Annotated in this window: 47 protein-coding genes and 1 tRNA gene; 27 read left to right on the forward strand and 21 right to left on the reverse strand. The window is 42.2% G+C overall.

The annotated features are described in order from the left end of the window. From NTZ93_00005 to NTZ93_00020, 4 genes are all read right to left on the reverse strand, one after another. The coding region (locus tag NTZ93_00005; GenBank protein ID MCX6816249.1) for a hypothetical protein at positions 1-1,518 on the reverse strand (1,518 nt) is incomplete at its 3' end. 8 nt (positions 1,519-1,526) lie between these two features. After that, positions 1,527-1,814, reverse strand: coding sequence for a hypothetical protein (locus NTZ93_00010; protein ID MCX6816250.1), 288 nt, complete (start codon positions 1,812-1,814; stop codon positions 1,527-1,529). Between the two features lie 209 nt (positions 1,815-2,023). Then, positions 2,024-2,344 carry a site-specific integrase gene (locus tag NTZ93_00015; GenBank protein ID MCX6816251.1) on the reverse strand — a complete coding sequence of 107 codons (321 nt, stop codon included), beginning with the start codon at positions 2,342-2,344 and terminating at the stop codon, positions 2,024-2,026. Between the two features lie 217 nt (positions 2,345-2,561). After that, entirely contained in the window at positions 2,562-2,750 is a 189-nt protein-coding gene (locus NTZ93_00020; GenBank protein ID MCX6816252.1) for a hypothetical protein, read from the reverse strand. Positions 2,751-3,134: 384 nt separating this feature from the next. Between NTZ93_00020 and NTZ93_00025 the strand changes: the two genes are divergently transcribed. Next, positions 3,135-3,869, forward strand: a complete 735-nt coding sequence (locus NTZ93_00025; protein MCX6816253.1) for a hypothetical protein — start codon at positions 3,135-3,137, stop codon at positions 3,867-3,869. 4 nt (positions 3,870-3,873) lie between these two features. On the opposite strand, the gene NTZ93_00030 is transcribed toward NTZ93_00025, so the two are convergent. Next, positions 3,874-4,863: an Ig-like domain-containing protein gene (locus NTZ93_00030; GenBank protein MCX6816254.1), complete on the reverse strand. Its 990-nt coding sequence runs from the start codon at positions 4,861-4,863 to the stop codon at positions 3,874-3,876. 46 nt (positions 4,864-4,909) lie between these two features. Here NTZ93_00030 and NTZ93_00035 point away from each other — a divergent pair, with 46 nt between their 5' ends. Both NTZ93_00035 and NTZ93_00040 read left to right on the forward strand, forming a co-directional pair. Next, positions 4,910-5,206, forward strand: a complete 297-nt coding sequence (locus tag NTZ93_00035) for a hypothetical protein (protein ID MCX6816255.1) — start codon at positions 4,910-4,912, stop codon at positions 5,204-5,206. Next, positions 5,164-5,796, forward strand: coding sequence for a nucleotidyl transferase AbiEii/AbiGii toxin family protein (locus tag NTZ93_00040; GenBank protein ID MCX6816256.1), 633 nt, complete (start codon positions 5,164-5,166; stop codon positions 5,794-5,796). The genes NTZ93_00035 and NTZ93_00040 overlap by 43 nt, the downstream gene beginning before the upstream one ends. Here the strand turns inward: NTZ93_00040 and NTZ93_00045 are convergent. The 6 genes from NTZ93_00045 to NTZ93_00070 form a co-directional block, all read right to left on the reverse strand. Continuing rightward, positions 5,774-6,271, reverse strand: a complete 498-nt coding sequence (locus tag NTZ93_00045; GenBank protein ID MCX6816257.1) for a hypothetical protein — start codon at positions 6,269-6,271, stop codon at positions 5,774-5,776. The two genes, NTZ93_00040 and NTZ93_00045, sit on opposite strands and share 23 nt — an antisense overlap. Before the next feature lie 33 nt (positions 6,272-6,304). Then, entirely contained in the window at positions 6,305-7,273 is a 969-nt protein-coding gene (locus tag NTZ93_00050) for a hypothetical protein (GenBank protein MCX6816258.1), read from the reverse strand. 241 nt (positions 7,274-7,514) lie between these two features. Further along, positions 7,515-8,648: a hypothetical protein gene (locus NTZ93_00055; GenBank protein MCX6816259.1), complete on the reverse strand. Its 1,134-nt coding sequence runs from the start codon at positions 8,646-8,648 to the stop codon at positions 7,515-7,517. Next, entirely contained in the window at positions 8,645-9,592 is a 948-nt protein-coding gene (locus NTZ93_00060; GenBank protein MCX6816260.1) for a hypothetical protein, read from the reverse strand. The genes NTZ93_00055 and NTZ93_00060 overlap by 4 nt, the downstream gene beginning before the upstream one ends. Positions 9,593-9,595: 3 nt before the next feature. Continuing rightward, the gene (locus NTZ93_00065) at positions 9,596-10,261 is read right to left on the reverse strand and encodes a hypothetical protein (GenBank protein ID MCX6816261.1); all 666 of its coding nucleotides are present in this window, start codon (positions 10,259-10,261) and stop codon (positions 9,596-9,598) included. Positions 10,262-10,334: 73 nt separating this feature from the next. After that, positions 10,335-11,036: a hypothetical protein gene (locus tag NTZ93_00070; protein ID MCX6816262.1), complete on the reverse strand. Its 702-nt coding sequence runs from the start codon at positions 11,034-11,036 to the stop codon at positions 10,335-10,337. 69 nt (positions 11,037-11,105) lie between these two features. On the opposite strand from NTZ93_00070, the gene NTZ93_00075 reads away from it, so the two are divergent. The 8 genes from NTZ93_00075 to NTZ93_00110 are packed head-to-tail and all read left to right on the forward strand — an operon-like array spanning position 11,106 to position 19,210. Next, the gene (locus NTZ93_00075) at positions 11,106-11,528 is read left to right on the forward strand and encodes a hypothetical protein (GenBank protein ID MCX6816263.1); all 423 of its coding nucleotides are present in this window, start codon (positions 11,106-11,108) and stop codon (positions 11,526-11,528) included. A gap of 56 nt (positions 11,529-11,584) precedes the next feature. Then, positions 11,585-12,028 carry a hypothetical protein gene (locus tag NTZ93_00080; protein ID MCX6816264.1) on the forward strand — a complete coding sequence of 148 codons (444 nt, stop codon included), beginning with the start codon at positions 11,585-11,587 and terminating at the stop codon, positions 12,026-12,028. Positions 12,029-12,032: 4 nt separating this feature from the next. Next, positions 12,033-14,495, forward strand: a complete 2,463-nt coding sequence (locus tag NTZ93_00085; GenBank protein MCX6816265.1) for a class I tRNA ligase family protein — start codon at positions 12,033-12,035, stop codon at positions 14,493-14,495. Positions 14,496-14,501: 6 nt separating this feature from the next. Continuing rightward, a complete protein-coding gene (locus NTZ93_00090) occupies positions 14,502-15,113 on the forward strand; it encodes a helix-hairpin-helix domain-containing protein (protein ID MCX6816266.1) in 612 nt (203 codons plus the stop codon). Positions 15,114-15,131: 18 nt separating this feature from the next. Beyond that, positions 15,132-16,232, forward strand: a complete 1,101-nt coding sequence (locus NTZ93_00095; protein ID MCX6816267.1) for a ComEC/Rec2 family competence protein — start codon at positions 15,132-15,134, stop codon at positions 16,230-16,232. Next, entirely contained in the window at positions 16,232-16,969 is a 738-nt protein-coding gene (locus NTZ93_00100; protein ID MCX6816268.1) for an MBL fold metallo-hydrolase, read from the forward strand. The genes NTZ93_00095 and NTZ93_00100 overlap by 1 nt, the downstream gene beginning before the upstream one ends. After that, entirely contained in the window at positions 16,959-17,720 is a 762-nt protein-coding gene (cas2, locus tag NTZ93_00105) for a CRISPR-associated endonuclease Cas2 (GenBank protein ID MCX6816269.1), read from the forward strand. The genes NTZ93_00100 and cas2 overlap by 11 nt, the downstream gene beginning before the upstream one ends. Continuing rightward, a complete protein-coding gene (locus NTZ93_00110; protein MCX6816270.1) occupies positions 17,717-19,210 on the forward strand; it encodes a tetratricopeptide repeat protein in 1,494 nt (497 codons plus the stop codon). Before cas2 ends, NTZ93_00110 begins: the two co-directional genes overlap by 4 nt. A gap of 31 nt (positions 19,211-19,241) precedes the next feature. Here the strand turns inward: NTZ93_00110 and NTZ93_00115 are convergent, their stop codons facing one another. From NTZ93_00115 to NTZ93_00125, 3 genes are read right to left on the reverse strand one after another with little or no spacing between them, the layout of a single operon-like run. Further along, a complete protein-coding gene (locus NTZ93_00115) occupies positions 19,242-19,913 on the reverse strand; it encodes a transposase (GenBank protein ID MCX6816271.1) in 672 nt (223 codons plus the stop codon). Between the two features lie 11 nt (positions 19,914-19,924). Continuing rightward, entirely contained in the window at positions 19,925-20,758 is an 834-nt protein-coding gene (locus NTZ93_00120; GenBank protein MCX6816272.1) for a hypothetical protein, read from the reverse strand. After that, a complete protein-coding gene (locus NTZ93_00125; GenBank protein MCX6816273.1) occupies positions 20,751-21,491 on the reverse strand; it encodes a glycosyltransferase family 2 protein in 741 nt (246 codons plus the stop codon). Before NTZ93_00125 ends, NTZ93_00120 begins: the two co-directional genes overlap by 8 nt. Positions 21,492-21,604: 113 nt before the next feature. Between NTZ93_00125 and NTZ93_00130 the strand changes: the two genes are divergently transcribed. Continuing rightward, positions 21,605-22,618: a glycosyltransferase family 2 protein gene (locus tag NTZ93_00130; protein ID MCX6816274.1), complete on the forward strand. Its 1,014-nt coding sequence runs from the start codon at positions 21,605-21,607 to the stop codon at positions 22,616-22,618. On the opposite strand, the gene NTZ93_00135 is transcribed toward NTZ93_00130, so the two are convergent. Both NTZ93_00135 and NTZ93_00140 read right to left on the reverse strand, forming a co-directional pair. Next, positions 22,569-22,973: a hypothetical protein gene (locus NTZ93_00135; protein ID MCX6816275.1), complete on the reverse strand. Its 405-nt coding sequence runs from the start codon at positions 22,971-22,973 to the stop codon at positions 22,569-22,571. The two genes, NTZ93_00130 and NTZ93_00135, sit on opposite strands and share 50 nt — an antisense overlap. Beyond that, positions 22,966-25,050 (reverse strand): hypothetical protein, encoded by a 2,085-nt coding sequence (locus NTZ93_00140; protein MCX6816276.1) that lies wholly within the window; start codon positions 25,048-25,050, stop codon positions 22,966-22,968. Before NTZ93_00140 ends, NTZ93_00135 begins: the two co-directional genes overlap by 8 nt. A 31-nt stretch (positions 25,051-25,081) precedes the next feature. Between NTZ93_00140 and NTZ93_00145 the strand changes: the two genes are divergently transcribed. The 8 genes from NTZ93_00145 to NTZ93_00180 are packed head-to-tail and all read left to right on the forward strand — an operon-like array spanning position 25,082 to position 33,516. Then, positions 25,082-25,813 carry a glycosyltransferase gene (locus NTZ93_00145; GenBank protein ID MCX6816277.1) on the forward strand — a complete coding sequence of 244 codons (732 nt, stop codon included), beginning with the start codon at positions 25,082-25,084 and terminating at the stop codon, positions 25,811-25,813. A 1-nt stretch (position 25,814) separates the two neighbouring features. Continuing rightward, positions 25,815-26,723 carry a glycosyltransferase family 2 protein gene (locus tag NTZ93_00150; GenBank protein ID MCX6816278.1) on the forward strand — a complete coding sequence of 303 codons (909 nt, stop codon included), beginning with the start codon at positions 25,815-25,817 and terminating at the stop codon, positions 26,721-26,723. Next, positions 26,723-27,382 (forward strand): class I SAM-dependent methyltransferase, encoded by a 660-nt coding sequence (locus NTZ93_00155; GenBank protein ID MCX6816279.1) that lies wholly within the window; start codon positions 26,723-26,725, stop codon positions 27,380-27,382. The genes NTZ93_00150 and NTZ93_00155 overlap by 1 nt, the downstream gene beginning before the upstream one ends. Further along, the gene (locus NTZ93_00160) at positions 27,379-28,152 is read left to right on the forward strand and encodes a glycosyltransferase family 2 protein (GenBank protein MCX6816280.1); all 774 of its coding nucleotides are present in this window, start codon (positions 27,379-27,381) and stop codon (positions 28,150-28,152) included. The genes NTZ93_00155 and NTZ93_00160 overlap by 4 nt, the downstream gene beginning before the upstream one ends. A 3-nt stretch (positions 28,153-28,155) precedes the next feature. Then, positions 28,156-29,334: a glycosyltransferase family 4 protein gene (locus NTZ93_00165; GenBank protein MCX6816281.1), complete on the forward strand. Its 1,179-nt coding sequence runs from the start codon at positions 28,156-28,158 to the stop codon at positions 29,332-29,334. After that, positions 29,331-30,605, forward strand: coding sequence for a flippase (locus NTZ93_00170; GenBank protein MCX6816282.1), 1,275 nt, complete (start codon positions 29,331-29,333; stop codon positions 30,603-30,605). The genes NTZ93_00165 and NTZ93_00170 overlap by 4 nt, the downstream gene beginning before the upstream one ends. Beyond that, positions 30,602-31,954: a radical SAM protein gene (locus tag NTZ93_00175; protein ID MCX6816283.1), complete on the forward strand. Its 1,353-nt coding sequence runs from the start codon at positions 30,602-30,604 to the stop codon at positions 31,952-31,954. Before NTZ93_00170 ends, NTZ93_00175 begins: the two co-directional genes overlap by 4 nt. Then, on the forward strand, positions 31,954-33,516 hold the full coding sequence (locus NTZ93_00180; protein ID MCX6816284.1) for a radical SAM protein: 1,563 nt from the start codon (positions 31,954-31,956) through the stop codon (positions 33,514-33,516). The genes NTZ93_00175 and NTZ93_00180 overlap by 1 nt, the downstream gene beginning before the upstream one ends. Here the strand turns inward: NTZ93_00180 and NTZ93_00185 are convergent. The 3 genes from NTZ93_00185 to NTZ93_00195 are packed head-to-tail and all read right to left on the reverse strand — an operon-like array spanning position 33,471 to position 36,429. Then, positions 33,471-34,358 (reverse strand): glycosyltransferase family 2 protein, encoded by an 888-nt coding sequence (locus tag NTZ93_00185; GenBank protein ID MCX6816285.1) that lies wholly within the window; start codon positions 34,356-34,358, stop codon positions 33,471-33,473. The genes NTZ93_00180 and NTZ93_00185 overlap by 46 nt on opposite strands. After that, entirely contained in the window at positions 34,355-35,032 is a 678-nt protein-coding gene (locus tag NTZ93_00190; GenBank protein MCX6816286.1) for a class I SAM-dependent methyltransferase, read from the reverse strand. The genes NTZ93_00185 and NTZ93_00190 overlap by 4 nt, the downstream gene beginning before the upstream one ends. After that, a complete protein-coding gene (locus NTZ93_00195) occupies positions 35,029-36,429 on the reverse strand; it encodes a radical SAM protein (protein MCX6816287.1) in 1,401 nt (466 codons plus the stop codon). Before NTZ93_00195 ends, NTZ93_00190 begins: the two co-directional genes overlap by 4 nt. 40 nt (positions 36,430-36,469) lie before the next feature. On the opposite strand from NTZ93_00195, the gene argS reads away from it, so the two are divergent. Further along, positions 36,470-38,134, forward strand: coding sequence for an arginine--tRNA ligase (gene argS, locus NTZ93_00200; protein ID MCX6816288.1), 1,665 nt, complete (start codon positions 36,470-36,472; stop codon positions 38,132-38,134). Here the strand turns inward: argS and NTZ93_00205 are convergent. Together NTZ93_00205 and NTZ93_00210 are read right to left on the reverse strand one after the other, a co-directional pair. After that, positions 38,112-39,134, reverse strand: a complete 1,023-nt coding sequence (locus NTZ93_00205; protein MCX6816289.1) for a hypothetical protein — start codon at positions 39,132-39,134, stop codon at positions 38,112-38,114. The two genes, argS and NTZ93_00205, sit on opposite strands and share 23 nt — an antisense overlap. A gap of 52 nt (positions 39,135-39,186) precedes the next feature. Then, positions 39,187-40,362, reverse strand: coding sequence for an O-antigen ligase family protein (locus NTZ93_00210; protein MCX6816290.1), 1,176 nt, complete (start codon positions 40,360-40,362; stop codon positions 39,187-39,189). Positions 40,363-40,464: 102 nt separating this feature from the next. Between NTZ93_00210 and NTZ93_00215 the strand changes: the two genes are divergently transcribed. The 6 genes from NTZ93_00215 to NTZ93_00240 all read left to right on the forward strand — a co-directional run bounded on the left by NTZ93_00215 (position 40,465) and on the right by NTZ93_00240 (position 43,863). Continuing rightward, positions 40,465-40,941 (forward strand): hypothetical protein, encoded by a 477-nt coding sequence (locus tag NTZ93_00215; protein ID MCX6816291.1) that lies wholly within the window; start codon positions 40,465-40,467, stop codon positions 40,939-40,941. 3 nt (positions 40,942-40,944) lie between these two features. Continuing rightward, entirely contained in the window at positions 40,945-42,081 is a 1,137-nt protein-coding gene (locus NTZ93_00220; protein MCX6816292.1) for a hypothetical protein, read from the forward strand. Positions 42,082-42,085: 4 nt separating this feature from the next. Continuing rightward, positions 42,086-42,979, forward strand: a complete 894-nt coding sequence (locus tag NTZ93_00225) for a pitrilysin family protein (protein MCX6816293.1) — start codon at positions 42,086-42,088, stop codon at positions 42,977-42,979. Then, the gene (locus NTZ93_00230; GenBank protein ID MCX6816294.1) at positions 42,972-43,298 is read left to right on the forward strand and encodes a hypothetical protein; all 327 of its coding nucleotides are present in this window, start codon (positions 42,972-42,974) and stop codon (positions 43,296-43,298) included. Before NTZ93_00225 ends, NTZ93_00230 begins: the two co-directional genes overlap by 8 nt. A 5-nt stretch (positions 43,299-43,303) precedes the next feature. Beyond that, entirely contained in the window at positions 43,304-43,777 is a 474-nt protein-coding gene (ndk, locus tag NTZ93_00235; protein ID MCX6816295.1) for a nucleoside-diphosphate kinase, read from the forward strand. Positions 43,778-43,788: 11 nt separating this feature from the next. Beyond that, positions 43,789-43,863: transfer RNA gene (locus NTZ93_00240), tRNA-Arg, on the forward strand. Positions 43,864-43,908 lie beyond the last annotated feature (45 nt).

A 43,908-nucleotide genomic window follows, 5' to 3' on the forward strand; every position in this document is an offset into this window, starting at 1 on the left:
AGTAGTAATGGTGTTACCGGTAGAGATGGTACCAAAACCGGCAGCAATGGAGCCGGAGCCTAAGACCCCGACCGTGGTTAAAGACGAGGTGACCACATTAGTCCCTAAAGTAGTGGCATTTAAGACAGAAGCACCATTAATACCGTAGGAGGAGCCAGCAACCAAGTCCAGTTTCTGGAGGGGGTCGGTGGTGCCTATCCCCACATTGCTACTGCTTTCGTAGATAGAGGAGTTGCCCAAAGCAGTGGAGCTACTCCAGATAGGTAGATAGTATTGAGTTCCGGAGCCGGAAATGCCGCCCGGAGCTGCCTGCCAGGTACCAACGCCGTTGGTATCGGAAGTTAAGATAAAGTTGGCGGTCGGTGAGGTGGTCAGCTTAAAGCCAGTCATAACAGCAGTGCCGTTAACGGTCAAAGTGTTATTAGTTAAACCTAAAAGATCAGTGTCAGTGGAGAGGCCAATATTGCCGCCATTAACCTCTAAGTTCCCGGCCATCATGGTGTTGCCGCTGGTGTCGACCGTGAATTTTTCCACGGCCGTGGAGCCGGCGGACAGATTTAACAGATCACCGGTGGCGGTGTTATTGCCCAGGTAACCGGAGATTAAGTGGCCGGAAGTTTGGCCGGCATTGGTAATATCCAAAGCGTTTTGGATTGTGGAGGAGAGATTAATGTCCAGGTTGCCGGTGCCGTCGGGAGCGATTTGGATATCGCCGCCGGTGCCGGTGGCGGTGTTAAGGGTTAAAATTTGGCCTTTGATGGAAAAAGTGCCGGAACTGGAGTAGACCATGGGGTTGGCTTGGGCTAAAACCAGGTCACCTTCCTGGGTTAAAACCGGAATTTGGTCAGCCGAAGCCGAGGCGGATGGCGGAAAACCCTGCAAGGTTTCGGCGTTTAAGGCGTAAGCGACGGTAGCGATTCTCTGCCTGGGGGTGGCTTCCGGGTCGCGCTGGACAGTGACACCTAGCCATAAATTAGGGTTTTCGGTAAATAAAGAAGAAGGAATGGCGGTTTCTGTGCCTAAGGTAACGGAGAAAATGCCGTCCTGGTCAGGGTCAACATAACGCTGTTCTTCCCATAATTTAGCCGAGCCGGAGGCAGGTGCATCGGCGTTGTAAATAATGAAGCGCATGTCGGTCGGGACACCAATGGGGTTATCGGAGGAATCGGTTAATCTGGCCTGAAAAGACAGATAGCGGTTCGGGGTGGTGGGCGAGGGCGCCTGGGGATAGGCTTGGCCGACACCGGCTTCTTTAAAAATTTGGCGGTAACCAAAAATACCTAAAGCAGTAGAGAATAAAATTAAAACTGCCAACAATAGATATTTTGTAAAATTGCCTGCGGGAATTCTGACTGCCTCTGACCTATTTGTATATACTAATTTAGTTTCTTTCTTGAGGGGAGACTGGTTGAGAAAATTGGCAAATTTTCGTAAAGAAGACAGCTTACGTTTAATCGTTGCTGCCGGTAATTTTTGGCCTTTTAGGTAATTTTCGTAGGCTTGATAGTTAATATTCATGATAATTTTTACTGGGTTAAGCTAGCAATTTGGTTGTATGACTGCCAAGATAAAGAAATAGAGGGTTTGGGTTGATTTGACAACACGAGAGTTTGGTTTGCGGGTACGAAAATAGGGGAAAATGGGGCAAAATTGGGCAGAATTACGTTAAGGTCGGACCTTTTGCCTGTCGATTTCATTCCCGGAGTGTGAACTTCTTTCACTCCGGGAATGTTTTGCGGGTTTCCTGTTAGGGAGCGACCCTTTTTTACGTAATTTATTCGGGTAAAGAATTTAAGATTTTTTATTGTTTTCATGCGTGTAAAGTTTATGATATTTTTTAATTTGACGGTCGTTTATTTTGATTGTTATCTGTTAATTGATGATTTTTCTCTGCCCAGGATAGGTATTGATTGAGGTCAGAGAGGTAGTTTTTGATGGTGGAGTTTGATAAATTTTCGTGTTTTAAAAAATCAGCATAATGATGAACAATTTGTTCTAAGGTGATGGTGGTTGGCAGGCCTGCCTACGCAGGCAGGGGGGTGAGTGATTTAGTCGGGTCGGCGGTGAGGCGGTTGGTGTTCACTAAAAATTCGCCAAAGCGGCGCAGGGAAGAAAGGTGACGCTGGGCAGTGGTGGGGTGAACATTCTGCGTTAAATGTTTTTGGTAGGTTTTAACTATGGTCGGGGTAAGGTGTTCGGCCTGGATGTTTTCTTCCTGGAGGGTGCGGGAAACCCAGTTTAAAAACAAGTTAATGTCGGAAACGTAATTTTTGGTGGAAGCGCTGCCAATTTTTTTGTCAGCGGTTAAGTATTTTTTGAAATAATTGAGCAGGGCTTGGGACATGGTTAATTTATTGGCGTATTGGTAATTTGTCTGTTTGTATAGTTCTGCTTTGCCGGCCCGCCTAGATCTGCCTTGCCCTGCCTCGCCGGCAGGCAGGCGGCAGGCAGGCGTGAGACTGGTCCCTCTAGACGCGAGGCTGGGAAGTAAGTTGACGGTTGGTTATGGTGGTTGGGCATGGTTGTGGTTATAGTTGTTGGGTATGGTTGTGGTTGGCTGGTTAGAGGGTAGGAATAACAAACATCCAAACCGCAATCGCCGCAAATAAACTTAAGACCGTGGCGACTTCGGCAATGGATTTAAAAATAGGCTTGCGGAAAATTTTTGACAAAGAAATCCACCCCGGGGTGAAAGAAGTCACCACCCCGGGGTGACATTCTGGGTAAGCGAGAGAGAGGCTAGCAGGCATAGATTTCTCCTTTTTTGTTTCTTGAGTGATTAGACTTAATTACACAAGATTATATTTATTAAACATATCTATAATAATAAGAAAAAGCTGAGAGTGGCAAGTACTAAAAAAATTACTAATTTAACAGAGAAAAATGAGGAAAGATTAACGATTAACGATTAACGATGATTTCACACGGTTTTCATAGTAGTTTTTTATCTATATCATAATATTGCTTTGATATCTATTGACTATCATTTATTCTATTTATCAGAAATCGGAAATCAGAAATCGGAAATCAGCAGAATGTCATTGACAAACTAACTACTGTAGTGTTACTCTATGATTAATTAACAATTAACACTACATTCTCAACTGCATCAAAATAGATTAAGTGTGGATAAGATGAAATTACTTAAGAGAAAACTGTTGTTTTGTTTGAAATTTGAGAAAGATTCGGAGTATAAGCCGTACAATTTTTTTTATTACCGTTTATCCGAGTATGCTCAGGGTTCGGTCAGGGATGCGGCGGTACGCCTGGAGAAAGCCGGTTTTTTAGACAAAATAATCAGGAATAACCAATCATTTTTTAGGTTAACCTCAATGGGAAGAGAGCGATTTAAGAGAGAAGGCGGGTCTTGGGATAAGATTTGGAGAGTGGTGGTTTGCCTGCCTGCGCAGGCAGGCGACCACAATCGCTTAGGCGGGCAGTTAACGGCTTTAGGCTATAAGAGATTATCCCGGGGAGTGTTTATCAGCCCTTTTGGGGTGACTGAAGCGACAAAACAACTGTTTTTGCAGCAAAATTGGCAGAATTCAGGCCTGGTTATGGAAACAAAACGGTTGGTTGTGGGTGATAACCGGCAGTTGGTTAGGCGGTTATGGAACCTAGATGAGTTAGGCCAGAAATACAGTGATTTTGTCAATTTTGCTTCCCGACTGCTAAAATTAGGGCGTCAAAATTTTGCTTTGTTGCGACAAGCCAAAGGTGGCTTCAAAACTTGCCTCGATAGTTATTTTAGCCTGTTTTTGGCTGATCCGGGACTGCCAAAGGCCTTATGGCTTGATGATTGGCAGCAGGAAGAAGCCAAAGGATTGTTTGGGCGCTTATCGGTTTTGGCAAAAACCGCAGGGATTTAGGGAATTAAGATTGATTTTGTTTGATATTGTTAGATTGAGTCTTTAAACGGCGTTTTAAGACAATGATTCTCAAGTGAAGAGCAAGAATGTACATAATTAATAAAACTATAATTATCCATATCAAGGGAGAACAAGCGAGCAAAATGGGAAAAGCGGTTAAGGCTTGGGGAAATTGGAGGATTGGCTGAGGGAGGCCCGGGAGGGTGATAGTTGGTAGGGGGGAAGGTAAAGCAATAATGATTCTGGCCGGGGCAGTGATTTTAAGAGTAAATGAAGGGAGGGTAGTGGTGTTGCCGGCAACATCAGTGGCGTTGGCAAAAACAGTGTAGCTTCCCGGGGCCAAAGGTGTTTTTGGCTGGACAGAGAAAGTTTTATCAGTGCCAACAGAGGCAGCGAGAGGAATGGAGTTGGTCGGGGTGATCAAGTTAAGGCTGATTTGAGCGCCGGACTCAGATTGGCCGGAAATGATTGGTTGGGATTGGGTAGTGGTAAAGGTTAAACCAGGAGGAATGGTGGTCAGATCATAAGAGGATAAGCTGGTTGTCTGGCCGGCGATCCGGTCAATCAGGATTAAAGGCGCTGTGGTATCAATGGTAAAGCTCCAAGTGGCAGAGTTGCGGTTAACACCATTATTGCCAATGGCAGTAATAGTCCAGGTGTGTTGGCCTTCGCTAAGAGCCTGGAGAGCATTTACCATAATGGTGTTGGTGGATTGGGGAATATTGTTGGTGTTAATGCCTCCGTCAATTAAAAGCTGATAATGGTCAACATAAACTTGTCCCCAGGAAGGATTAAAGATAAAAGTCGGGGCGGTGGTGCTGATAGTAGAGTTATTGGTCGGAGAAATTAAGACAGGCGTGTCCGGTTCGGGGTGGGTGAATTCCGGCACCGTGGCGGTGACGGTGGCATTGTTATCGAAAGATATTACTGGTGTAGAGTTGAATATAACTGTTATAAAAATTATAACCGCTATAATGAGAAGTTTTTTGGGCATTAAAACTAGTATAGCTTATTTGAGCTAAATTTGGTAAAATACAGATATGGTTAATCAGTTGCCGAAGCGGTTGGCCAAGTACTTTTGGGATGTAAATCTAAATCAGTTAAATCCACTTGAGGATGCCGATTTTTTGATTAAAAGAATTTTGGAAAGAGGTGAAACTCAGGACATTTTTTGGTTAAAACGACAGTTTGGATTGGAGAAAATTGCAGTGTCGTTGAAAAAATACCGCGATTTTTCTCGGAAAACAGGCCTTTTTTGGACATTATTATTAAATTTGAATCAAAGCGAGGTGCCATGTTTGCAAACACCTTATCGCCGGATACGTTACGGGGTATAAAATTAATTGGCCAGGGAAAATGGCTGGATTTTGCTTATTTGGCCGGTGGCACGGCTTTAGCTTTACGTTTGGGTCATCGCCAGTCGGTTGATCTGGATTTTTTTACACCCAAGAAATTTGACGAGCAGGTAATTTTGATGCAGTTGAAACAAACCGGTAGGTTTGAATCAAAAACGGTTGCCTGGAGAACGGTGATAGGTGATTTTTTTAAGGTTTCTTTCAGTTTGTTTTATTACGAATATTCGGTTTTAGATAAAACCGACGATTTTTTTGGCATAAAAATTGCCAGTTTGAAAGATATTGCGGCGATGAAAATTCATGCGATTGAAGACAGAGGCTCAAAGCGCGATTTTGTGGATTTATTTTTTCTGACGAAAACTTTTTCTTTAAGAGAAATGCTGAATTTTTATGGACAAAAATATCATTGTTTAGAGAAACATAAGCTTTTTATTCTTAAAGGCATGAATTATTTCGAAGATGCTGAATCGGAAAAAATGCGGCCGATGTTTAAAGAGGTGGATTGGGACAAACTCAAGCAATATTTTCAGAATCAGGTTAAGCAGTTAGCTAAAGAGTGGGGGATTCTTTGAGGATTAATTCTAAGATTTGAGGAGGGATTGTTTGTCGATATAATTCAAAACGGTCTTTGGCGTTAATGAGTTTAGCGGTTAGGGCGGCATGATTCATAAACAACTGAATCATGGCTGAACCGTATGGGTAGAGGTCATGAGGAGCTTGTTCACTAATAGCGATTAACCAATTATTTTCTTGAGTGATATCTGGTAAGCTGAAACCTTTGGTTTCTAGGCTTGCGGATAAGAATTTTAAGCCAACCGCGGCTGGAGTAAGACATTGAGGGGCGCCGTTAGTGATCACTGCGATTTGGGTGTCTCCAAAGGTAATTTCTTGAGGAGAAATGGTGATGTTTTCCTGTGCGGCAATTTCTGCCCAATTAAGCCTACCGTCAGCAAGCCGTTGATTTCTGGCTTCGGTTAAAAGCTCAACAAGATCGTAACGGCCGTTAGAATTTCTTAGACTACCAGGAAGATTTTCAATATTAAACATATTATGGGATAATATCCTTAACTGGCTATGATGTCAAGCCGTGGCGATCGGAGTCGTTTCCGGGGGTTGCTTCTTTCTGGTTTTAAGAACAATCAGGAGAATGATGGCAATCAGGATAACGGCCGCGGCGGCCAATTCTTTAACCGGCACAATCCAGAAGTAAATCAAACCATTGATGGGAAGTTGGGAGGAGCCGGCAGTGGCGTTCAGGCGGGCGGCATAGCGGCCCAAGTGCCATTTGCCGGGAAAAGAAAAATTGTACAGGCGGGAGGCAAAAGGAAAGATGTTTTTAGCTTCTAATTCTTCGGAGAAAACAACCTGATTGAGAAGATTACTAACGGTTAAACGGCCTTTGGGTTGGAGATGGATGTCGCCCAAATTTTCAATTTCTGCCAAAATAGCGGTCGGGCCGTAAGATTTAAAGGTTTTGTCAACAGTGAAAGTTTTTAGATTAGCGGCTTCAGTGACATCGCCGACAACATTAAGATAGATTAAACTGCCGACTTTTTGGATAATAGTACTGCCGGAATTCTGAACACCGATTAAGCCTTCAGTATTGGGACTGTAGGTAATCATGGCATAGTGGCCGCCGGGCAAAGCATTTTTCGGCAGAGAAATTACCAGATCAATGGTACTGGTTTGCTGGGGTTGTAAGAGAATTTTTTTCGGTGAGGCGGTAATCCACGAAGCTAAACTCCAACGGTTGGAAACAGTTTCGACGATGGCTATGGGTGTGCCTTGGTTGTCATTAACAATAAAATCATTAGCGGAAACATCAAAGGCCATTTCAGTCGTGGATTCGTTGCGGATTTTAATCGTTTCCTGGAGAGTGGCGCCGGGCAGGGCGGATAGTTCCAGGCGGGGAGGAATAGCGGTAATGGTAATGGCGTTAGGGGCAGGGGTCACGATTGGAGCCGGAGTAGGGGTCGGGGCGGGAGATTCTTGGCCATAAACCAGAGAAGCAGATAATAAGAGGAAGAAGATGGGCAGGAATTTTTTCATAGGTTAAAAAGTGGCGGTGGCCGTGTAAGTAATATTGTTTTCATAATCACCGGCGGCTTGAGTGGCGCCGATACTTAAGCGGTAACAAGTGTAAAGATCGCCGGCATCAACTACAGTGGAGCCGGTATTAAAGATTTCCGTGGCCGCGCCGGAGTGGGCCAGATTGGCAAAGTCCCGGGCGCAGTAAGTGCCGACACTGCAGTTGCCACTGATAACGTTATAGGCAAAAGCTTCGGTGACATTAGCGCCGCCGATCGGTGACAGAGGCGGTCATAGTGAAAGGGGTATCGCCGGTGGCATCAGGAATAAGCGGAGCGGTTGCGCCATCTTTACCTAAGTGGTCGTTTTCCGTGGCAGTGACGACGCCGCCGCCGGCGGCATTAGTGGACAGAGTCAGTTTTTGGGCCAGGTTTTTAAAAATATTTAAAGCCATAGTGCCAAAAGGAACCGTGGTGGCGGTGCTGGCGACATCAGCGGGTAGACCGCAGGCGGTAGTGCCGACGCCGACACTGCTAATAGTAAAGGTGATGGTTGGTTCAACGGTGGCGGTGACCCGGACAGATTCAACCACAGCGATTTTAATGTTGGTAGAGTCAACGACTCGAAAGAGATTAGCGGGAGAATCAAGGTGTTCGACGATAACTGTATAGCCATCAGATAAGCCTTCAGTGGCGTTGGCTTTAGCCGGGTTAATCAGGTCGTTGGCGCCGGCATTACCAATGACAAAAGTAAAAGTGCCGGAGTTACTATTAACGCCTTTATATTGGGTTTCAAAACAATGATAGCCGGCAGCGCAGCCGGTACCGCCGGAAGCGGTGGCGGTAGCCGCGGTCCAAGAGTCAACGCCGCCGCCGGTCGGAGCGGTTAGTTGAGCGGCGCCAATTGCGTTAAAATCAAAACCGTCATGGTTGGGGATACCGTCGTTAACGCCGTTAGCGCCGGAAGGAATTAAAATCCGAAAGCCGCCGCCGTTAATTTTGGTAGCCGGGGTAAAGGTAACGGTGTGTTTGGCCGAGCGGGTGGCGATGACCAAATCATCGGCAGCGGCATCATTAGCTTCCAGGCCGCTGGTAATTGTGAATTCATCAGTGTCAATAATATCGTCAACCGTGTAGGAGGTGGCGCTAGTGCCGATGCCGATCATGACCGTGTCGCCAGTGAAAAGATTAGCGGTAGACTTGGAAGGCATGCCGGAAGTGGCCACTTGAATTGAAGTAACGCCGGTAGCGTGGAGGACTGCCAGTTTATTGTAATAAGACAGGCGGGAAGTGGTGAGGGTGTCGGCGACAGAGGTAAGGTTAGCTGATTTTAATTGTTGGGGAAAGGTAAATGCTAAAATTCCGGCAATGGTTAAGCCGGCTAAAATCTTTTTCATTTAGATTCATTATGATGTTTTAATTTATTCTTTGTCAATAGTAAGATTGCGCTGAGAATAAACACAGCCAGTAAAATTTTATAAGGGAGAACATAAAAGGTTAATGTTTGGGAAATAGTGTTAGTGGTGTCTTTGGGGGTGATTGAGGCCTTAGCAGTAAAACGGCCGAAAATTAAAGAAGGGACGTTAGTTTCCGGTTGCAGTTGGCGGCTGGAATTGGCTAAAACATTGTCTTCGCGCAAAGGAATGGTGGCCGAGACGCCGCCGAAAATGTTTTTAATCTCGATTTGGCCGACGGCTTTTAAGCGGGTGGAGGAAGTATTTTGTAAAAGCAGTTGGAAGCTGATCGGTTCAAAGGAATCATAGATTAGTTTGGCGGAAAACTGGGCAATTTTAGCCAGCGGGCTTAATTGGCCGGTCCGGCTGACGGTTAAAAGAATGTTGGAACCGATCGAGGCGAGAGTGGTAGTGCCAGAGCCGGAAATCAGACCCTGGGCGGTGGATTCAAATAAAAAGGCGACGGGGTAATCGGCTTCAATGGCGCTGGCAGGGAGAGAGATTTTTAAAACCAGCTCCTGAGTTTGGCCGGACTTAAGCGGGAAAGTAGCCGGCAGTTCAGGTAAGTTGGCGTTTTGGAGACTGAAAAAATCAGGAATAGGATCTGATTTTTTTAAGGTAATGCGGCCGAGTTCGTCGGCCGGTTCGAAGGGGACAATCGAAGCTTTAATAATGACATCGTCACCGAGGTTTTGCAGTTTATAAACTTGGGTGATGGCTTTGCCCGGTTGGATAACCGCTTCCAAAATCGGCGGCCAAATAGAAAGGGAAAGTGTTTGGGCGGTCGCCGTTTTCGGCCGAATTATAACGTTTATAAAAATTATAAATATTATAAAAGTTATAGATGTTATTTTATTAATACGGCCGTTGATTTTATTTATTGCCATATTTTAGTAAGTGGGAATAGCGGTAAAAATAATGGAATTGGTATAGTCGCCGGCGGCTTGGCTGGCGCCGATACTGGCTTGGTAAGTGACGGTGGCGACCCGGCTTTTACCAACATTGGGGGAGGACATGACGATTTCGGGAATTTCTCCGCTTGAGGCATCGCTAAATTGTTTGAAAAACTGTTTGAAAAGCGGCGCCGGCCCGGTAAATTCAGCCGGCACGTCATTGCCGGACATATGATAGCCAAAACCGTATTTGGTGGGATCATCCCAATCATCGGCGGTAGTTTCACTGCAACTACTATTGCAGAGAGTGTCGGGAATATTGGTCGGAGTGCTTTTTAGCTGGAGCGGGTGATTTTCGTAAGCATTAACACAATAGCCACCGGCGCCGCCGAAAGAAACAGTTAAAGTATTGGTTGGCGGAGGACTGGGAAAAACATTGGGGATAAGTGTTCCGAAATTTATTGACAACTTAGAAATAGTGAAGTTGAAAGGAATAATGGTTTTAATATAAGGAAAGCCAGCCTTAACGTAAAAGCCGGTGGAAGCATATTCGCCCGGGGCGTTTTGGCCGACCGTGTCCAAGATATTATAGTTGGTGGAGGATTTTGAGCCGGAGGTCATGTTTAAATTGGGAAACTTAAGTTTGTAAGAAGAAGATTCCATGCGGTCAACCGCCCCCGCTTTCGCCGGGGCTATAAAAATTATAAAAATTATAAAAATTATAACCCTTAGAGTTTTATTCATTGAGTTTTTCCACTATTTCTTTCAGTTCTTGGCCGGATTTAAACAATTCTTTCAGATCCTGATAGAGGGTGTTAAGTTTTTCCTTCTGATGATAGGGGAGGCGGGAAAGGTTGCTGTTGATTTGGGAAAGCAGGTCGATAGTTTGATGCATTTTGTTATGGAAGTTTAAAGAAAGCCAGAGTAAGGTGGCTTCTTCCTGGGCAGAGACATTCTTTTTTAGGTGTTCGGATTGATTTGACAAGACGTTAATCTGTTTCTGGGCGGTTAGCAGTTTTAAGTATTGATTGCCAATAAAGCGGGCAACCGGGGCCATTAATAAGAGGGAAATAAGATTGGCTAGCTGGGTAGTGTCTAAAACTGTGGAATTTAGCAGAAATAATAGTGTGAGTGCTAAAGATAAGATAAAACCGAGACTGGGGAAGATTAATAGGCTTAGAGTAAAAAGGAGGAAGTCGAGCAGGAAGAATAAAGGGGAAACCAGGCTGCCGGTCTCCAAAATGAGCAAAAGGACGATTAAAGTGATGATGATCGAGTTTATTATATTTTGATACTTTATGACTAACTTGTTGAGGACAACAAAGAGGAGAAATAAGCCGGCGATTAATTGCAGAGATAGAGGAGAAAGGGAAGGATTATTGTGCCAAAAAAAACTTAAGACAGCGCTAGCGGTTAACAAGACTGTAGGCAGGAACATATTATTAATATTAATTTACAGGTTTTCATTGACAAAAGCAAGGTGATTTATGTTAAACTGAATTTATCTATGAAAGCAGATAAAACATGGTGGGGATTAGCTTTGGTAGGTATTTTAGTGGCCGGTTACGTGGTGACCGATACCTTGACTTTTGCTTTTAAAACATTGACTAGACCGGCTGCGCCGATAGCCGAAGTGGTGGAAAAATCGGAGCCGGCGGCAGTTTTAGGGGAAGAAACAGTGAATTTGTCCAGCTATCAGGCGGTGCATTTAACCAATGGCCAGATTTATTTTGGCCAGTTGTCGGACGAAGGTAACCAGTTTGCTAACCTAAAAAAGGTTTATTATTACCAGAAATCGGGGGAAGAGTGGCAGTTGACGGCCTTAAGCGACGAGTTGAAGATTAACCGGGACCACATCTTATATTTTGAGCCGTTAAAAGCGGATTCGGACACAGTCAAGGCGATTGAGAGCTACGAACAAGGGCAGTAAAAAGCCTGGCAAAAAGAAGAAATTTTTGTTAAACTTCCAGCAGGGAGCATTTTTTTATGAAAGCGAATATTATTTTTTGCGAACAACAAAGAGGCATTGGCGGAGAAAAAATGGGTCAAGGAGGAAGTGAAACAGAAAAAATCGTTTATAATAAAACCTGGGATTTACCCTATAATTCAGCAATAGAGATTCCGGAATTAGCTGTTTGGGGAATTCGGGCTTTACTTTTACGGCCCCGTTCTCAGGCGATTGGTTTAATTGTTGCTAAGCCGGGGATATTTTCTGAATTAATGCAAGGATATAAATTATTGTCTCAAGGTATTGCTAAGCCCGGGGTAAAGGCTAGAAATCAGTTGATTCCGATAAAAGAGCCTAAGAAAAACTGGAAATTAACAAAGGGAAATGAGATGCCCCACGTTTTTTTTGATGGAAATAGGTCTCAGGGGGTGATAATTACCGGCCCGAATCATAAATTAACAATTACTTTTGACGAAAACTGAAGATATGAATTTTGATCATCAGAAAATCGAGGAAAAGTGGCGGAAAAAGTGGCGGGAGACAGGGATTTATAGGACTAATTTATCCATTCGACAAGCTCAGGACAAAAAAAAGTGGTACAACCTAATGATGTTTCCGTACCCGTCGGCCGAAGGCTTGCATGTCGGTAACATGTATGCGTTTACCGGGGCGGATTGTTACGGCCGGTTTAAGGCGATGCAGGGATACGAGGTATTTGAGCCGATTGGGTTGGACGGGTTCGGAATCCACTCGGAAAATTACGCGATTAAAATCGGCAAACACCCAGCCGATCAGGCCAAAATCAGTGAAAAACATTTTTATGAGCAGTTAAGCCGGATTGGCAACCGTTTTAACTGGGATAACCGTTTGGAAACTTACGATCCGGAATATTACCGCTGGACTCAGTGGCTGTTTGTACAAATGTTCAAGCACGGCTTGGCATACCGGAAAAAAGCTCAGGTTAACTGGTGTCCGTCCTGTAAAACCGTCTTAGCCGATGAGCAGGTGATTGATGGTAAGTGTGAAAGGTGCAGTACGGCAGTCGGGAAGCGGGAGAACGAACAGTGGTTTTTTAAGATTACAGAGTACGCGCAGAGATTATTGGATAATATTGAAAAAATTGATTGGCCGGAAAAGATTAAAATCAGCCAGAGAAATTGGATTGGTCGTAGCGAGGGCGTAGAGATTATTTGGAAAATGACAAGGTTCGACCTTGTCATCAGCACTTTTACTACCAGGCCGGACACGATTTACGGGGCAACATTTTTAGTTTTAGCGCCGGAGCTGGCGTTGGTGAATAAATTGAAATTAAATAAAGCAGCAAAGGAGTATGTGGCGAAAGCGTTATTAAAAACCGAACAGCAACGGAAGTTGGAAGAAAAGAAAAAAACCGGTGTCGATACTGGTTATCAAGTGGTCCATCCTTTGACGGGAAAGCCGATTCCTGTCTGGATTGCCGATTTTGTGCTGAAAGACTACGGTACGGGTGCGGTAATGGGGGTGCCGGCGCATGATGAAAGAGACAACGATTTTGCTAAAGAACATCAATTACCGGTGATAGATATTTTGAAAGATAAAGAGGAGATAATTAGGAAATTAGAGAAAAAAGGTTTGGTAAAAAGAACGGTAAATTTTCATTTAAGGGATTGGTGTATTTCCAGGCAAAGATATTGGGGGCCGCCGATTCCGATGATTTATTGTGAAGAGTGTGCTAAAAGAAACACTCCGGAGAGTAAAAATATTCCACTCCGGAGTGGAATGGCTGGCTGGTATCCGGAAAAAGAGGAGAATTTGCCGGTTAAACTGCCGTATGTCCAAGATTTTAAGCCGACCGGAGACGGGAGAGCGCCTTTGGCTAAGGCCCCACGGGGGTGGTTAGAAACAGTTTGTCCTGGTTGCGGAGGGAAAGCAAAGAGAGAAATAGATGTGTCTGATACGTTTTTAGATAGTGCCTGGTATTTTTTGAGGTATCCTTCGGTTTCCAATAAGGAGACTCCTCGTAGGAAGCCTACGAGGAGTCTCCTTGCAGGTACTGACGAGCTTCGTTTGCCTTTTGATCCGGAAATTACGAAAAACTGGTTGCCGGTAGATGCGTATATTGGTGGAGCCGAGCATGCGGTCCTACATTTGCTTTATTCGAGATTTGTCTGGATGGCGCTCTCGGATTGGGGCTATATCCCTAAAGCCCTAGGCCCTGAGCCCTTCCCATTCCTGTACGGCCACGGTTTGATTATCAGAAACGGCGCCAAGATGAGCAAAAGCCGGGGCAATATTGTCAACCCGGACGAATATATTGATAAGTTCGGGGCGGATGCTTTAAGAATGTATTTGATGTTTATCGGGCCGTATGATCAGGGCGGGGATTTTAAAGATACGGGGATAGTGGGGATGAAGCGGTTTTTGAATCGGGTGTGGAATCTGTGTTCCACTCCCGGTGTGAAAGATGTCCACACACCGGGAGTGTTATTGCTGCGACACAAAACCGTTAAAAAACTGACCGAGGCAATGGAGAATTTTCGGTTTAATGTGGGAATTGCCAATATTATGGAGTATGTTAATGGGCTGGAGAAATATTTCACTCCCGGAGTGAAAGAAGTCTCCACTCCGGGAGTGGATTCGATTAAAACTTTAATTTTGTTGCTGGCGCCGTTCGCGCCGTATATTAGTGAAGAACTATGGGGGAAAATCGGCGGAAAATTCAGCGTCCATCAGCAACTTTATCCTAAATACGAGGAAAAATTGACGAAAAATGAGACAGTTACGGTGGTGGTGCAGGTAAATGGCAAGTTGCGGGGAAGACTAGAATTGGGAGCAGAAGAGGGGAAAAATAAAGAAAAAGTATTAACTTTAGCCAAAGCCGATGAGCATATAAAACAGTATCTTAAAGATAAAAAAATTGTTAAAGAAATTTTTGTTCCCGGGAAACTGGTGAATTTGGTGGTAAAATAATTTTTAATGCCCGAGTGGGTAAAATTTTTAAGCAAAATTTTTAAAGAACGGCCATACGTGATAACTCTGGGATTGCTGGGACTATTTTTAGTGGCCGTAGGAGTGTTTTCGGTAGTAGTGGTAGGGAACAGAAATAAAGATGAAGGGGTGGTAATTAAGAAAGCCTTCGACTCCGCTCAGGACTCTGGCGAGGCCGAGATTTTTGTGGATGTGGCTGGAGCAGTGGAGAAGCCTGGAGTGTATCAACTATCAAGTAACTCAAGGGTTAATGATGTTTTGGTAGTGGCTGGGGGGTTAGGAGCAAAAGCAGACAGGGAATGGGTAAGCCAAAATTTAAATTTGGCGCAAAAATTGACGGATGGACAAAAGATTTATATACCCAGTCAGGAGGAGGTTGTTAAGGACGGACCTTCGTCAGAAATTTACAAAGGTCCGTCCTTTGTAAATATCAACATGGCAACGGGGGCAGAGTTGGATACGCTTTACGGGGTCGGACCGGCAACAGCGCAGAAAATTATCGATAACCGACCGTATGCATCGACGGAAGAGCTACTGACTAAAAAAGTTGTTAAAAGCAATGTATATGAAAGTATCAAAAATCAGATTACTGTTTTTTAGTCCGACGACTCATAGTTTATGAGAGGTGTACTGGTATGTTTGATCTGGTTTGCCATATTTTTAGTGAGATTTTCCAATAGTTTTCAGGGAGAAGCCAAACTTAGACATTTAGCGGGAGAGAAGATTGTTTTAACCGGGTATATATCCTCAGAACCAATACTACAGGGTATTAATCAAAAGTTCAGCCTGAGTCGGATTGATATAGTCACTGCCAATCAGCCAAATTACGAATACGGTCAAAAAGTAGTGATTTCTGGCATTCTCCAGAGACGGGTGATAAACAAGTGGTATAGCCAATTTAGCTTGATCTATCCGTCAATAAAAATCATTGAGTCCGATAATATTAAATCTATAAGATACCAGATTATTCGCTGGCGCAAGGGGATAGAAACAGTTTTTAACCGTAATTTGCCGGAACCGGAGGCGAGCCTGTTGGCGGGAATTATCTTGGGCGTGAAAAGGGGTTTACCTCAAGAGTTTTACGAAGCCTTAAAGAAGACGAGCACTATGCATATCGTGGTGGCGTCAGGCTATAACGTGACCGTGATAATGGGAGTTGTCGTGGCCTATTTAGCCGGATTAGCTAAGCGGAAGTGGGCGATTCTAATCGGCGTTGCGGCAGTGGGGATATATACCGTAATGGCGGGACTCCAGCCGGCAATTGTCCGGGCGGCAATTATGGGCGGTTTGGCCTATTTTGGTCAGATGTTAGGTCGGCCATCCGCCAGCTGGCGAATGTTGGTGGTTGCCGCGATGGTAATGTTAATCTTTGACCCTTTGATAATTTTTGATTTGGGATTTCAAATGTCCTTCAGCGCGACCACGGGTTTAATTGTGCTTGGTTCAAAATTGGACAAGATTTTTGGTCGGATTTGGCTGATTGGGAAAGACTTAAGCGAAACCACGGCGGCCCAGATTTTTGTCAGTCCGATTATTTTGTCGGCTTTTGGGTACTTGAGCCCTTTTAGTATATTAGTTAATATTTCGATACTGTGGTTAGTGCCAATAATTATGGTCTTGGGGGCAATCTTAGCCATTACCAGGCTGAGTTTGGTGGCCTGGTTGGCATATGTACCGTTAACAATAATGGTGAGAATTATTGAGTTTTTTAACCGCTAATGAAAAAAATAAACTGGATTTTGAGTTTAGCCATCGGCGCCGTGATTTTTCTGATTGGGCAGTGGCCGGACAACCAACTGCATTTAATTTTTTGCAATGTTGGCCAAGGCGATACGATTTTGATGGAATATCAGGATAAACAGGTGTTGGTGGATACCGGACCGGACAATTCGGTGTTGACGTGCTTAGGAAGAAATATGCCGTTTTGGGACAGGCATTTGGAAGCAGTAATGATTACCCATAACCAAAAAGACCACACCGGCGGTTTAGCAGAAATTAAAAAGCGTTATCAAGTAAGCGAAATAACAGGTTTACAGGTGGGGGATGAATTGACGGTGGGTGAGATTAAGCTGAGGTTGTTGGCTGGCATTCAAGGGAGCGATAAAAACACAGAGGGGTTGGTGTTTTTAGGCAGTTTTGGGGAATTTGACTGGCTGCTGACAGCGGATATTACCGAAAAAGAAGAGACAGGTTTATTAGATAAATTAAAAGAGGTTACGGTGTTAAAAGTGGCCCATCATGGGAGCAAATATTCTTCGAGCCAGGAGTTTTTGGAAACAATTAAACCGCAGCTGGCGGTGATTTCCGTGGGGAAAAACAGCTATGGCCATCCGACACCGGAAGTTTTACAGCGCCTGGGAGACATTGGGGCTGAAATCAGGCGGACAGATAAAAACGGCCAGATAGTGATTGTCAGCGACGGTCGTAGTTGGTATATTAATTCAGATGAAAATTAGACTGCGAGACAGAATTCTATGGGGCCTGTTTATCGGCGGCGAGGGCGCCAAAGCTTATTTGACTGGCAAGTTGTTTTTGTGGACACCGCCTAAATACAGCCGGAAGAAATACCGATTGTTGGTGGCCAGGTTGGTGCGAGAAGGCAGTGTCCAACAGGCAATTATTGAAGGAAAAGTGAACTTTCGGTTAACGGAAATCGGCAAGAAGCAGTTATTGAAAAGCTACCCGGTCTTAAATCCGCCTGTCGGCGAGGCAGGTCCACAACGAATCTGGGATGGGTTTTGGCGGATAGTGATTTTTGATATTCCGGAAGATAAGCGGCTATTAAGAGATAAACTGCGGCGTTACTTACTTAAATTAGGGTTTGGCGAGCTGCAAAACAGCACGTATGTTTCGGCTTATGATTACCAAAAAGAGTTTTTGAGTTGGTTAAAGACCAATGGTTTAGAGAAAAACGTTTTATTACTGGAATCAAAACAGAAATATTTAGGCGAGCCGAAACTGCTGGCAGAAAAAGTTTGGGGTTTAGGGAAATTAAATTCTGGTTACAAAGAGATTGTTGATCGGTTGACAACACGGTTCGGGATTAAAGATGAATCCCGGCGTGAGGAGTTTTTGAAAAAGATCTACCGGGATTGGTTGGAAGTGTTTTTAAGAGATCCGGGTTTGCCGATTGAGCTTTTGGGCGAAGATTGGCAGGGAGAAAAAGCCAAAAAATATGTTTTAAGGTCGGGAGTAGTTAAAGAATGATAAAAGCCTATCGCGTACAGATAATCTGGCTGGCTGTTTTGGTGTTTTTGCTTTACGGCTTTAGTTTAAATAACGCTTTTGTGGCGGATGATGTTTACGGCATTGTCAATAATCCGGAGATATTTAAGTTTTCTTGGGTGATCCAAAGCCCGACGGTAGTTTTGAATAAACTCGTATATTGGTTGATTGCCAACAGCTTTGGGATTATTCCTTGGCCGTTCAGATTAGTGAATATTGGGGTGCATTTACTCACCACAATAGGAGTGTTGGTATTGGTAAGCAAGTTGATTAATAAAACCGTGGGGATGGTAGCGGCGATTTTAGTGGCCGTGCATCCGCTGATGATTGAGTCAGTCACCTGGATTTCCGGCAACGGCTACAGTTGGTACACAGCTTTATTGGTGTGGAGTTTGATTGGTTATATTAAAGCCAAAGACAGTTGGTGGAAATATGGGGGATCGGTTTTACTTTTTTTTTGTGCGCTTCAGTTTTCCGAAAAAGCGGCGATTTTACCCTGCATTTTGTTAGTTTATCGGCTGGTAATTGATAAAAAACGGGGCCGGTGGTGGGACCTAATTCCTTATGCTGCTTTGAGCGGGTTATGGCTGGTTTTAAATCTAATCAATATCGGGGCGAGATTAAACTATTTACAGACAGAATACAACAGCAATGTGGAAACCAAATCAGTCATTAAATTCAGTCCGTTAGTGCAGACGCCGGTGGCTTTAACTAGTTATTTAGGTTTAGTCGCTTGGCCGGATAAATTAACTTTGTATCATTCGGAAATGAGTTTTACCAAGACAAAATTTGGGATTATGGCCGGAATAACGATAATTTATTTTCTGGCAACTGCTTGGTTGTTGTGGCGGCGGAGCCTGATCGGTTTTTTCTTAAGCTGGCTGGTGATTGGTTTAAGCCCGACTTTAGTCCCATTTGGTGTCGCCTGGATTGTGGCTGAGAGGTATGTTTATTTTGGAGCGATCGGCATTCTGATATTGATTGCTTGGGGATTGGTCAAGTTTAGCCAAAAACCAAAACAGGAAGAGGTTGGCTGGGCGGTTATTACTATTTTAGTCTTAGCTTTATCAATCAGGACTTTGGTGCGCAATCACGATTGGACAGATCAGGACCATTTATGGCTGGCAGCGGAGCGGACTTCACCAACGAGCCCGCAAAACCAGAATAATTTAGGGGACCTTTACGGCCGGAGAGGTGATTTACAGCAGGCAGAGTGGCATTTTAAGCGGGCGATTGAGCTGAATCCTAACTATGCTGATGCGATGCATAATTTGGCGAATGTTTATGTTCGGGAAGGCCGGTATGAAGAAGCGATTAAGTGGTACGAAGAGGCGTTGAAAAACAAGCCGTCATTATGGTCATTATGGCAGTCAAAGGCGCAGTTAAAGGCGCTGAGGGAATTTTTTTGTAAACAGCCCGCTTATGAAAAAAACAGCATATGTCAGGTGGGTGAGCAAAATAGCGGGAATTAGTTTACAAAGGTCCGTCCTTTGTTAACTACCTTCAAGAGTCTAGGGCGAGGTTTTCCAAAAATGTTTCAGATGGCTTGGCATAGTCTTCAACAAAATTTTGATATGAATTAACGTCATTCAGATTGATCTTGTGAGCTGTTTTAAAATAGGCGAGAATTTCTTGAGGGTGAATCCAAACCGTATGATTTAGGCCAAGATAATCAGAGTAACTGGAGGGTTGAGTGGGATTTCTAGACAGGGAATTAAGATGAATATAGCGGGAGAGGTGAAGGAGTTGGTTTTCGTTATCCACCATAACTGCTTTATAACGGCCTTGGAATAAAGGGCCAATGCGTTGGTGGCGTTTATTAAAGTACATTGTGTAACGGGTGCCCAGAGATTTCATAAAAGATTCAATACCTCTTTCTGATTTTTGCTTGACCAATAAATGAAAATGGTTAGGCATTAAGCAGTAAGCCAAGAGTTTAATTTCCTGATAATAGTTATTACATGGAGGAGTGAGAATCTTATAAACCTTGTTATGAATAGTAATATTTCTTAAACAAGAATTTTTATCTTTTGGAGAAAGATATTGTTTTAAATAACCCAGAAAGACGCCGTAATCTTGTTGATTTTTAAAGATGATTTGTTTATTAACGCCTCGGTTATAAAGGTGATAATAGGCATTTTCGAGATAAGTTTTAATAATGTTTTTAGCAGGCATGTTATTATTATTTACGAAGGACGGACCTTTGTAAATAGGCCTTTGATGAAGTAAAGGGCGTAAGTGAGATGGGTTAAGAAGACGGCCGGGGCTAAAAGCGGGGAATGATAATAAATAGCGGCAATAATTAAAGTCAGGCAATAAAGCGGGAAAATAAATGGTAATAACAGCGGCAGGAAATAAGCCGGGCGGAGAGAAGTACGGGGGAAAATTTTAACAAAGCGGCCGCGCTGGAAGCCGTAGCGGGAGATTTGGATTAAATGGGGAATAAAGATCGGCCGGCGGTGATGGTAAACCAAAATCTGCGGATGGTAAAGGATTTTTTGGTTAAGTTGGTAAACCAGGTCGTGACAGAGCTTAGTGTCTTCGCCGGGCCAATATTTGGTATTAAAGCCGTTAATTTGGTTAAAGCTGGACTTTTTAATTAAAAAGTTAAAAGTGGGATAATCGTCAACAAAACGGCTAGGTTTTTGGCAGTTTCGATAAGTGTAAGGACCGGCCCCGAGCGTGGTTGACCAGACCAAGCCGGAAATTTTTTGGCAATAAGAATTATTTGGCGGGGTTAAACCCGGGCCGCAAACAGCGCTGATATTTGCCGGTTTTAAGGATTGAGAAGCATTTTTCAGCCAATGTTTGTCCGGATAAGCATCACTGTCAATAAAGGCCAGGATGTTCCCTTTAGCCAGCTTAGCGGCAAAGTCTCTTTTTTGGGCCGGGCCTCCGGGATGAATTTTATCAGTGATAATTAAGATTTCTAAAGGTTTGGTTGATTGGGATCGTAGGGCCGGCAGTAGTTCAGAACACAGATCAGACTTAAGTTTACAGGGAATAATGACGCTAATCATAGTATTTGAGGATTTTCAGGCGGTAAAAGACAGCCAAGGTGTCATACAGCATATGCCAGATGGTGTTTAAAGTGGCCGCGTCAGTGACTGAGCCAAAGTGATATTTCAACTTAATCGGAGCTTCAAAAATGCGGGTAAATCCTTTACGGTGAGCGACGGAAAGCATTTCAATATCAAAGGCATATTTTTTCACGACGAGCTTAGGCAGAATTCTTTCCAGGACTTTTCTTTTAAAGATTTTAATACCCGGTTGGGTGTCTTTAATTTTGACGCCAAAAAGCAAGCGGACTAAATGATAGTAACCCCAGCTTAATATTTTTCTGTCCAGCGGATATTGGACCACCGAAGCTAGGTGGCGTTTAGAGCCGACGATAATATCCGCGTTATACCATTCTAAGTGTTCCAACAACATGGAGATGCCGTTGGGGTCGATTTCCATACCGGCGTCTAAAAAAGCAATGTAGTCGCCCTTGGCTTTGGACATGCCGTAGCGGACAGTATAACCTTTGCCTTGATGGGTTTGATTGAGATAAACTTTGAGTTGAGGCGAAGTTAACATTTTGGCCTTGCTATAAGTTTTATCCAGCCGGCCGTCGACAATCACAATCATTTCATGGTCATAGCGGATTTGGTTTAAGACTGTCTGAATCCGTTTTAAGTCTTTGACAATCGTCGATTCTTGTTTATAGGCAGGGATAATAATGGAAATGAGGTGTTTAGGATTTTTTGGCATTTAAGAACTTTATAACTAAGAAATAGGGAAAAAGCAAACCAGGCAGGCGAGCCTGACGTTTTAATTATTACACTTGGTTAATAAAATCTTGGGAGTAAGTATACAATTAAAGGATGAAGTCTGTCAGTGTGGTGATGCCGGCTTTTAACAGCATCAGAACGATTGAGGTGTGTTTAAAAAGCATTCGGGAGCAGGATTATGGCGGTAAAGTGGAGATTGTGGTGGCGGACGGCGGGTCGACTGACGGGACTTTGGCAGTGTTAAAGAAGTATGGCTGCAAGGTGGTGGCAGAGAGGACTGGTAATCCGGAAAAAGCTAAGGCGATTGGATTGAAAGAGGCAAAAGAGGAGTTCGTGTTGTTGATGGCTTCAGATAATGTGCTGCCGGATAAATTATGGCTAAAAATAATGGTTGTTAGTTTGTTAAAAGAGCCGGAAGCAGTGGCCGCTTATCCGTGGCACTATGCTTATCGAAAAACCGACACCAGCTTAAATCGCTATTTTGCTTTGATGGGGGTGAATGATCCGGTAGCGAAGTTTATGGGTAAAGCCGACCGGCAGGGTTGGGGTGGAAATGGGTGGCGGTTAAGCGGTGCAGCTGAAGATAAAGGCGGTTATTGGTTGGTGCGGTTTACCGCCAAAGATATGCCGACGCTGGGGGACAACGGGATTTTGGTGTGGAAAGATAAGTTGGTGAAAGCAAAAGTTGACGAAAAATATTTTTCCCACATTGATGTGTTTTATGATCTTGTAAGTTTAGGAATGAACCAGTTTGTAGTAGTTAAAAATGAGATTGTTCATGATACTGGGGAAAAGTGCTTTAAGTTTTTAAGCAAGCGGTTTCGGTATATGAAAGAGTTATATTTGAGTCAACGAAACATGAGAAGATTTAAATGGGTAAGAAGTTGGCGGGATAAAGCAAGGTTGGGTTTGTCTGTCGTCTATAGCTTGACTTTGGTTGGTCCGACACTGGAAGCAGCTTGGGGGTTTATGGTTAAGCCGGATTTAGCCTGGTTTTGGCATCCGGTTATGAGTGTTGCGATGGTTTTTGTCTACGGAAAGCCAGTTCTTATAAGGCTTATATTTCAATTTTTTCGTGTTGGCGATCAGAGTAAGGTCCTTGCTTAATCGTAATGAGTTTAGTCGGCTTTAAGAATTTAAAACCATGGCCGCCACAGAACTGCAACAAACAGTCGCCGGGGTTAAGAATGTGTTTTACAAAGGTCCGTCCTTTGTAAAAGAAAGTGGCCTCAATTTGGCCGGAAACCAGATAAATAAACTCCTGATTTTTATGAGTGGTTTTGGCCAGGCGTCGGTGTTGGTGGGGTTTAACTTGGCGGCCTTTAGGGTAGAAGTTAACTCCCAGCTGTAAAGGGTTATCTGGTTTGGTTAAGAACTGGTGGGGTTTGGCTTTAAAGTTAGCTTTAATGATAAGAGCTAGGGTGGTTTTTCCGAACTTGATGTTAATTAAATTGTTAGGCATCATGAATAGTATATATTAGAGAGAAAAGATAGCTAGCTAGACTGACAAAAAGGAGTGATTGTAAACCAAAACGGTAGGATAAAAAGGAAAGCAGGCCGCCGATGGCTGAGCCGATTAGATTGCTAGCTAAGAAAGCGGTTTCGTCATGAGCGCGGGAAAAAAGATTGATAAAAATCAGGCCGGAAAAGTAAAGCGGCAGGTTAAGCAGGAAAGGTAAAACTAAGTATTTAACCAGTTGGGGTAGTTGATTGAGCCAGTTTAGGGGGATAATTATGGTGAAGATAAAGCTGATGATTAAAAACAGATAAGCCAGTTTCAGAGGGATTTTTAGTTTAGAAAAACTTAAGTTAGCCAACAGAATCAGAATTAAGATAGCGGAGATGGTAAAGACGTTAGTCTGCCAGGTATTACCGTAAAGCAAGGCGGTTTTGCTGATGTTTTGAAACTCAAATAAGAGGAAACCGGCGCCCAAGAAAAAGGCGAGCGGGTTAAAGCGTTGGGTTAAGTTAAGTTTTCGGGAAAAGAGGAAAAATAAGCAGACGATAAGGCCGGAGATGACCAGGTGAAGTTTGGGCAGACGGGGTTGGTCAAGGTAAAGATAGGGCCAGTCATCGGTCAGGTTTTTGAGGGGCTGAGGATAGTTTTCCAGCCGTTTTTGAATAAATTGGTTTAGATTTGGTTGGCGATTAAGCAGGTTTGAGAGGGTGTCGGGATTAAGGCTTTGAACAAAGATGACCCCGCCCCAGCCAAAAATCGGCGGATCATTTTGGAGGCTGAAAACTAAAGGTTGGTGATGGAAAACATCAGCCAGGTTGTTTTGGATTTGCGCTCCGATCCAGGGCCGGCGGACATCAAAAGCAATAAAGACCAAGCCGTCGGGCTGGAGCAGGTTTTTGATAGCTTGAAAACTTTCTTGGGTATATAAATAGTTGTCCAGCTGAAGGTTGTTTAAGGAGCCGGATAAGGTATGGGAATCGGCTAAACCCATAATTACCAAATCATATTTATTCTGGGTTTGCTGGAAAAATGAACGGCCGTCGTTATTAACCAGGTTAACGGTGGGTTTAGAATAGGGTTGTTCCGGATGATATTTTTGCCCCAGTTTGATGATTTGCGGATCAATTTCGATAGCATCAATTCTGCTGGCGGAGTTTCTAACCGCCGCCGCCGCGTCATTACCGCCGCCGGCGCCAACAATTAAAACTGAGCTGGGTTGAGGCTTAAAAACAAAGGGAAGTTGGTATTGGTTGTTAAATTGAGTGGAAAAGTCAGGAGGTAATTGATTAGGGCCAACTTGGTTAATCAGCGCTTGCCGGCGATTATCCGAGAGATCAAGCAGTCCCATGTAACCGACATTATTGACTTGAAGGAAGTAATCGGCGGAATTAGGAATAGGTTGAAGGTCAAGTTTTTGATAGGGCGACCAAGTCGTATTAGTCGAGTTAACCAAATTAAAACTGATAACAATAATAGACAAGATAGTTAAAAACATGGAAAGATTTTGGTGATTTTTGGCAGTTAAACTGAAGATGATAAATTGAGCCAGGAGTAACCCAAGATAGGGAGAGAGGTTGAGAAAAGAGGCTAGATTAAAACTTAAAATGCCGATTAAAGAAAAGAAAACGTTTAAGGAGTAGAACCAGATTCGCTGTTTTGGCTGATGGAAAAAGAGGCTAAGATGCTGGCCTAAAGGAATAAAGATAGCCAGAGTGAGAGCAAAAAGGAAGAGGGTAAGGATTAGACCCCAAATAATAGTTAACCAGGAGGTCCAGGGGGTTTGAAACCAGATAAAGCTGTCGCTTAAGGGGGAAAGAAAGTTGGTGATGGGAGTGAAGAGTTTAAAGGTTAAGATAACAGTTAAAATCAGCAGCAGGATAGCAGAGAGTGTCAGGGGCAGTCTTTTTTTGATCAGCATGCCTAAGCCGGAGCCGATAAAAATGGCTAAGAGAATCAGATTAGACAGATAAGCAAAAAGACGGATTTCGGCGCTGATTAAGCGGATTAGCAAGAGCTCTAAAAATAGGATCAGAAAACTGATGAGGCAGAGATGAAAAAGTTTTCGTTTATTAAAGTTCATGAAATTTATTTTAGTATACAATAGTCATCAGATGAAATTGTCAGTAATTATTTGCACCAGTGGCCGGCCGAAAGATTTGGAAGGGTGTTTAACCAGTTTAAAGCAGCAAAGTTTTAAGGATTTAGAAACAGTGATTGTGAGAGATTCGCCGTTGGTGAAAGCCAGAGACTTGGGTTGGCGGAAAGCTAAGGGTGAAGTGGTGGCTTGGATTGATGATGATGTAATTTTGGCTAAAGATTGGGCCAGAAATTTAGTTAAAATTTTTGATAACAATAAGGAAGTGGGTGGTGTCAGCGGTCCGACAATAGTTCCGGAAGATTTATTAAAAAACCGGTTGGTATTTTGGTGGTATGGTAAAAAAAATTGGCTGGTGAAGTTATGGGTGAAACTGGTTTTAGATAATCAACCGTTGGCAGTGGGTAAAATCACTAAAATTGGCTGGTGGTCGCCGGGATCAAATTTTAAGAGTTGTTTAAGACTAAAAGGTTTACAAGAAGTTGATTATTTAGAAGCTTGCAATATGAGTTTAAGGCGAGAGTTGGTGAAGGAGGCGGACGGATTTGATTTAGATTATCAGGGTACGAGCGAGTGGTGTGAAGTGGATTTGGCGATGAAGATAAAAAAATTGGGCTACCGATTAGTGTGGAGCAGGCAGGTGAGGTTAGAGCATCAGGTATCCAGAAGCGGAGCGTTTATTAAGCGGAAAAATTGGGGAGAGAGAATCAGAAATTACTTAAGATTCAGGCAAAAATGGTTACACTAATATGATTAAAGTTTCGATTATTATTGCTAACAACTTGGCTAATTGGTCGTTTCCAAAGCAGGGGCTTGGACCGGGATTGGAATTAATCGTGGTGAATAACGGGATTATTGGGCCGGGTAATCCCTCTAAGGCACGCAATGATGGCGCCAGCCAAGCTAAAGGGAAGTATTTGGTTTTTTTGGATAATGATACCCAGGTAAAAAAAGGCTGGTTGGATCAAGTCGTTAAGTTTATGGATAAACAACCGAAAGTCGGCGCCGGACAACTGAAATTATTAAGAATGGGAAGCAATAAATTTGACAGCGCCGGCGATTTATTAACCAATAACGGCTTTTTGGTAGAGCGGGCCAGGGAGGCAGAGGATCGGGGACAATTTGACAAAGCTGATAAGATTTTTTCCGGCAAAGGAGCGGCAATGATTGTCAGAAAAAATGTTTTTGCCAAAATCGGTGGCTTTGACGAGACTTATGTTTATTACTGGGAAGAACCGGATTTGTGCTGGCGGATATGGCAATCCGGGTACGAGGTGCGGTTTTTGTGGATGGGTCAGGTTTATCATAGCTACGGCACCAAAGCCAAGCCGATTCCCAAGGTTCCGGCAGCCGGACAGGTTTACTTGGCCTGCCGGAATCAGCTAATGACGATTATAAAAAATGCTTTTGGCTGGCGGCGCTGGCGGATGTTGTTTTGGGTTAGTTTAAGTTGGCTGGGCCTGGAAATAATGTTTGTAATTAAGGGTAAATGGCGGCAGGCTTGGGCGATTGAGCGAGCGTGGTTTTGGTTACTGTGGCATTGGCCAAAGCAGCAACTAAAAGGTAATGATCAATGGCTGGAGCAGGTGACGATTAAACGAGATTGGGAATGGTATATTGGCAAAGGCTTAGCTTTTATTTCCGGGAGGGGATTTTAATGAACTTTGATCAGGCGACTAATTTATGGCGGGGGGTAGAAGTGGCGTTGTTAAAGCAAAATTGGGGAAAATATTTTAAAGGTAAGATTTTGGATTTAGGCTGCGGTGAGGGGGAGATTGCCAGGCAAGTATTTGGTAGAAAAATTGAGTGGGGGTTGGACAATGATTTAGTGATGGTGAGAAAAGCGAAACAATCAGGAATGTATAACCAAGTATTGTTGGGGGATGCGAGGAAAATAGCCTTAGCTAGCGGCAGAGCGGATTTAGTTTTTAGCAATAGCGTGATTGAGCATATTCAGAATTTAGACAAAGTTTTACCGGAAATTAACCGGGTTTTAAGACAGGGCGGGCTATTAGTGGCGACGATGCCCAGCGATTGTCTGGGAGAATATTTAGGGCGGGGAGAGTGGTATGCTCGCTGGTTTAACCGAAAATATCAGCACTATAATTTATTGAGTAAAGAAAAATGGATAGAAATGTTAAAAATAATAAGATTTAAGTTAATCGACGGCTATTATTATTTAGATAAACAGACAATTCACCAATGGCATAAGTTATTATGGGGGAATAAATTAGGGATAAAATTAAAAGTCAAACCAGTCAAACCAGAAAGGTTAAAAATTGGGGCTGGGATAGCGATTTTAGCGCAAAAGATATGAAAATATCGGTGATTGTTGTTAATTTCAACGGTAAAAATTATATTGCCGACTGTCTTGATTCAGTTTTAAAAACGGATTTTAATGATTTCGAAATTGTGGTGGTGGAAAATGGGTCCAATGACGGCAGTTGGCAGTTACTTAACAAAAAATATAAAAAAATACGGTTGGTGAAGTTAATAAAATCTTCAGAAAATTTATTTTTTACCGGCGGCGGTAATTTAGGGGCAAAAAAAGCTAAGGGTGAATGGCTGGTATTTTTAAATGCTGATACAGTGGCAGATAAAAACTGGTTAAAAGAAATGGTTAAGCTGGTCAAACACAAACGACTCATTCAGCCAAAGATTAAGATTTATCAGACTAATAAGATTGATTGTGTTTGGGGAGATTATCTTTGGCCGGGTTGGGGCAGGGCGCATGGCCGGGGGGAGACAGATAAAGGACAGTATGAAGTAAATCGCCAAGCAGATTATGCTAATGGTACTTGTTTAATGATAGAGAAAAAGTTTTTCTTGGAGTTAGGCGGGTTTGATGAGAATTTCAAGTTTTTTTACGAAGATGTGGATTTGAATTTACGGGCCAGAAAACAAGGCGGCCAGGCTTGGTATGGCGCTAAAGCAATGATTTGGCACAAAGGCTCCTTGTCATTTAAGCAGAATGTGGCGTCAGAGACGGTGCAATATTATTACCACAGGAACAGAAAGTTAACGGTGATGAAAAACTTTAAGGGAATTGACAGGCGGATAAGATTAGCGGTTTTAGGATTAGTATAAGATATGAAAAAGATAGCTTTTATTACCCCTTTTTATTTACCGGTTAAATTGTCTGGTTCGGGAAGATTGGTTCAAGGGATAGCGGAGGGATTAGTGGAAAAAGGGTTTGACTGCAAAGTGATTACGGCTGATGGCTGGACGACGAGATCTTGGTATTTGCCTTTTGGACAGCGACTGCAGGAAAAACAGGATGAGTTTAAAGGAGTTAAGGTAGAGCGCTTAAAGTGTGGCTGGTGGCTGTCTTTAGCGAGCTTGATAACTCAGTTTAAGTTCCAAGCCTGCGGGCCGAATTTATTGGGGTTAGCTGATGTTTTTAAAAAAGAAAAGTTTGATATCGTCTGGGTGGTCCCTTTTCCGGCTTATTTGAACTGGCTGGTGGTGAAGGCGATTGATCAGCTTAAATTTAAGCCGCGTTTGGTAGTTACTCCCTGTTTTCATGAAGCATTGAGAGAGTATTATCATCCAGCCTTGAGGCAAGTTTTACAGCGGGCGGATATGGTGCAGGCCTTGACCGGGGCGGAGAAAGAGCTTTTGGTGAAACAGTTTGGATTGCCGGAGAGCAAGATAAAAACGGAACCCGGATTTTTAGCGGATATCACAGTCAGGAAAAAGGAGTGGCAACAGTTGGCGGTTGAGTTTAAAGCCAAACATGATTTAACGGGGAAAAAAACAGTGCTGTTTATCGGCAGTAAGATTGAGGAGAAAGGATTAGCTGTTTTAGCTCAGGCAGTAGGACAGTTATGGCAGGAAGATGATAGTTATAGATTGGTGACTGTGGGAAGTAAGACGGCTTTTTGGCAGCGGTATAAGAAAAAACACCAGTGGAAATTTTTGGTAGACTTGGATGATGTCAGTGAGCAGGAGAAAGAAGCAATTTTGTCGGCGGCGGATGTTTTTTGTTTGCCGTCACGGGTGGAGTCGTTTGGATTGGTATACTTGGAAGCCTGGCTTAAGAAAAAGCCAGTAATCGGGGCCGACATTGGCCCGGTCAGGGAGTTGATCAAGGGGGCTAAAGGCGGCAGATTGGTTAAATTCGGAAGAGTGCGTGAGCTGGCAGCGGAGATTGACCGATTGGTAAAAGATAGAAATTTAGCCGGAAGATTAGGGGAGAATGGTTATAAAGCTTTAAAAATAAGGTATAGTAAAAAAATAGTTTTATCTCAGCTGGAAAAGATTTTATGAAGATTAAGCTTTGGTTATTTAATAATCTGACGACGAAGCAGACTGTGGTTAAAAATACGTTTTGGCTGATGTTAGCCGAAGTTGTTTCTAAAGCTCCAGTATTTTTTTTAAATATTTGGATAATTAGATATTTGGGGGCGGAGGATTATGGAAGACTTAGTTTTGTTTTTGCTTTTGGTTCTTTATTGGTAATTTTCACTGATTTGGGCTTGTCAACCTTAACGATCAGAGAGGTGGCGAAGAATAAAAGCTTAGCGAGAAAATATATCGATAATTTAATAGTCATTAAGTTAATTTTGAGCTTGGCTGTGTTAGGTTTGGTTTTCTTGTCAGTTAAGTTTTTAGGTAAATTTTCAGAGTTGATAACTTTAGTTTTTTGGGTGACGATTTTTGTGACGATTACGTCTTTGACAACCTTTTTTCAAGCAATTTTTCAAGCTTTTGAAAAAATGGAATTTTTGGTTGTTTCTAAGATTGTTTATTCGCTTAGTCTGGTTTTAATTGTTTTTTACGTAGTTCAGCAGCAGTTGGGGATAGAGGGATTAACTAAAGGTTATGTTGTTGCCGCAGTTATTGCTCTTTTGGCGACGATGATTTTAACTAAAAAAAAGTTGGTTGAATTTTGGCCGGGGACAGATTTAACTTTTTTTCAAAAAAGTTTAAGGGAGGCATGGCCGTTTGCTCTTATCATTTTATTGGGTTCGATATATATGCAGATGAATACGATTCAATTAAAACTGCTTGCCGGAGATATTGAAGTTGGTTTGTATAATATCGCTTTTCAGTTAATTTTTGTGATGACTGTTTTGGGTGGCGTTTTTTTCAGCGCCTTATTTCCATCCTTAGCTAAAGAGTATGGAAAGTCAAAGATAGGTTTTTATAAATTGATTGATTTTTTTACCAAGTGGGTAATTTCGGGCGTATTAATATTTTGTTTGATCTTGTTTTTGATCAGCGGGAAGCTGTTTGTTTTATTGTATGGCCCGGATTATGTGAGAAGCATTAGCATGTTTCGTTTGTTATTAATTGCGTTTTTTATTTTATTTATTAACACGACTTATTCAGAAGCCTTAAAAACCATGAATTTACAGAAAGATTATTTGAAGGCCCTTTTTTGGGGATCTTTGTTAAATTTTTTACTTAATTTTGTTCTGATAGCTTGGTGGGGAGGAGTAGGGGCTTCATTAACAGCGATTTTATCATCTTCACTAATTACTATTTTGATAATAACGAAGTTTAGAAAGTTAAAACAAAGAGATTTGGCAAAATGAAAATAAAGCTTTTATTCATAAACGCCATTGATACCAGTAGGTCAATCCAAACCTTGCTGCCGCCATTGGGACTGGGCTATCTGGCGAGCTCGTTGAGAGAGAATTTCCGTGAAGACAAGTGGCAATTTAAGATTATTAATCAGGATATTAGAGAAGAGATAGAAAAATTTAATCCTGATATCGTGGCGATTTCTTCAGTATCGCAAAATTACCAGAGGGCGGTAGAGTATGCAAAAATTGCTAAAGAATATCACCTGCCGGTTATCATCGGAGGGATCCATATTACAGTGATGCCTTCAACTTTAACTAAGGAGATGGATGTGGCGGTAATCGGGGAAGGGGAAGAAACGATTGTGGAGCTTTTTAAGCTTTATAAACAAAAAAGGAAATTTATTAAAAAAGATTTAAAAAAGATTAAAGGGCTTGCTTTTAAAGAAAGGAATCGGTTGGTGCTAACGCCAAGAAGGGAATTAATAGAACCTTTGAATAAGGTCCCTTTGCCGGCGAGAGATTTGATAACGATTGGTAATCCTACTTATATGTTTACTTCCAGAGGGTGTCCTTACAGGTGTACTTTTTGCGCTTCGTCCCGTTTTTGGGGCCGGGTGAGATTTTTTTCGGCAGAATATATGGTTAAGGAGATAAAGTATCTAGTTGAAAATTATGGGATAAACCGAATTGATTTTTGGGATGATCTATTTATTGCCCACAGGCGAAGATTAAATGATTTACTACTACTGCTTAAAAAAGAGAAGCTGTTGGGTAAAGTGAGTTTTGGCTGTATGGTGAGATCTAATTTAGTGGATGAGGGGTTAGCGAAGGTGTTAAAAAAACTGAATTTCACCAGGACATCCATGGGTTTGGAATCAGCTTCTCCCAGGATTCTTGAGTACTTGAAAGGTGAAACGATTAATGTGAAGAACCATGTTAATGCAATCAGAATTTTAAAAAAGTATGGCATCGAACCAAGCGCCTCTTTTATAATTGGTTCGCCAACAGAAACCCGGGCGGATATTTTACAAACATTAAAATTTATCAAGAAAAGTCGATTGCGCGGGTTTGATATTTATGTTTTAGCGCCTTTGCCCGGAACGCCGGTTTGGGAATACGCGAAGAGCAAAGGTTTGGTGGGCGAAAAAATGGATTGGAGCAGGCTGGATGTGGACTTTTATCAGAATCATGACCGGACCGTAATTTTGTCGGAAAAGTTAAGCAGAGATGAGTTATATAAATTGTTTTTGAAGTTTAAGCTGGAGCAAAAAAGACGGTTGGCAATGTATTTTATTAAAAATCCTTTAAAGATTCCTAAATATTTAATAGGAGTAATGGAAAGATTAATGTCTAATTAATGAAAAAAAGGAATGTAGTATTAATAGCTCTTTATGACCTGAACTCGTTTCCAGTGTGCACCTTACATGCTTCTCTAAAAGAAGCGGGTTTTAGCGTTAATTCGATTTTCTTTAAACAACTAAATCCAAATAACACGATGGATTCTCCAACAACTAATGAAGTTAAAGCTCTTATTAAACTAATTAAAGACCTGGAGCCACTTTTTGTAGGCATTAGTGTTCGGTCCACCCTTTTTAAATTGGCTTCCAAAATAACTGAAGAAATAAAAAAGGAGGTTGATACTTTAGTGATATGGGGTGGAGTTCACCCTATAATTAGACCAATTCAAAGCATACAATTTACAGATATTGTTTGTATTGGTGAAGGTGAAAAGGCAGTCGTGGAATTGGCAACAAAATTATCAAGCGGAGAAAAAATAGATAACATCCGAAATTTATGGATTAAAAAGAATGATAAAATTATTAAAAATGATTTGCGTTCTTTGATTCAAAATCTTGACTTGTTGCCCTTTCCTGACTTTTCAAATAAAAATAAGTTCTTGGTGGAAAACGGTAATGTACTTAATTTGCCAGACTCAGAGAAAAAAACATCATACTGGCTCATGACGTCAAGGGGTTGTCCATTTAATTGTGCTTACTGCAGTAATAACATCTTGAGAATGACATATAAGGGCAAAGGAAAATATGTAAGGCGTAGGAGTGTTGAAGATGTTATTAAGGAGTTAGTTTATGCAAAAAGAAAATACAAGAATGTAAGCTACATAGCTTTTGAAGATGATGTATTTACATTTGACATCAATTGGATAAGAAAATTTTGTTGCCAATATAAAAAAACGGTTAACCTACCGTTTTTCTGCTATTGCCATCCAAAAATTACCAGTGAAGAAATGATACGACTTTTGAAAGATGCGGGAGCCAAGGATATGACAATGGGAATACAAACAGGTTCGGAGAAAATCAGACATAAATATTTCAAAAGATACGACACTAATGAAGACATCATAAGGGTGGGACAAATATTGCGAAAATATAAAATCAATTGCGCTTATGATGTGATAATGGATAATCCTTTGGAAACAAGCAAAGACAAGAGGGAGACATTTAATCTTTTATTGAAATTGCCAAAGCCTTTTGAGTTGCACACACATACGCTGACACATTTTCCAGAGACAGAACTCACAAATCTTCTTTTAGAGAAGAAAATGATTTCAGAAAACGAAGTTGAAGATCAAAAACAAGAATCGTATAAGAGATGGACGCCGACTTTAGATTTGAGAAGAGATAATGATGACCTATTTTGGGACAACTTATACTATTTGGCTAAACAGAAATATGTGTCTCGAGAATTTGTTATTTGGCTAAGCCATAACAGTTTAATAAAAAAGCATTCTAAACGATTAACTTTGTTGTTAAGATTGATGAGCGCCAATATTTATACTATTAGACGCGGTTCAAAAATAGATACGGCAAGATGGTACATCATCTCTAGTTTGCTAAAGATTCCTAAATATTTGTTTCAGCGCTTGCAAGCAAAGATTCCCTCAAGAACTCCGCGGGTGTAGCTTTTCCAGAGAGCGTAATTTTTTTTCACTAGCAGATAACCAAAGAAATATACTGGGAAGATAAAGATAAAATAATTAAGCAGGAAAAATAATAATTGAAAGGAGTTGGCATGTTTGAATTCAAACCAAAAAAGATTTCTGGTGTAGTAATAGACGGGTGATGTTTTTTTGATGGTTTGGCCCAATTTGTGGTAAATGACCGACCGAGGGACATAGAGGATAAGAAAGCCGGCTGTTTTTACCCTGAGGCACCAGTCGGCATCCTCGAAGACGCAAAAGAACCTTTTATCTAAAAGACCGATTTTTTTGACCACTGCTGTTTTGATTAAAAGGCAAGCGCCGGTGACAAAATCAACGGCCTGGGGGCGGTTATTTTTTTGTTTGACCAGAGAAATTTTACCTAAGGAAAGATTTATCATTGATCCGATTGATTGGATGACCTTTGTTTTACCCCGGCGGCGGTAATAATAGATTTTGGGGCCCAGGGCACCGCTGTTTTGGTAATTTTGGGCGGTTTCGACTAAGTGATTGAGGAAGTTTTTGGTCACAACGGTATCGTTGTTTAAAAGCAAAATATAATCGCTTTGGCCCTGTTTTAAGATTCGTCTGATGGCCACATTATTTCCTTCGGCAAAACCAAGATTGGTTTTATTTTTCAGAATGTATAGCGAGGGGAATTTTTGCCTGATCTTGAAAATATCTTCAGCCTGGGAACCGTTATCGACCACAACAATTTCATAATTTGGATAGGTAATTTTGGATAATGATGTTAAGCATTCAAGAGTATCTTTTAAACCGTTCCAATTAAGAATAATAATGGAGATTTTTGGTTGCTGGGTCATAGTTGAGCGACGATAATGAATTGGGCGCAGAAAAGCGAAGGCGATAATTTGGTGAGTTGATAAAGCAATGTTTTTAGTATTTTAATCTTTAGAACCCTGCCTTTTAAAAAGAAGAACTCAAATCCGGGAGAATAATCGAGAGCAAGGATTTTCAGGCCGGCATCAGCCACCAGTTTTTGGCTGGTTTTACGAGTGAAGAAACGAACATGGGAGTCGTCCATAATGCCGTCTTTTTGATAATAGAATCTGCCTAAGAGTAAATTCCATCTGATTTTAATATTGGCAATGTTGGGGATTGATAAGATGAAAATTCCGTTATTTTTTAGAAAGGGTTTAAGTTTTTTTAAGACCGCTAACGGATCGAATAAATGTTCTAAAATATCGGCGCAGATAATAACATCAAATGACTTTTGGGGGAAAGGCAGACGATCAGTTTCAATGTTTAAAGTAAAAGCTTGATCGAGATTTTTTTGGGCTTGGGTAATGGCTTGACTGGAGATATCAATAGCAAAGACAACGGCCTGTTTATGCTGTTTAAGGTATTTTCCCAGGGTGCCTTCACAACAGCCAACATCAAGAATTTTTTTATTAAAATCAACGTATTTAATGATCGATTCGTTTAAACCGTTTTTATAAAGGCGGGTTTTGTGGTTAAATAATTGGTTTAGTTTCATGAGAAATCCAGCAGCTGGCCGATGAATTTTTGGGTCGATCTAAATAAGAATTTAAGATCAGATAGGCTGCGGATAGAAAGGATTTTTCTGAAAATGAATGCCGGAGTCAGGCAATTTAAGTAAATATTCCGGGTGAGGGCCATTAATTTTTTGTCAGGAATCGGCGATTTTAAAATCGGTTGGGACATGTCGTATTTATTCCAGTCCAGGGTTTTGAGCCAGTGATTTTTCTTGGCCTGTTTGAACAATTTAGTCCCGGGATAGGGGATAATAATTGTTGCCTGAAGAGAGTTAATTAAGCTTTTTTTAAAGAGATTTTTGGTAAAGTTAACGGTTTTTTGCGCGTCAGCCAGAGTTTCCCAGGGATAACCGACCATACAGGTGACGTGGGGTTCTAACTGGCCGCCAGCGGCTTTAATAAGTTTTAATTCTGGTTCAACCTGGTTAATTTTAATGCCTTTGTTTAAGCGGTTGAGGGTAATTTGGTTGGCGGATTCCAAACCAAAAAGCAAGAAACGAAAGTTGGCTTTGGCCATCAGTTGATAGTCTTTAGCGGTTAAAATCCCGAAGCGCAGATTACAGCCGAAAGCGATTTTTTTATAATAGCCGCGCTTGATCATGCCCTGGCAAAATTGAGTTAGCCAACTGCCAACCATAAAGGTGCCGCTGTCATCAAAAACTTCTTTAATTCCCAGTTTGATGAGTTGGCCGATTTCGTCTAAAAGATTGTTTGCTGTCCGGACCATAAAGTTAGGGAAGAGGGTGGTCCAGGAGCAAAAAGTACAGCCGCCATTCCGGCGCCACCAACAGTCACGGCCGGCCATAGTGTAAGTTCCCGGGGTATATTTAAAATTGCCGTTTTTGTAGGCATATAATTGCCATTTGGTTAATTTCCGGTCAATAAAGGGGAGCGCATTAAGGTCAGACCTTTCTGAAGATTTAACCTTTAAGGTCGGACCTTTTACGATAGCCAGTAAAGATAAATCATAGTAACCACCGTGAATCAGGTAATCGACCGGGCAGTTGATTTTGGTTTCATCAGGGAGGGCAGTCACATGGTCGCCGGCAATGGCAATCTTCATTTTTGGCAGGGATTTTTTCAACTCCTTAATAATCTGCCAATGTTGTTTGATAACCGGGGTTTTGGTTTCAATAAATAACAGGTCCAGTTGGCTGCTTTTCAGCTGGTTAAACCAGTGTTCATAGGTCCAGTTTTCAGCAATGCCATCGAGCCAAATCACTTCGTGGCCGTGTTTGTTTAACAGAGTGGCAGCGGAGGCCGGGATAAGCGGATAGATATAAGTGGGGGATTTAAACCATTGAAACTGGCGGTTTTGGGACAATAAAGGGGTGCCTTTTGGTGATTTTAAGGGCGGATAACCGATGCAGATTTTCATATAGTTAATTTAACCTAAAATAAGGTAAAATGGAATAACAATGAGACAAATTATTGAGCAAACGATTAAAAAAGTTTTAAAAGAATTGGGAGTAAAACCGGTTAAGTTTTCTGTGGAGCACCCGGAAAATATGGCTTGGGGAGATTACACGACTAATGTGGGGATAATTACCCATAAAGCCGAGGAAATTGGCGCCAAATTAAAAGCCGAAGAAAGCCTGAATAAAATCGCTTCAAAAATTGAGGTAAAAGGGGCTGGTTTTATTAATATATCAATCAAATCAGATGCTCTTGTCAGTCAAGTTAATCAAGTGCTAAAAGGCAATTGGGAAAAACCATTACTGGGAAAGAAAATCAGCGTTGAATATACTGACCCGAATCCATTTAAGGAGTTTCACTTGGGCCATTTGTACTCTAATTTAATCGGTGAAGCAATTGCCAAGATTTTTGAAGCTAGCGGGGTGACGGTCTGGCGGGGGAATTTTTACGGTGATGTGGGAATGCACGTGGCCAAATCCGTCTGGGGAATGCAGCAAAAGCTGACCAAAGAGAAAATTGCGATTAAGGATTTGGAGAAAAAATCAATCAAAGACAGGCAGAATTTTTTGGGGCAGGGATATGCTTTGGGGGTAAGGGCGTTTGAAGAAGATGAAAAGATAAAAAAAGAAATTACCGAGCTGAATAAAAAAATTTATGACAAAGATGAGTCGGTGAAAGAAATTTATGAAGCGGGCTTAAGTTGGTCTTTGGAATATTTTGAAACTTATTACAAAAGGCTGGGAACCAAATTTGACGGTTATTATCCGGAGTCTAAGGTGGCGGTTTTGGGTAAAAAATTAGTGGAGAAAGGTTTGAAAAAAGGCGTGTTAGAAAAAAGCGAGGGAGCGGTGGTGTTTAAGGGCGAAAAATATGGCTTACATACCCGGGTATTTTTAAATAAGTTTGGTTTGCCGACCTATGAAGCCAAGGATTTAGGTTTGGCCCAGGCGAAATACCAGGATTTTAAGTATGACCGGTCGTTAAATGTTTTCGGCAAGGAAATTGACGAGTATTACCGGGTGGTGAAAAAAACCTTGGAATTAATCGAACCGGAATTGGGGAAAAAGGCCGAGTGGTTGGCCCACGGCATGGTGAAATTACCAGAGGGGAAAATGTCGTCACGGTCGGGGAATGTAATTACCGCCGATTGGCTGTTAAACGAAGCCAAAGGCTTGATCCAGAAAAACTTTAAATGTGATGATGAAGTGGCTGAACAGATCGGCCTGGGAGCGGTGAAATATGCCTTATTAAAGTCGGGAATTGGCCAGGATGTGATTTTTGACTTTGCCAAGTCAATTAGTTTTGAGGGCAATAGCGGGCCATATTTGCAGTATACCTACGCAAGAGCGCGAAGTGTTCTCAAGAAAGCGCACCTGCAAGGAGACTCCTCGCAGGTCTGCGAGGAGTCTCCTTATTGTAATCAAGAAGAAGAGATTCTACTGCGGAGCTTGGTGCGGTTTGAGGAAACTATTGTCCAGGCGGCCGAAGAGTTGGCGCCGGACGTGGTGGCGAAATTTTTATATGATCTGGCCCAAAAATTTAACAGTTTTTACAACAAACACCGGGTGATCGGTAATGATTTTCGGTTGTGGCTGACGAGCGCGACGGGGGAGATTTTAAAGAAAGGATTAGGATTATTGGGGATCAGTGCGCCGGAGAAGATGTAGAAAACAGTTTTGTGGTTTTAACTCTTTCTTTTCTTTTTTCGTTTCTTTCTTTTATTGCTTCAATGGCTTCTCGTATCTGCCAAATCATTTCATCACCCAGTTCCATGAGTCCTCCAATACCCCCACCGATTATATGGCCACTGCCACGCAGGATTGCTTTTGTTGTAGCTGCAGTAAGATTTCCTCCCATTTGTCCCAATTGTTCCCCCGCCGCCAACAGCTTTTCAACCTCAGTTTTAATCCATAAATTATGAGTATCAATTTGTAGGCGACTATCCGTATGTTGTTCTATTGCATTAAATAACTGAGTGGTTGCTTTCATGTCTTTTAATGAAAAAGGGCTTATTTTTGCCAGAATGGCTTCTGTGCTTTGGGGAAGACGAGTTAGTGTCGGAAGAAGATCCTGGCCATTCTGTAGATTTAATAAATCCATTAGGGCCCGGGTCTTTTCGGGGTCTAATAGAATATTTCTTTGAAACTTGCTTAATTGAAAGAGTCTTTTTTCCACTCTCTTTTCGTCTATCAATACACTGGCCACTTTTCCAATATTATCTACTTGATTTCCTGCCACAATTGCTCCTGTGATAACCTTGAGAGGTTTCCAGGCTTTTTCCGGGAGAATAGTTTTCATTATTGCATCAAGTTTACCAGTTGCTCCAGTCAGTAATGCTTCCAATGACGTTCTGCCATTGGCAAAACCAGCGGTGGTGAGGGCAGCCAAAGTTGCGGGCAAGATAAGTTGAAGATCCTGGTCCTCCCATCCTTGGGTTTGTCCTTTATGATCAATGGCGTGGATTATTGCGATAGTTGAGCAAAAATTAAGCCCTGGTTCTACGGTAGAAGGGATAAATCTTTCAAACTCATATGTATCAGAAGCGGTGTCGAGCAATCTAGCGATATCGTTTCTCCCCAAATAACTTTCTCCTGCTTTTCTTCTTGGTTCTAGACTTGTCAGGGGATTATTGTCGGTTTGTGGTGAAAATTCAGATGGAAGAGTCATGTTTTTGTTATATTTTTTAGGCAGTTAATTTTTTAAAATGTGGCTGATAATACTACATTACAGGTTTGATGTCAATAGATTGGAGGGTTAGAATTAAGAGTAGCAAGCCTTGCTGGAGAGTGAAGGGGTAATGGTCGAAAAGACCAAGAAATAAAATTACTAAGAAAGAGATCCAATAAGGTCTCTCCTTAAAAGCCTTCAAGGAGAGAACCTGTAGGAGAAAATATAGAAAGCCAAAAACGCCGATAATTCCGGTTTCGGATAAGATTAATAAATAAATGTTGTGAACCGGTTGGAGCCAGCGGGTGGTGGCGGGGATCAGGCCGTAATTATCCATGACGACAGTGAAGTTGTTTAAACCAACACCGACCAAGGGGTGATTTTTAAACATTTGGATGGCCATAGAGGCCAGTTGGGAGCGGCGGGAAAACGATGATTCAGGGGCGAGAAAAGATAAACGATTAAAGATCAGAGAGAAGAAAATTAAAACCGAGCCGTAATAAATCAGATATTTTTTAAGATTAAATTTAGCCGCCAGCGGTATTCCGATTAATAAAAGAGCCAGCCAAGCGGAAAGAGAAAAAGTGAGAAAAAGTGCCAGATTAACGATTAAAGAATACAGAATAAAGATAATTTTGTTTCTTTTAAGCCAGTAGGCGGCAGTAGCGAGAAAGGCAATTACTAAAAAGCCGGCTAAGACATTAGGGTGGGGAAAAGTGCCCAAGGGTGGGATTTTTAAAGAGCCGTCCAGCCAGATAATTTTATCGATGCCGGGAGTGGCGGCGGAGTAGGGCTGTTCGCCGAAAAACCAGTAGCCAAAAATAAAGCTTTGTTTGAACCACTGGGTGATGGCTAATAATGATTGGAATAAAACTGAAAAACTGAGAATTTTAATAACAATTGTTTGGGAAATTAGCTTTTTGTGTTGGTAAATCCAGAGGCCAAATAAAACCAGTTCAATGATTTTTACATATTTATAAACTGCCGGCCAAAAAGAGTTGGCAAAGATAACGGAAGGCAGGAGGCACAAAAGAAAGACAATGATGGTTTTGGGGATTTTTTTAATCGGCTTAAAAATCAGCAATAGGATTATCAGAATGTCGGTCAGGTACAACGCGGGGATAAGGTAATCGACTTTAATGCCGGAAACATATGACGAGGGGAAAACAAAATGCTTGGCGAGATTTGAAGGCAGGAGAAAGAGAAGCAGATAAAAAAGATTAACCATAAATCCGGGCAGCAGAAATACTATAGCATAAAAAGCGTATAATAGTTTTAAATTACGCCTGCCTGGGAGAATATGGTTAGGGAAACGTGGCGACAGTACAGTTTGAATGGTCCTGATGTTCCGATAATTCCGCGGCAGCCAAAGAACCAGCCTAAAGAGAAAAAACCGCCAGACGATAAAGGGGTAGTTTTAAGTTTACTTAAGCGAATTGAAATAGCTTTTGATGCCGGTGAAGAATTACCAACAACTCAGGGATTAACTGAGCATCAAATGTTTGTTTACCGTGGTATGATGGCTTCGCGTAGAAAAGAGCAGGAAGAGTATGAACAACAATGGCAGGCACAAAAGTGGAATCTGACTAGCCAGACATTTTGTTTAGATTTAGAGGAACAACCAAAAAAACATGGTTGTGGCAATTTTTTTGTTAGGGATACAGTTGTGCAGAGGTCTGGTAGAAGAAGGCGTAAAGGTCAAACACGGCTATTAGTTAATGAGTATTGTCCAAGTTGTGGTTTTGAAGCATCAGGAAAAGAATTCCAATTCTGGGTGCCGGATAGTCAGGTAGTAAAAAGAGAATAATTTATGGGATTAACAGTTGAGATGCAGGGGTACGAATGGGGAAAGAAGTTGTTAGAGGTCGGGGGTGCGGATTTTAATAAACTGGTGCTGGTGGCAAGAACAGAGGATGCTTTGGTGATGGGACTGCCGCCATTAATGGGCGAGAATACAAATTTGCGTTTAGACGCGGTGGGAGATATTTATGCTATTAGCTGGCGGGAAAAAAGTCCTAGAGAAATAGAACAAAGAGCAACTGATTTTCAACTGCTGTACCCCCATCCGAAAAAGCAAACTCCGGAAGAATATTTACAGCATATTCCTCAATTTAGGGAGAAGGCAATGGTTTGGTCGCCGGCCTTATTTACTTCAATTGAGTCAGCCATAAGAGGACAAAGACACGTGATGAATCGGGTGGTTGGATCCGGGGAAGCTAGCGATCTTTGGCAGGCAGAGAAGGTGATAGAAGCGGTGGATGAGCTGGCAGAAACGGTTTTAGGCGGCGGGTTAAATCCCAATAATTTATCGCTTCTAAACCAGGGAGTGGAAGAGTTATTGGTTAGGGCAAATTTAACTGATGTTCAGGCTGGTCGGAAAATTCAGATGATGGAAAAATTGCGGAAGGCGTTTACAAGAGACAGTTTAGGGAGAATTAATCCGTTGGTGACCAGAATCAGGTTAAGGTCGGCGTTTATTAATGCTGTCAGGCAATTAGTGTTTTCATCCCGGGTGGCCGATAAATACACGGCTAATGCGGTGCAGCTAAATTATGAAAGGGAGATGACCCGCTGGGCGTTACGCGAAACTGGCGATTTACTGGAAAGAAAACTGCAGGCGCACGTTGGGTTTAGAAAACAGGGTGAGGAAGATTACCGGCAGAGGCGACAGCTAGAGACAATTATGGTGGAGGAAATTGCTCACGGTTTGTTGACGATTCCCCGGGTAAAACCATATTTGGCAGCGGCCAGATTGGCGGGAATTTCTTTAATTGGTTGTAAACCGGCAGCGGTAGAGTTAAACAGAAGAATTATTGGTAATGAGGCGGATTTAAAATGGTTGGGAAAAACTGATTCTGTGGTTCAAATGGTAGCCGGTGACCGATTTTCGGAGGCAGAGAAAAGAGTTGAGGAAATAAAAGCCGTGATTGAGAACGTGTTACAATAGCTTCATGGAATTTAAGGTGAAAAAAGAAGTTTTAAGGAGCGGTTTGACGTTGGTGACAGTGCCGATGAAGACGGAGTCGGTGGGGGCGATTTTACTGGTGCGGGTGGGGAGCCGGGACGAGACGAAAGAAATTAATGGTTTATCGCATTTTGTGGAACATATGGTGTTTAAGGGGACGGAAAAATGGCCGACAACCCAAGAGGTTAATAAAGTGATTGACAGTGTTGGCGGGGTGTTTAATGCTTTTACTTCACAAGAATATACGGGTTTTTGGGTGAAAGTGGCCAAACAACATTTAAATTTAGCCCTGGAATTTTTATACCAGATAATTTTTAAGCTGAAGTTGCCGCTGGCGGAATTGGAACGCGAGCGGGGAGTAATTTTGGAAGAAATCAAGATGCGTCACGATGAGCCGATGACTTTAGTCGGCGATGAGTTTGTATCACAAGTATATAGTGTGACACAGTTAGGACAGGAGGTAATTGGCCCGGCAGAAAATATTGGGCGGTTGGAACGGGAAGATTTTTTGAAGCATTTAAATAAGTGGTATCAGCCGGCAAATATGGTCTTAGCTATTGCTGGGCCGGCCTCCGCTAAAGCTACGGCAGCCGAAGTAGAAAAAATATTTACCGGAAAAGGCGAGGGAATTAGTTTTCGGCAAAGACCAGAAAAGCTGGAATTTAAACAGGATAAACCGCAAATTCAGGCAATCGAGAAAAAGATTGAACAGGCGCATTTTTGCTTGGGAACAAGAACATTTGAAAGAACCAATATTAACCGTTATGTATTGGCAGTTTTGAATACGATTTTAGGGGGAAACACCAGCTCAAGACTGTGGAATGAAATCCGGGAAAAGCGGGGGTTATTTGGTAACGCAGGCCGGGTGTGCGGTGGATAAATTAGAAGAGGCGATTTCCGTCACTAAAAACGAGTATGAATTAATGACTCAAAAACCGGTGAGCGGAAAAGAATTAAAGCTGGCTCAGGAATATTTAAAAGGCCGGTTGGCTTTAAGTTTGGAAGACAGCCAGGATGTAGCCGAAACATTCGGTGAAAGCCTGCTTTTGGAAGGTAAACTGAGGACAGTTAAAGAAATGATTGAGGGCGTGGAGAAGGTTAATCCGGAAGAAATTCAAAAATTGGCCAGACAGATTTTTAAACCCAGCCAGCTAAATTTAACTATTGTTGGCAAAGTTAAAAAAAAGAGCTATATTTAATTTATATGAATTTACAACAATCGGTGGTTTTAGTAAAACCGGACGGATTACAAAGAGGACTTTTGGGTGAGGTGATCCATCGGTTTGAAAGAAAAGGCTTGAAGTTGGTCGGACTAAAAATGATGCGGTTAACAGACGAAATTCTGGACGAATGGTATGCTCATCATAAGGATAAGAAGTTTTTTAAAGATTTGAAAGAGTTTATGAAATCTTCGCCGATTATCGACATGCTGTGGCAGGGAATTGATGCGGTCCAAGTGGTGAGAAGACTGGTTGGGGTCACTTTAGGCAGGGAAGCGGAAATGGGTAGCATCAGAGGCGATTTTTCCGTCAGCCAGCAATTAAATTTAATTCACGCTTCTGATTCAGTCGAAACAGCGAAAAAAGAAAAACACTTGGTATTTAAAGATGAGGAAGAAATCCAGTGGACGGCGATTGGCGAGGAATTGATTTATTCAAAAGAAGAGCGGGAAGAGTAAAATATAAGGAGGTCCTCATAGTTCAACGGATAGAACGAGGGTTTCCTAAACCCTAAATGGAAGTTCAATTCTTCCTGGGGACACCACTTCGCCGAAGGCTTCGTGGTGCGGGGCACATAAATTGATATAAT

The sequence above is a fragment of the Candidatus Beckwithbacteria bacterium genome (assembly GCA_026397255.1).
In the GTDB taxonomy this organism is placed as follows: Bacteria; Patescibacteriota; Microgenomatia; order UBA1400; family CG1-02-47-37; genus JAPLVF01.

Bases quoted from the DNA above. Each gene is read 5' to 3' on its own strand.
- NTZ93_00010 (MCX6816250.1), bottom strand. From the start codon at position 1,814: ATGAAAACAATAAAAAATCTTAAATTCTTTACCCGAATAAATTACGTA.
- NTZ93_00015 (MCX6816251.1), bottom strand. From the start codon at position 2,344: ATGTCCCAAGCCCTGCTCAATTATTTCAAAAAATACTTAACCGCTGAC.
- NTZ93_00020 (MCX6816252.1), bottom strand. From the start codon at position 2,750: ATGCCTGCTAGCCTCTCTCTCGCTTACCCAGAATGTCACCCCGGGGTG.
- NTZ93_00025 (MCX6816253.1), top strand. From the start codon at position 3,135: ATGAAATTACTTAAGAGAAAACTGTTGTTTTGTTTGAAATTTGAGAAA.
- NTZ93_00030 (MCX6816254.1), bottom strand. From the start codon at position 4,863: ATGCCCAAAAAACTTCTCATTATAGCGGTTATAATTTTTATAACAGTT.
- NTZ93_00035 (MCX6816255.1), top strand. From the start codon at position 4,910: ATGGTTAATCAGTTGCCGAAGCGGTTGGCCAAGTACTTTTGGGATGTA.
- NTZ93_00040 (MCX6816256.1), top strand. From the start codon at position 5,164: ATGTTTGCAAACACCTTATCGCCGGATACGTTACGGGGTATAAAATTA.
- NTZ93_00045 (MCX6816257.1), bottom strand. From the start codon at position 6,271: ATGTTTAATATTGAAAATCTTCCTGGTAGTCTAAGAAATTCTAACGGC.
- NTZ93_00050 (MCX6816258.1), bottom strand. From the start codon at position 7,273: ATGAAAAAATTCCTGCCCATCTTCTTCCTCTTATTATCTGCTTCTCTG.
- NTZ93_00055 (MCX6816259.1), bottom strand. From the start codon at position 8,648: ATGAAAAAGATTTTAGCCGGCTTAACCATTGCCGGAATTTTAGCATTT.
- NTZ93_00060 (MCX6816260.1), bottom strand. From the start codon at position 9,592: ATGGCAATAAATAAAATCAACGGCCGTATTAATAAAATAACATCTATA.
- NTZ93_00065 (MCX6816261.1), bottom strand. From the start codon at position 10,261: ATGGAATCTTCTTCTTACAAACTTAAGTTTCCCAATTTAAACATGACC.
- NTZ93_00070 (MCX6816262.1), bottom strand. From the start codon at position 11,036: ATGTTCCTGCCTACAGTCTTGTTAACCGCTAGCGCTGTCTTAAGTTTT.
- NTZ93_00075 (MCX6816263.1), top strand. From the start codon at position 11,106: ATGAAAGCAGATAAAACATGGTGGGGATTAGCTTTGGTAGGTATTTTA.
- NTZ93_00080 (MCX6816264.1), top strand. From the start codon at position 11,585: ATGAAAGCGAATATTATTTTTTGCGAACAACAAAGAGGCATTGGCGGA.
- NTZ93_00085 (MCX6816265.1), top strand. From the start codon at position 12,033: ATGAATTTTGATCATCAGAAAATCGAGGAAAAGTGGCGGAAAAAGTGG.
- NTZ93_00090 (MCX6816266.1), top strand. From the start codon at position 14,502: ATGCCCGAGTGGGTAAAATTTTTAAGCAAAATTTTTAAAGAACGGCCA.
- NTZ93_00095 (MCX6816267.1), top strand. From the start codon at position 15,132: ATGAGAGGTGTACTGGTATGTTTGATCTGGTTTGCCATATTTTTAGTG.
- NTZ93_00100 (MCX6816268.1), top strand. From the start codon at position 16,232: ATGAAAAAAATAAACTGGATTTTGAGTTTAGCCATCGGCGCCGTGATT.
- cas2 (MCX6816269.1), top strand. From the start codon at position 16,959: ATGAAAATTAGACTGCGAGACAGAATTCTATGGGGCCTGTTTATCGGC.
- NTZ93_00110 (MCX6816270.1), top strand. From the start codon at position 17,717: ATGATAAAAGCCTATCGCGTACAGATAATCTGGCTGGCTGTTTTGGTG.
- NTZ93_00115 (MCX6816271.1), bottom strand. From the start codon at position 19,913: ATGCCTGCTAAAAACATTATTAAAACTTATCTCGAAAATGCCTATTAT.
- NTZ93_00120 (MCX6816272.1), bottom strand. From the start codon at position 20,758: ATGATTAGCGTCATTATTCCCTGTAAACTTAAGTCTGATCTGTGTTCT.
- NTZ93_00125 (MCX6816273.1), bottom strand. From the start codon at position 21,491: ATGCCAAAAAATCCTAAACACCTCATTTCCATTATTATCCCTGCCTAT.
- NTZ93_00130 (MCX6816274.1), top strand. From the start codon at position 21,605: ATGAAGTCTGTCAGTGTGGTGATGCCGGCTTTTAACAGCATCAGAACG.
- NTZ93_00135 (MCX6816275.1), bottom strand. From the start codon at position 22,973: ATGCCTAACAATTTAATTAACATCAAGTTCGGAAAAACCACCCTAGCT.
- NTZ93_00140 (MCX6816276.1), bottom strand. From the start codon at position 25,050: ATGAACTTTAATAAACGAAAACTTTTTCATCTCTGCCTCATCAGTTTT.
- NTZ93_00145 (MCX6816277.1), top strand. From the start codon at position 25,082: ATGAAATTGTCAGTAATTATTTGCACCAGTGGCCGGCCGAAAGATTTG.
- NTZ93_00150 (MCX6816278.1), top strand. From the start codon at position 25,815: ATGATTAAAGTTTCGATTATTATTGCTAACAACTTGGCTAATTGGTCG.
- NTZ93_00155 (MCX6816279.1), top strand. From the start codon at position 26,723: ATGAACTTTGATCAGGCGACTAATTTATGGCGGGGGGTAGAAGTGGCG.
- NTZ93_00160 (MCX6816280.1), top strand. From the start codon at position 27,379: ATGAAAATATCGGTGATTGTTGTTAATTTCAACGGTAAAAATTATATT.
- NTZ93_00165 (MCX6816281.1), top strand. From the start codon at position 28,156: ATGAAAAAGATAGCTTTTATTACCCCTTTTTATTTACCGGTTAAATTG.
- NTZ93_00170 (MCX6816282.1), top strand. From the start codon at position 29,331: ATGAAGATTAAGCTTTGGTTATTTAATAATCTGACGACGAAGCAGACT.
- NTZ93_00175 (MCX6816283.1), top strand. From the start codon at position 30,602: ATGAAAATAAAGCTTTTATTCATAAACGCCATTGATACCAGTAGGTCA.
- NTZ93_00180 (MCX6816284.1), top strand. From the start codon at position 31,954: ATGAAAAAAAGGAATGTAGTATTAATAGCTCTTTATGACCTGAACTCG.
- NTZ93_00185 (MCX6816285.1), bottom strand. From the start codon at position 34,358: ATGACCCAGCAACCAAAAATCTCCATTATTATTCTTAATTGGAACGGT.
- NTZ93_00190 (MCX6816286.1), bottom strand. From the start codon at position 35,032: ATGAAACTAAACCAATTATTTAACCACAAAACCCGCCTTTATAAAAAC.
- NTZ93_00195 (MCX6816287.1), bottom strand. From the start codon at position 36,429: ATGAAAATCTGCATCGGTTATCCGCCCTTAAAATCACCAAAAGGCACC.
- argS (MCX6816288.1), top strand. From the start codon at position 36,470: ATGAGACAAATTATTGAGCAAACGATTAAAAAAGTTTTAAAAGAATTG.
- NTZ93_00205 (MCX6816289.1), bottom strand. From the start codon at position 39,134: ATGACTCTTCCATCTGAATTTTCACCACAAACCGACAATAATCCCCTG.
- NTZ93_00210 (MCX6816290.1), bottom strand. From the start codon at position 40,362: ATGGTTAATCTTTTTTATCTGCTTCTCTTTCTCCTGCCTTCAAATCTC.
- NTZ93_00220 (MCX6816292.1), top strand. From the start codon at position 40,945: ATGGGATTAACAGTTGAGATGCAGGGGTACGAATGGGGAAAGAAGTTG.
- NTZ93_00225 (MCX6816293.1), top strand. From the start codon at position 42,086: ATGGAATTTAAGGTGAAAAAAGAAGTTTTAAGGAGCGGTTTGACGTTG.
- ndk (MCX6816295.1), top strand. From the start codon at position 43,304: ATGAATTTACAACAATCGGTGGTTTTAGTAAAACCGGACGGATTACAA.